Source organism: Flammeovirga sp. MY04 (genome assembly GCF_001682195.2).
GTDB classification, from domain to species: Bacteria; Bacteroidota; Bacteroidia; order Cytophagales; family Flammeovirgaceae; genus Flammeovirga; species Flammeovirga yaeyamensis.
Genome location: NZ_CP003560.2, coordinates 3,799,558 through 3,857,228 on the forward strand (window position 1 = coordinate 3,799,558; position 57,671 = coordinate 3,857,228).

The following is a 57,671-nucleotide window of genomic DNA, read 5'->3' on the forward strand; positions in this document are numbered from 1 at the left end:
AGCATGTGGTCCTATCTTTTTTACCTTGCCCAACATATTCCAAACTTCATCTTTAAGCTTGTTGTACATTGGGGAAGTTGTGATGTCTGTTAGATAATCTTTTAAAGCTCCCTGATTGGGATCGATGGCCATTCTGTTATCATTAAGTATAATCAGAATATTTGCATCTGATGCACCTGCATGGTTCATCGCTTCGAAAGCCATACCTGCAGTCATCGAACCATCGCCAATCACGGCAATATGCATTCTATCGTGCTCGCCTTTTTCTTTTGATGCGATCGCCATACCTAAAGCAGCACTAATTGATGTAGATGAGTGACCTACACCAAAAGTATCGTATTCACTTTCGTCACGTTTAGGAAAACCAGCAAGTCCTCCATACTGACGATTAGTGTGAAAATTATCTCTTCTTCCTGTTAGTATTTTGTGGTTGTATGCTTGGTGACCAACGTCCCAAACGATACGATCATAGGGTGTGTTATATACATAATGTAAAGCCACAGAGAGTTCAGTAACTCCTAAGCTTGCACCGAAGTGTCCACCATATATAGAAACATTGTCAATAATGAACTCACGCAATTCATCGCATACTTGATAAAGCTTCTCTAATGGAAGCTTACGCAAGTCTGAAGGTGCGTTAATTTTCGCAAGAAGTTCACCTGGTTCTATAAGCATAACTTTACCGTTTATTTTCTAATTTTTATCAGTCTGAAATCGTAATTATATAGTATAACGAGTTTTATAAAATTACGCAGTCAACTAAATTTGAGGCCGCTAAGGTGCTAATTGTCACTTTAGCTATTCTTAAACTTAAACAAATTTCTGTAAAGAAAACTCAAATGTATTAATAATTGTTTTACATATTGGTTCGTTTAAGTGTAAGTGACAAAAATAACACAAAGATCACTTTGTTTATCAATTAGGGCCTAAATAGTTCTAAAATCGTCAAAAAATACAACAATTACTTATAGAATATCAGTTCTAACAAGCTGAATTTCATTTTTTATAGTTGGAATTAGAATAAAACGGAAAAAATATATGAGCAGTAACAAACCAAGAACACTCTTCGAAAAAGTGTGGGATAGTCACGTCGTCCAAAGAAAGGAAAATTACCCAGATGTACTTTACATCGACACACATTTTATCCACGAAGTAACAAGTCCTCAAGCTTTTAACGGCCTCCGTGCAAGAGGTATCGAACTCGCTAGAGTAGACCAAACTTGGGGTACTGCAGATCATAACGTTCCTACGAAAGATCAGCATCTTCCTATTAAAGAAGCCCTTTCAAGACATCAAGTAGAGACTTTACACAAGAACTGCGACGAGTTTGGCGTAAAACTTTATGGCTTAGGACACCCTTTCCAAGGGATTGTTCACGTTATCGGACCAGAATTGGGAGTAACACAGCCAGGTAAAACAATTGTATGTGGAGATTCACACACTTCTACGCATGGAGCCTTCGGTTCTATTGCGTTTGGAATCGGAACATCACAGGTGGAACAAGTAATGTCTTCACAGTGTACACTTCAGAATAAACCAAAGGCAATGCGTATCGTTGTTGATGGCGAATTACAAGAAGGTGTAACGGCTAAAGACATCGTTTTATATGTTATTTCTAAACTGTCTGCTTCAGGCGGTACAGGTTATTTTGTAGAATTTGCTGGTTCTGCTATCCAAGGTTTATCTATGGAAGGTAGAATGACAGTTTGCAATATGAGTATCGAGATGGGTGCAAGAGGAGGAATCATTGCTCCTGACCAAACTACATTCGATTACTTAGAAGGTCGTGAGTTTTCTCCAAAAGGTGAAGCTTGGGACAAATCGGTGGCTTACTGGAAATCGTTACCAACAGACGATGGTGCTACTTTCGATGCTGAGCATGTATATGATGCAGCAGACATTGCTCCAATGGTTACTTATGGTACAAACCCTGGTATGGGTGTTGGTGTTGACCAATCGGTACCAACTCCAGAAAGTGCATCTGATAAAAAAGCCCTAGAATATATGGGTCTTAAAGAAGGTGAAGCTTTAATAGGTAAGCCAATCGATTATGTATTTATCGGTAGCTGTACAAACGCACGTATCGAAGATTTAAGAGCTGTAGCTGAATTTGTGAAAGGCAAAAAGAAAGCTGATGGCGTGAATGTTTGGATCGTTCCAGGTTCTAAACAAGTCGAAAAACAAGCGATTGCTGAAGGTTTGGATAAAATCTATGCAGAGGCTGGTTTCGAACTTAGAGAGCCAGGTTGTTCTGCTTGTTTAGGTATGAACGAAGATAAAGTACCTGCAGGTATGTACTGTATCTCTACTTCTAACAGAAACTTCGAAGGTCGTCAAGGTCCTGGAGCTAGAACATTATTAGCTTCTCCATTAACTGCTGCCGCTGCTGCTGTTAACGGACATATTGTTGATGTTAGAGAGCAATTAGCTACTGTTTAATCCGAAAGAAAAAATTACCATGAAATATACAAAATCAACTTGTGTTCCCTTAAAAATAGAGAACGTAGATACTGATCAGATTATCCCTGCTCGTTTCTTAAAAGCAACAACAAAAGAAGGATTTGGTGATAACCTTTTTAGAGATTGGAGATACGACAAGCAAGATCAGCCTATTGCTGATTTCGTTTTGAACCAAGACACTTACAAAGGTGAAATTCTTGTTGCTGGTAAAAACTTTGGTTGTGGTTCTTCTCGTGAGCACGCAGCTTGGGCTATTGGCGATTATGGTTTTAAAATCGTAGTATCAAGCTTCTTCGCTGATATCTTTAGAGGCAACTCTTTGAACAATGGTATTTTACCTTTGATCGTATCAGAAGAGTTCCTTGCAGAACTATTTACTGATATCGAAGCGGATCCATCAACTACTTTAGAAGTAGACTTAGAGTCTCAAACAGCTTGGATCTCTGGAAAAGAAAATAACAAACAATCTTTCGAGATTGATGACTATAAAAAAATGTGCTTAATAAATGGTTATGATGATATCGACTATTTATTAAGTCTGAAAGAGGAAATAGCACAATACGAATCCAATAGGGCTTATACTTTTAATGTATAATTTGAAATAACTTGTACGGACGTTGTAGTACAACGTCCCTACGAACTACTTCAAATAAACAACAAACAATTCAACAGTACTATGAACAAGAAAATCACAGTGATCGCCGGCGACGGTATCGGGTTAGAAGTAACAGGCATCACTCAAAATATATTGGAAATTATTGGTGAGCGTTTCGGACACTCATTCGAATTCACTCCAGCGTTAATTGGTCACGCAGCCATTGAAGCCACAGGCGAACCTTGTCCACAAGAGACAATCGATACTTGTCGTGCTTCTGATGCAGTTCTTTTAGGTGCTGTAGGTATGCCAATGTATGACAACAATCCTAACTTGAAAGTGCGTCCTGAACAAGGTCTATTGAAGATCCGTAAGGAATTAGGTTTGTTCTCTAACATCCGTCCAATTAAACTTTTTGATGAGTTATTGTATACATCATCCATCAAACCAGAAATCTTACAAGGTTCTGACATTATCTTCTTCCGTGAATTAACTGGCGGTATCTACTTCGGTACTCCTCGTGAAAGAAACGAAGACGGTACTGAGGCCATCGATACGCTTCGTTATTCTAAAATGGAAGTTGAGAGAATTGCTCGTCAAGCTTTCGAATCAGCAATGACTCGTCGTAAGAAACTTTGTTCAGTAGATAAAGCGAATGTATTGGAATCTTCTCGTTTATGGAGAGAAACAGTACAAGAACTTTCTTCTGAATACCCTGAAGTTGAAGTAACTCACATGTTCATCGACAACGCAGCAATGCAGTTGATCCGTGACCCAAAACAATTCGACGTAATTGTAACTGGTAATATGTTTGGTGATATCCTAACAGACGAAGCTTCTCAGATTGCGGGTTCTATGGGTATGTTGCCATCTGCTTCAGTAGGTTCTGAAATTGGTTTATACGAGCCAATCCACGGATCTGCTCCAGATATTGCAGGTAAAGGAATTGCTAACCCAATTGCTTCTGTATTATCAGGTGCTTTATTATTAGATATCTCATTTGGTCTAAAAGAAGAAAGCGATGCTATTATTAGTGCAGTTGCTCAATTCTTAAAAGACGGATATAGAACATTAGATATCGCAACAGATACAACTCCTGAAGATAAGCGTATGAATACTGCACAAACAGGAGAAAAGTTAGCTGAACTTTTAGCATCAGTTGCAGTATAAAAAAAATACTATCATAATCCAATTGATTAACTGAAGAGGCTGTCTCATTTTATGAGATGGCCTTTGTGTTTATATGCTTATCAATCAACAATAACTAACTGAACGAAAACCAAAAAATGAAAGGTAAATTAGTTTTGCACTTTTTCGGAACAACTTGATCCAAATTAGGTAAAAGAAACTTTGATCTACCCCGTTTGAATAGGTAAGTAAAAACAAAAATCAAATCTAAAATTCAAACTAAAGGAAAAATGATCAAACAATTATCAAATCTATTTTTACTACTTTCAATCGTAGCTTTCGTTTCTTCATGTAATTCTGCAAATGATGAGGTGGATCCAAATTCTCCAACACAAGGTGCTGTAGAACATTACTATAATATCACCACAGCTGGATTAAACGCTACAAAACAATTTGTTTCGGTATTCAATGTAGAAAATGCTGAAAAAATTGAAGATCTAAAACTTTTTGAAATTGGTAAAAATGAATTTATCAATATCTATTTAAAAGATGGTAGTAGAGTTGATATCACAGACCAACAAGAGGGAGGAAACCTTTTCGAAATAATGGTTCAACAACCTTTTGCACTTTCTGATATCGATTTCAAAAAACATACTTATAGAAACATGGATGATGAAATTCAATTATTGAAAACATCCATCAAAGTAGTTTTTGAGATCATTGAAGAAGAGCCTTCAATCATTGCTTATGAAAACCTAACTACTGTAGGTGTTGGTGCATCAAAACAAAATGTAAATGTTTATGATGCCAATGAATCTACAAACGACAGCGATTTCGATCAATATGTTATTGGCGAAAATAGATTCGTAAATATCTATGTAAAGGAAGGAGAAGATGTAAATAGAGTGGACGTGACTAACGTAGAACCAAATACTACTTTAAAACAACTTTTAGAAGAACAAGGCATTGATTACGATCAATTATCTAATAATCGTCATAATTATAGAGACGAGGAAGGTAGTTTAGTAAGTGTGGCTACTTCAATTAAGGTTGTAAAATAGACTAGATTCTTTAATAACCCCAAACTTAACCCTGCCTATAAGTTTTAGGTAGGGTTTTTATTTTATGTCCATTTCGTAACCTAATTTATCTTTTTCATATTCTGCAATAGATAATGGTTTTAGGCTCTTGATTAATCGAATACTATGGGTGCTTCTAAAGTAACGAACATCGATTAAGGTGTCTTTAAATTGAAAAGTAGAATAGCCCCAATCGTATAAATCATATCTTGAATCTATGGTTTCTCCATAGTGGGTAATGGACTCTACTACTTTAAAATATTTTGATAATGCCTCGTTGTATTTTTTAAACCTCACTTCCTCTACATAATATTCGTGTCCATTTCTAGTCACATGATATTTATCCTGAAGCTGACCATAGGCAATCCAACGATCTTCTTTTAAGTAGATCATTATTCCTATTATCACAATGAGAACGGCAAATAATAACATAGTTTTTTCTTTTAGTATTTCATATCAACACAACAAATTTACTTTTGATGAGACTTTTTATAAAGGTAAAAACCTGCCTTGGATGGTAATTTTACTCCAAGACAGGTTTTTAAAATTAAGATTAGATGATTCAATTTTTAGAAATTGAATTTACCATTGTTATTTTTTGCCTCCGCATCTGGAAGTATTTTTTCGATGGTATCCCAATGCTCTACGATTTTACCATTTTCCACTCTGAAAATATCATAGAATGAAACATGTTCTTTCATAAATATTCCTTCTGAGACTGAAATCACAAAGTTTCCATCAGCAAACACTTTATGATTTTTTTGATATACCATAGGCATACCTGCTTTGTTAAGTGACTCTATAGCTTCACCTAATCCAGCCAATCCATCTTTTACTCCAGGGTTATGTTGGTCGTATTTTTCAGTGGATACATAATCTGTGATTTTCTCTGGATGTTTCCCAAATAAAACATCGTTGATAAACTTTTTCACCATCTTCTCATTGGCTTTAGTTTTATCAAGATCTGTAACTTCTGTTGGACCATCTATCTGAGATCTACCTGACGCATTTTCAGACACTTTCTCTTGAAGATTATCCCAATGTTCTACAATTAATCCGTTTTCAAATCGGAAAATATCAATACCTATTTTAGGACCAAAGAAATTATAATCCGTGTGTGCAATTACAAAATCTCCATCTTCGAAAACTCTTACAGTGTTGACCTTTGCAGAGCCTTTAGGAAGTTGTTGAAGCACTGCGCCAAAACCAGCCAATCCATCACCTACTGATTGATTGTGCTGAATGTACTTTTCTGGGTTGACATATGCCATTGCTGAGGCATCACCTGTCTCGATGCTTTTTAAAAGAGCAACTACTTTTTCTTTGTTAGAAATTTCCATCTGATTAGCGTTTTTTGATTGAGAATGAGCATTTGATAAGATAAATGCGAATAAAGCTAGCGTTAAACTGTAGACCTTTTTCATAGCGAGATTAAAATATCAGTTAAAATTAGTACGTTACAAAGGTGATGGAAATAGAATGGTAAATAAAGGTAGTATTCCTCCGTTTAATGATACTTTTACTCCTTTTTAGAATTGACCTCTAAAATCTAAAGGTGTTGTTCCTGTATGTCTCTTAAAATACTTGACAAAATTCGTAGGTTCATCGTAACCTAAATCGTAAGCAATTTCTTTTACCGGCTGAATCGTATGTGATAATAATCTTTTAGCTTCTAATACAACACGCTTATCGATTACGTTCTTTGGAGTCTTCCCTAAGATCTCTTTGGTAGCTTTATGTAGTTGTTTTTCTGATAAGTTTAACTGACCTGAATACCACTTTACAGACTTCTCTTTTTTATAATACTCCTCTAATAACTCCCTAAAATTATTGACTATCGTTAATGCAGGACTAGGTGCTAATTCTTTTACTCCTTGTTTTCTTAATGCTCTTTCGGATTGTAATAAAAAGAGATGCACCAATTTTTGAAGCATCATTTGATGTGACTCATCTTGTCTAAACTTACTTTCTTCGGTAATCTGATCAAAAATAACTTTAAGTTCCTCTTCAAAATGTATGGGTGCAATCTTAGCTATACCATATAGATCATTAAATAAGATCGACGATTTGATGTATTTAAAATCTAATACCGACTGACAAAAAAAGTTATCCGTAAATATCAAAGATTTTCCTTTGTAGTCTCCTTCCTTATCATATAAATTCACACTTTCTATATCAATAAATATCAAAGAATTTTTCTCTACTTTAATAGGTTTAAAGTCTATATAATGCGTACCATATCCTTCTTCAATCCATAAAACATGATAAAAACCTGCTCTATGTGGAGTAGTTATCATATCGAATTTATTATTCATTAGATACTCTAAATCAATGATCTCAAACTCTCCATTAGGGGTTTCTTTTATTTTGTATTTTTTGATTTCACTTTCCATCTATTCTTCAAAAAAGGCAAAAGTCTTCGGATTTATATTTCAAAAGTTACATTTTGGTTAACATAATTTAATCCATATAAATTCATTATTTAAATTCTTAAATTGATCATGAAATATATGATAGCTCACAATCTTGTTTACCTAACAAGCCACACAACTACAAAAAACGATGAACCATTTATTATTACCTACAGATCAAAAGACTTCTAAAAGTAAAGAGGTATTAAAGTATGCCGTAATCATCGGTGTATCTTCAGTAATTAATTACCTAATTCTAGACAATTGGATAACAATTCAAAAAATGCTCTCCAATTTATTCTAAACTAAAAAAAACGAGATAGATTCATAAAAATCTATCTCGTTTTTTATTTAATAACCGGCCGCTTGACCATCTTTTCGACTTTCGCTTGCCCCTCTGTAAACTTTATTTTCAGCATCCCAAAGAATGGCTTGATATCCACCATAGGCTCCTCGAACGAAACCTACTTTATGTCCTTTATCCATTAGTCCCCGAATAGTCTCGTACGAAATACCCGATTCAATTCTGATCATACCTTTATTTGTCGTCTCCTCTCCCATTGGCGAGGCTCCACCTGTATGATCCCATCGTGGTGCATCTCCTGCTTCTTGTAAATTCATACCGAAGTCAATTAGATTCATAACAATCTGCGTATGACCTTGTGGTTGGAAATCTCCTCCCATCACCCCAAAAGAAACATAAGGTTGCCCATCTTTAGTAATAAAAGCTGGAATAATCGTGTGAAAAGGTCGTTTTTCTGGCTCATATGTATTGGCTTGTCCTTCTTTTAAAGAAAATAGTTCGCCACGGTCCTGTAACATAAAACCCAATTTCGGCGGCACCATTCCCGATCCCATTCCTCTGTAATTACTCTGAATTAAAGAGATCATATTTCCTTCTTTATCAGCTACCGTCATATAAATTGTTTCTCCAGCACTAATTTGTCCTGCGTTATAGGTAGATGCTTTTTCTCCTATCAAATTTCTTCTTTCCTCTGCGTATTTATCAGATAATAATTCTTCGACGGGAACATCATAAAAATCCATATCCGCATAATATTTGGCTCTATCCTCAAAAGCTAGCTTTTTCGCTTCAGTAAATAAATGAAGATGTTCAGCAGATCCGAATTCAATATTCGAGAAATCATATCCTTCTAAAATTTGTAGCATCTGAAGGGCTGCAATTCCTTGTCCATTAGGGGGAAGTTCCCACACATCATAACCTCTATAATTTACCGATACAGGTTTTAACCATTCAGAATGATGATTTGCCAAATCTTTCTCACTTAAAAAGCCTCCTTGTTCTTTGATAAACTTCCCAATGGTCTTTGCGATATCACCTTTATAAAAAGCATCTCGTCCACCTTCAGCAATTTTCTTGTAGGTATTGGCTAAATATGGATTTTTATAAATCTCTCCCTCATTCGGTAACTTCCCATTATTTTGATTGATATATGTATCCTTGATATTCGGGAAACCTTTATCTATATATCTTGGTATTGATTTCTGAATGTACCAAGCAATCAGCTCCGTCAAAGGAAAACCACTTTCTGCATAATTAATAGCAGGTGATAATAGCTCTGACATCTCTTTAGAACCAAACTTTTTATTTAGTTCGAACCAACCGTCTACTGTTCCTGGAACACTTACTGGCAATGGCCCTAAAGCAGGAATTTTATCGTATCCATTCTTTTTGAAATAGTCAAGCGTAAGCTTTTTTGGTGATCGACCACTTCCATTTAAAGCATATAACTTTTGTGTTTTAGCATCCCAAACAATAGCGAAAATATCACCACCAATTCCACATCCTGTCGGTTCCATTAAACCCAATGTAGCATTAGCTGCTATGGCTGCATCGATGGCATTCCCTCCACTTTTTAAAATATCCAATCCGACTTGAGTGGCTAATGGATGAGAAGTAGCCACCATTCCATTTTGAGCTAATACTTCCGATCGTGTAGCGAAAGTTTTTCCAGTAATTCTATCTTGGGCGATGGTTGATATGGAAAAGATCATCAACCCCAAAAAGGAGAGTAATGTTGTTCTGTTCAGTTCTTTCATTATTGAATTGGATTAATATGTTTTTGTTGATTTTTTCAGATAGCATATATCTAATTATATCAGTTGATAAATATACAATTTACAGTCATCAATCTATAAAATCAGTTTTTGTTTATTCGTTAGTTGAAAAATATACGACCTACGTTGAATTAACTAACATGTTATTAAGGTATTGTTTTCATTTGTACTACATCAAAGGCTTTAAAAGAGCGAACGACCAAAAAATTGTCAAATGAAAACTTCCATAATTCTTCTCTTTCTGATTATTTCCTCCTCTATGTGGGCACAGACCATCCCTATAAATGGCACAATATCCTCTAAAGGGAGTCATGAAGCTTTAGTGAATGCACTCATTACCGTAACAGATGCCGATAGTAAATATCAAGTGCTTTCTGATTTAGATGGGAATTTTAAAATGAACATCAAAAAGAAAGGAAAATATACGCTTGAGGCCATGTACTTAGGCTATAATAACCTATCACAAGATCTGATAATTTCTGATGAAAATGGACACCAAATTCATCTTGAATTAACGCCTATGTTTACCGAACTCAATGAGGTCGAAGTGGTGGCTGATGTTCCTATTGTGATTAAAGAAGATACCATTCAAATTTCATCAAGCAATTATAAAACGCATGAGGATGCAACAGCAGGCGATCTCGTCACCAAAATGCCGGGTATTGATAAAGATAATGATGGTAATATTACAGCAGAGGGAGAAACTGTAAGTAAAGTACTTGTTGATGGTAAAGAGTTTTTCGGCAACGATCCAAGTACCGCTATGAGTAATCTTCCTGCGGATATGATCGACTATGTTCAAATCATTGATGAGAAAAGCGATCAGGCTCAGTTTACTGGTTTTGATGATGGAGAAAGAAGCAAAACCATCAACTTTGTGACGAAAAAGGATGCAAAGTATGCTTATTTCGGAAAAGCTGAAGCAGGTTATGGTTCTGATGAACGTTATAGTGCAGGTGGTAATCTCAATATTTTCAAGGGCGAACAACGACTTTCTTTTATCGGTATGTCCAACAATGTGAATCAGCAAGGATTTATGTCGGATAACCTTTCTTCGGGATCATCTAGAATGAGGAGAGGTAGAGGGCGACAAGGTGGAGGAAATGCTGGAATGGATATGTCGACCAACTCCAATGGAGTCAATACAACTCATATGTTGGGAACAAATTATATTGATTCTTGGGGAGAAAAATGGGATGTAAATGCGAGTTATAGCTATAAGGTCATCAATAATGAAACAGATCAGGCCTCAACTACGGAGTATATTGTTTCTGAAAATAGTAATCAGATAGTAGATGAATTGTTGGATATGGATTCTCATAAAGAAAACCATAACTTCAATATTCGACTTGATTATGAAGCGAGTCCTAAAACAACGATTCGTATTCGTCCGGTCATCAAACTCGAAAATGGAAATGCCAATACTTATAGTTTATCCAATACTTCTTTGAAAGACGGAGATGATTTAAACAGTTCGATGCAGTCGAATTTTACATCGACCAATTCGGCTGATATCAATAATAGTTTTCTCTTACGTCATAAATTAAATGATAATGGCAGAACCATCGCTTTGGATTGGAAAGTGTATTATCATAATGACGAGACGTTTGAAAATGCACTTACCAACATCAATTATTATGGGCAAAATGCAGAAAATGATTCTACTGCACAGAAGATCTTAGGTGATACAGAAAAGTTCAGAACATCAGCCAATTTGATATTCACCGAGAAATTAGCCAAAAACCTTCAATTAAAACTGAATTATTTCCAAAGTTGGGAGCAACAGAAATCAGACAGAAAAACTTATGATATGCTAGATCCTTCTGTTGAAGATGGCATTTTCTTAGAGGATCTTTCCAATACATTTACCTCCCATCAAAACATTTATCGTCCGGAAGCGGGGTTGATGTACAAGAAAGGAAAAATTAATATTACGACAGATCTGAAATATCAGTACTCGACCCTATTTAATGAGAGTGAGTACCCACAGCAATCCAATACCGAAACTACTTTTGGATACTTATTACCAAGCGTACATGTCAATTACACCTTTGCGAGAACGAAGCGAATGCGATTGTCTTATCAGAAAAACGTCAGTTTACCATCTGTTACGAATCTTCAAACGGTGGTCGATTTTAGTGATCCTCTGAATGTATCAACTGGTAACCCTTATTTGGAAGGAGAGGAAAATCATGTGTTGAGATTGAACTATAGAAACTTCAATATTTCTAAAAAGCAGATGTTCTTCGTTAATTTATCGGCAACACAAACGGATAATAAAATATCGAATTATACGATTATTGCGGAGAGTGATACTGTCATCAATAATGTACCTTTAAAGAAAGGGTCTTCTTATACTGCTCCAATTAATTTAGATGGTTACTTAACTGCTCGAGGAGTAATGGTTTTTGGAACACCTATCAATCCATTAAAAACCAATGTAGCATTTACGACCACAGGCGGATACACAAGAAACGTGGGTATTACCAATGATATCACTTCTTACACTTTCGATAAAAGCTTAGGACAAGGCGTTAAGTTCGCAAGTAACATCAGTGAGAATGTAGATTTTAATATCTCGACTCAGTTTACTTATCACTGGATCAATAATGATCAGAATGCCACTTTAAACGGTAATTATTTACACAACAATTTAAGAGCAAGTCTTACTGTTGAACCCATCCAAAGATTAGTATTGAATACCTCATTCATTGGCAATATTTATACGGGTGATGACAACCTTATCCAAGACAATATCTATAAATGGAATGCGGCTGTAGCTTACAAACTATTCCAAAAGCGTCAGGGAGAAATACGCTTCACAGTATCTGATATTCTAAACCAAAACAGAGGAATCACCCGTACTGTGACTGAAAACTATATTCAGACAAGCACTTACAACATTGTTCCTAGATACTTTATGTTGTCGTTTATTTACCGTCCTAAAGGGAAAACGAATCCGAAGGAAGAAAGGAGAAGGGGGATGATGGGGCCGCCGCCGGGAAGATTTTGATTAGGTAGCAGGTAGCAGGTAGCAGGTAGCAGGTAGCAGGTAGCAGGTAGCAGGTAGCAAAGTTAACGCTCGTTTTTAATTAGGAATTAGGAGGTAGGAATTAGGAGTTTCTAAACTAACGCTCGTTTTAACTAAGAAACTAAGGAACTAAGAGGGAAAGTTGTTTTTGAAAGTAGAGTATCAAAAGCCCCGTAATTTATTGCGGGGAAAGTTTTTGAGGTAAGAGGTAAGAGGTAAGAGGTAATTTCAATTATTGAGATTGTATTATCAAATGACAGACTTGCCTTTTCGAGGCGGTGTAACCCCTCGAAGTTAACTACACTGAATTAATTAAGATTATTAATACCAAATTTTTTAATAAATATAATTGTGATGATTTTCCACAACGAGGGGTGCAACCCCTCGAACACCAAGGGCGACAGCACATAACCAAGAGATAAAAAGTAATTTAATTTTATGATAAAAATGAACAGATATATAACAACACTTCTGATCTTGATGCTAAGCATCACTGTATATGGGCAAAGAGGTCCTCGATTTTTTATGAAAGGTCCACAAGAACTTCCATCAGAATTAGTAGAAGAATTACAATTTGATGACACCGAAAAGAAGAAAGTCAATAAGGCTTTTATGAAGTTCCAAGAGGATGTAATGACCATGATAATGCTTGCGAGAGAAGAAGGTGAAGTTGATCGTGATGAGATGAAAAAAGAAAGCGATAAGCTGAAGTTAAAACATCTTGAAAAAGTAAAAGACCTTCTTGATGATCAAAAATACGAGCAATATAAAACCTTTGTATTGATGGAAATGAGAGAACAGCAACAATATATTTTAGAGCTTAAATTAAAACTCACTCCAGACCAAAAGGATAAATACGATGCCATTACGACTTCATCAAAAGCGACATTTACTCAACTTAGGGAACAATTTGAAGGTGACCGAGAAGGAATGAGAGAGGCGATGCAAAAGGTACAAAAACAACAAATGATGATGCTTTCGTCTGTATTAACAGAGGAGCAAATGAGTATTTATAAAGAATCGATGCAGCAGAGACGTGGGAGGAGGCAATAGAAAGTTTAACTAATAAGTAATAACTAATAGGTAATGAAAAATCCTTATTCCCTATTAGTTATTACTTATTACATTAAAAAAGCCCCTTCAAACATTTAAGTTCGAGAGGGCTTCTTATATATCTCAGAAAACGCTTAGTTAATCGTCCTAACTGCTTTTCCTGTAAATGTTTTTCCTATGAAAGGTGAATTTAGAGATTTCGATTGAATGTCCTCTTTTGTAAATGTCCATTCTTGAGCTGGAGCAAATACCGTAAGACATGCTTTCTCTCCTTTTTCGATTTTTGGTGAGGCTAACTTTAAGATTTCTCTTGGAGTTGAAGTCATTTTTTCAACGATTAAGTCTACACCTACATCAGTTGGTTTGTTTGAAACTACATTAGCAAAAGCGGTTTCTAAACCAATGATACCGAAATCGGCTAAATCAAATTCTAATCGTTTTGATTCTGTATCATGTGGAGTATGTGATGATACAATCGCATCGATTGTTCCATCTTTGATACCTTCCCAAAGTGCATCAATATCTTTTTGAGAGCGGAAAGGAGGCCATACTTTTTTGTTTGTATCAAAATCGCTTAATGCTTCATCTGTCATTGCCACCTGATGTGCAGCAATATCACAAGTAACATTGAGTCCGTCTGCTTTCGCCTTGCGAATTAAGTCGACAGACTCCGCAGCGGATATATTAGCGAAGTGGATTCGTCCACCTGTATACGTTAATAATGAGATTAATTTCTGAATGCCCAACCACTCAGCGATGTTAGGAATACCTCTTGTCCCCATCAAAGTACTTGGTACGCCTTCGTTCATGTGTCCATCCATATCCAATGTTTTCTCATTGGCCATTTCTACCAACAAGCCATCGAACTTTTGCATGTACATAATCGCCCTTTTCACCACACCTAAGTGCCATGAATGATGAATACCATCTGTAAAAGCTACTGCACCTGCTTCATGCATATCGATCAACTCGTTCATCTCCTCGCCTTTTGTGTTTTTTGTTAAGGCACCCATCGGATGGATATTTACTGGAGCAAAAGTACTCATTTGTTTTACGAAGTGAATACTTTCTTTGGATTGAATGGTCGGATTGGTGTTTGGAAGGGTAGCAACATCGGTAAAACCTCCGAATTCAGCCGCTTTACAAAGGGATGCAATGTCTTCTTTGTGTTCATCACCCGGCTCGTTTAATGTCGCACGCATATCTACCCAACCTGTAGAAACCCAAAGGTTGTCGCCTTCGATGACTTCTGCAGAAGATGCGGTAATTGGTGATTCGGATATATCAGAAATTTGTCCGTCTTTAACGAGGATGTTAACGACTTTTTGATGAAACGGGGAAGCTGAATTTGATACTCTAACTTTGTTGAGCAATATTTCTTTCATGATGTTGTTACTCAAAATACAGAAATTAAAACTGGCTACATTCTATGTAAGCATTTGATAAAAATTAGCTTAGTTTGAGTAGTAACCTCACAAATGTAGTGTGTAAAACGGATTTAGAAAAAATTAAAACACAAAAAAAGAGACACTTTATAAAAAGTATCTCTTCTTTTTAGATTTGTTCAAAGTTGTTTCACCAAACGGCAGACTTGAAAGTTACCATCTTGGACAACATGAACTGCATCCATAATATTTTTTACGAGTCTTAAGCCCATACCGCCTTTGCGGTGCTGCTTAATAACATCAGTAATTTCAGGGGAGTGATATGTTTTAATATCAAAGGCATCGCCACCATCTTTGATTTCAATAATCACTTCATTTTCAGAAGTATTGAATACAGAAACTTGAATTTCTTTTGATGGATCACAGCTATTAGAATGAATCATTCTATTGGCACAAACTTCATCAACAGCAACAACAATCATGTCCCTCTGTGCATGAGGTACGCTATATTCATCCAATGACGAAAGTATAAACTCTCGTATTGTATGAAGATTGGTTGTTTCACAATTGACTTTTTTTGTAAACATTGCCTGTTTTAAAGTGTTTGGATGGCTTCTTCTTTATTAGAGGCCAAGTTTAAGAATTGGTCTACCCCTAAAATTTCAAAAACGCTTTTAATATTCTCTGCAACGTTAAACAATACCATAGAAATGTTTTTCAGTTGAACGTCATCTAGTCTTGATGTAAAAACGCCAATACCCGCAGAGGAAATGTAAGTTAATCCTACACAGTCTATTAGTAGCTTCGTTTCTCCATTATCAATGCATTGCTGTAACCTTGTATCTAACTCAACAGAAGAGCTAGCATCAAGCTCACCTACCACACTAATTAACGTGAAGTCACTTTCTTGTATAACATTAACGTCTACTTTGGTCATTATTTATACGGTTTTATAAAATTAAGGTTACCCTTTAATCTTATTTTTTTACAAATTTTCTAAATAAAAGAAACAAAGAGGACATTTATTACGTACTCTTTGCTTCTTATATTTTCTTGTTATCCTTAAAAAGTGCTCGAAAACCTTCTTTTTTTTAAAAAAAGTAGATTTATATCACTTAAATAAAAGATGTGCTTTTTAGTTGATAAACTTCTAAAATCAATAAAGATTAAAGAATCAACATGGCATCACCATAGCTAAGGAAACGATATTTTTCTTTGATTGCTTCTTCGTAAGCTCTCATTACTAAATCGTAACCGCCAAAAGCAGCAGCCATCATTAGTAAAGTTGATTTTGGTTTGTGGAAACCTGTTACCATAGAAGAAACGATTTTGAAGTCGTATGGAGGGAAGATAAATTTATCTGTCCAGCCCTCATTCGCTTTCAACATATTTGATGCTGATACTGATGTCTCCAATGAACGAAGAGCAGTAGTACCTACAGCACAAACATTTTTCTTTTCAGTTAATGCCTTATTTACCACGTCTACTGTTTCCTGACCAACACTATATTGCTCAGAATCCATTTTGTGTTTTGTAAGGTCTTCTACATCTACATCTCTGAAAGCACCTAAACCAACATGTAAAGTAATCGGAGTAATCTCTACAGATTTGATCTCCATTCTCTTTGCAATTTGAGGAGTAAAGTGTAAACCTGCAGATGGAGCAGCAACGGCACCTTTCTTCTCAGCAAAGATTGTTTGGTAACGCTCTCTGTCCGAAGGCTCCGCTTCACGAAGTAAGTCTTTAGGAATTGGAGTCTCTCCTAGTTCTTCGATAGTTTTGTAGAATTCCTCGTCTTCACCATCTACTAAGAAACGGATCGTACGGCCTCTTGAAGTTGTGTTATCGATAACTTCAGCAACTAAGCTACCATCACCAAAATAAAGTTTGTTACCTACACGGATTTTACGAGCAGGGTCCACCAACACATCCCAAAGATGAGATTCTTTGTTTAGTTCACGTAACAAGAATACTTCGATTTTAGCACCTGTTTTCTCTTTATTTCCATAAAGACGAGCAGGAAAAACTTTAGTATCGTTCATTACCAAACAATCACCTTCGTCGAAATACTCTACGATGTCTTTGAACAATCTATGCTCGATTTCGCCTGTTTTACGATGAAGAACCATCAAACGAGCTTCATCTCTGTTTTCTACTGGATATTGTGCAATCAGATCTGATGGCAGATCAAATTGAAATTGGGATAGCTTCATGGAATGAAATTACGTATTATATTCTATCTAATTTTACGATATATCGCTTAACTTTTCTTGAATACACACAAAATGCGTACCTTGAAAATCAAGACGGTAAATTTAACAAATAAAGATCAGATAATCTCCAATCAATCAATAGATAAAGGATTTATTATCTAAAAAATTTCCATTTTTTCGAAATTATGCTTTTCATAAGACTGTTTTTTGAAAGTTTTCGCTTCGCGGTGAACGCTTTAAAAGAAAATGTACTCAGAACAATACTCTCACTTCTTGGTGTAACGGTTGGTATTTTTGCCATCATCGCCATCTTCACTCTAGTAGATGCTCTTAATAATAGTATTCAATCTTCACTATCAGTTTTTGGAGATAAAGTAATGTATGTAGGAAAGTGGCCCTTTGCTTTCAACGAACCTAATTATCCTTGGTGGAAGTATTATAGAAGACCAAGCCCTACAGTTAAAGAATATCAGTTTATTAAAGAGAATGGCAAGTGGGTAAAACACGTGGCTATTTTTGAGGATAAAAGAGGCAAAACTTTCCAATATAGAAACAACACCTTTGAAGATGGGACCATTTTCGGTACCTCTTATGAATACAATAAAATTAATACCTCTACCATTGAACAAGGACGATATTTTACGGTAAGTGAATCTCAAAATGGTGCACAAAACGCTATTATTGGGCATGCTGTAGCTGAGCAATTATTCCGACATGGGGATGCTATTGGAAAAACAATCAAAACTCAAGGACAAAAGTTTAAAGTAATTGGTGTTTTTGAGAAACAAGGGGAAAGCTTATTAAATACACCTTCTAACGATAATTTAGTTATGATTCCTTACAGTGCATTGGTAAAAATGTATGCATCTAAAGGAAACTATATTTCTCCACAGCTCATCGTGAAAGGCTTCGAAGAAGACGAAAATATGGAGGAAATTCAAGGTGAATTAAGAGGTTTATTACGTCGATTTAGAGGTATTCGACCAAAAGAAGAAGATAACTTTGCATTGAATAAAACGGATGCTATTGTCGAATTTATCGGCTCAGTAACAGGTGCTTTAAAACTGGCAGGTGGAGTTATCGGTATGTTTTCTATCTTGGTAGGCGGTTTTAGTATTGCCAATATCATGTTTGTATCTGTAAAAGAAAGAACCTCACAAATAGGTATTCAAAAAGCGTTAGGGGCTAAAAATTACTTTATCCTCTTGCAGTTCCTTTGCGAAGCCATGTTCCTAAGTTTCTTTGGCGGTATTATGGGATTATTTCTCGTCTCCGGACTCTCCCTATTCTCCACTGAATCCTTCCAAATTTCATTAAACTTTCAAAATTTAATTGTCGGATTATTTATTTCTGCACTTGTTGGTGTAATTTCGGGTATCGCTCCTGCAATTTCAGCTTCAAGAATGGATCCTGTAGAAGCAATGCGAGCTTCATAATAAAGAAATATTATCCCCAATGATCACCCCATCAGAAAGAATTAGTGCACAGTTTCCTTTTGAGCCAACCAACGGACAAAAGAAACTTTTTGAATTGATGGACCCTTTTCTTCTTGAAAAAAACAGAAGGAAAAATACTTTTGTTCTTAAAGGATATGCCGGTACTGGTAAAACATCAGTTATTACGGCTTTATCAAATATTCTGCGTTTTTATAGTTATAAACCCCTTTTGTTAGCACCTACAGGTCGTGCTGCAAAGGTGATGTCTTCTTATGCACAAAGAAAGGCGTTTACTATTCACCGTATCATTTATAAACAATCGGAAGATCCAGATACGGGAATGACCAGCTTCGAACGCATGAAGAATAATGCTGTCAATACCATTTTCATTGTGGATGAAGCGTCGATGATTGACGACCAATCTTATCCTGGAGGAGAAGGCCTGCTTACTTCATTAATCAATTATGTTTTTCAGGATCTCAAAGCCAACAATAAACTGATATTGATTGGAGATATTGCGCAGCTCCCTCCGGTAAAGCAAGAAATCAGCCCTGCCTTGGACGAAATATACCTTCAAAATGTTCATCACTTAAATCTAATTGGACATGAACTCACAGAAGTGGTTCGTCAGGCATCGGAATCGGGGATCTTATATAATGCTACTCAGCTTAGAAATTGCCTTCAAAAAGATCAACAAATAAAATTCAATACTTCAGCTTTTAAAGACATCTTTAAGATGGGAACGGATAGGCTAGAAGATGGATTGTTGTATGGTTATAATAAATATGGGACTGAAAATACGGTGATCATTACTCGATCCAATCGAGCGGCCACTCAATACAATCAGTACATCAGAAGGCAAATACATTATAGGGAAGACGAACTAGATGCCGGCGATTATTTGATGATCGTCCGTAATAATTATTTCTGGTTGGATGACGATTCCCCTGCCGGTTTCCTTGCCAATGGAGAGTTTATAGAGGTTTCTAGAGTAGGCGGAATTGAAGAGCGTTATGGTTTACGATTCTGTGATATCCGTTTCAGATTGCTGGATTATGAAAACCATCCTCAAGTGGAAGCAAAGATTATTTTAGATACCCTTCACTCCTTTACTCCACAGTTGGATCAAGAGGAGAACCGTTCACTTTTTCATCAAGTAGTAGAAGAGTACGAAAGTGTAGAAAACCCAAAAGCACGAAATAAAATGATCCGAGAAGATCCTTACTTAAATGCACTTCAGGTAAAGTTTTCCTATGCCCTCACTTGCCATAAAGCACAAGGTGGACAATGGGATGCTATTTTTGTGGATTGTGGATTTTTAAGAGACGATATGATCAACTCCGACTTTGTTCGTTGGCAATATACAGCGTTAACCAGAGCAAAATCAGAGTTGTTTTTAATGAATTATCCTGATAGGTTCTTTTAATTAATAAGGACTATCTTCTTCAATCATCGCCACCACTCTAGCTGGTGCTGCCGATGCTCCTACAATTTTCAATGGAAAAACAGCCACTTTAAACCCTTCGTATGGAAGAGCCCCTAAGTTCACTAATTGTTCCATATGACAGTATTCCTTCTCCTGTCCTACTAAATGTGCTTCCCAAAACAATTCTGAGTTTCCTGTTTCTTTTGCTTTTTGCAATAGATAAGGCAGAGGTAAATCCCATCCCCAAGAATCGATTCCCATTACTTTTATTCCTTTATCAATAAGATAGTGAGTTGCTTCCGCACTCATTCCTGTTCCTACCTTATGGAAATTTTCAGTACCATTAAATTTATCTCGACCAGTCTTGATTAAAACAATCATACCCTCTTTAATTTCCAATTGATTTTTTAAGAGGAAAGTTTCGATATCAGCAACTGTAATTGGATCAAAATCTTCTTTGTGTTCCATGTCTATTACTAAACCTTCTCCATAGCACCAATCCAAAGGAACTTCATCAATTGTTTTGGCTTTTTGACCCGCTACCGTTGGAGAATAATGCCACGGAGCGTCGATATGCGTAGTGGAATGCACTCCCATTTTTTCGATGGTATCATCTGCCCATCCATCAAATCCTTTAGGAAATAAATTGAAAGGCAATCCTAAAAGACGGATCAACCACTTGGCTTTTTTATGGGGTTTATGTTTGATTTTAACACGCATAAACCATGGATCTTTTTTGTTGAATTTAATTGGTTTAGAGAGATCTACAATTTTCATAACTGAGTTTATTTGTAGCGAGAAATATTAAAATGAGATATGTAAAAGGAAATATCAATTGATAATTCACTGATTATGACCTTTTCAGAAAGAAAATAGCTGCAATAAAAAAGCCAACCCGAATCGAGTTGGCTTTTTCATCATGTAACCAAGTATTTAATCGTCCTATTTCATCAATACGAATATTGATAAAAAGTTTTATGTGTACGCTGATTAGATAATGAAGAAAGGATAAGCTTCTTTCTCAATAACTGTGTCAGCTAATTCACGTCTTAACATGTGTACGTTTTCTAAATCGTACTTAGTGAAACGCTTCAAGCCCATCAACATTACTTTTTGTTCGTCTCCAGTAGCGATACCACCGATTGCTTCTCTACCAGCAGTAGCGATAACTTCAGCAGCTTCTCTAATGAATACTTTTGCGATGTTGATTTGTTGCTTACAAGCTTCCTCACCTTTGTCTTCTACCATCTTCTCTGTACGAAGAATTGTAGATTCTGCAGCGTAGATTTGTATTAACATATCCGCTACATTCATCAAGATCTCTTGTTGATCGTTGATTTTAGCTTCGAACACTTGAACTGCTCTACCTGCTACCATTAATGCTGCTTTTTTCAGACGCTTTAAGATGTCTTTTTCAACATTAAATAAGATAGACGTATCAATTGTTTCGAATGATGGCACTGAAGTCAACTCTTTTGCTACATCCATAGCAGGAGAAACAATGTCCAACTCGCCTTTCATAGCTCGTTTGATCATCATACCTACAAGAAGCATTCTGTTGATCTCGTTTGTACCTTCATAAATTCTAGAAATACGGGCATCTCTATAGGCTCTTTCCACAGGAGCTTCTGCCGAGAATCCCATACCTCCATATACCTGAACACCTTCATCCACTACGAAATCCAGTACCTCAGAACCAAATACTTTGAGGATAGCACACTCTATGGCAAATTGCTCTACTCCTTTTAATTTGGCTTTTGCTTCGTCCATACCGCCCACTAATAAATCTTCGGTATGGTCTTCTATATTTTGACCTGCTCTGTAACACATCGACTCAATCACATAAGTCTTTGTCGTCATCTGAGCTAGTTTTTGCTTGATTGCACCGAAATTGGCAATTGGCTGCTTGAATTGCTTACGCTCTTTGGCATAAGTAGTAGCATAATTAATTACTGCACGACATCCACCTAATACACCCGCACCTAGTTTCGCACGACCAATATTTAGAATGTTTACAGCGATTTTAAAACCATTACCTCTTTCTGATAACATATTTTCCACAGGCACTTTACAGTCTGTGAAGAATACCTGACGAGTAGAAGAACCTTTGATACCTAGCTTTTCTTCTTCTTCGTTCATTGTAATACCACCGAACGACTTTTCTACTATAAATGCAGTATGATTTTTATCGTCTTCAATTTTTGCGAATACGATAAATAGATCTGCAAAACCTGCGTTAGAGATCCACATTTTTTGACCTGTTAAAAGGTAATGTGATCCATCATCTGATAAAACTGCTTTCGTTTTTCCAGAGTTAGCATCTGATCCTGCATCAGGTTCAGTCAATGCATAAGCTGCTGCCCATTCTCCAGAAGCTAGTAGTGGTAAGTATTTGTCTTTTTGAGCATCGTTTCCATAATACATGATTGGTAATGTACCAATACCTGTATGTGCTCCATAAGTTGTAGAGAATGAACCTGCTTCTCCAAAAACATCAGCGATTAACATAGAAGTATTAAAGCTCATGCCTAATCCTCCTTTTTCTTCCGGTACTGAAATACCTAAAAGTCCTAATTCACCTGCTTTCTTAAAAATGTTTTCTACCAATTCCCAATCATGCCCATCAATTTTCTTTGCATTGGGTGTGATTTCAGTATCGATAAAATCTTTAGTGGCTTGCGCCATCATTACCTGTTCTTCAGAAAATTCCTCGGGAGTAAAAATTTCATTCGCTTCAGATTCACGAATCAAAAATTCTCCTCCTTTGATTGCTTTCTTATTGGTTACAGTGTTCATAATTCTAAAATGTAATTTTTATAGTGTTGTTTTTTCTTTGGTGTTTGAACCTTCAGAAGGTCAAAATAGATATTCACTGAGAGTTATTTCCATTTTGACCTTGTCCAAAGTTTCACACGGTTATGTTTGTGTTATTTATTGGTCAAGACATCAAAATGTCGATATTAAACTGCTTTATAGAAGTGATCATTCACTTATTAATGTATGCAAGCATAACATCTATTTTCAAATATATGTAAAAATATTATGCAAGCATAACAAAAGAGAAAAAAATGTTGAAATAACGTTTATTTTTTTTTCAATGGTGCATTAATAACAATTATCACATAAGAATGATTCTATTAATTATTAGAATCATTTAAATCTATTTTATAATTATGACTTATCTCACTATTGCTATGGAACTCGTTATGTATTTTTGTAGGGCTTGAACACATGCGAGTTATACAAAAACAAACAAGCGTTTATCACAAGGAATTATAACATTAGAATCATGAGCGAATTTTTCTATCAAAAACCATTTCCTTTAAAAGGAGATGACACAAAGTATAGATTACTAACAAAGGATTATGTTTCAACAATCGAAGTTGACGGTCGTAAATTTTTAAAAGTTGATCCTAAAGGATTGGAAATGCTTTCTCAAGAAGCAATGGCAGATGTTTCTTTCTATTTAAGAACAGCCCATTTAGAGAAAGTAGCTAAGATCTTGGACGATCCTGAAGCTTCAGACAACGATCGTTTTGTTGCACGTACTTTGTTAGAGAACGCAGCTGTAGCAGCTGAAGGACAATTACCATCTTGCCAAGATACAGGTACAGCTATCGTAATGGGTAAGAAAGGTGAGAGTGTAATAACAGGTGCTAACGATGCGGAGCATTTGTCTCGTGGTATCTACGAAACATACAAAGAAAGAAACTTACGTTACTCTCAGGTAGTGCCTTTAACTATGACTGAGGAGAAAAATACAGGAACTAACCTTCCTGCACAAATAGATATTTATTCTGAGCAAGGTAACTCTTATGAGTTCTTGTTTATGGCAAAAGGTGGTGGATCTGCAAACAAAACTTTCTTGTACCAACAAACTAAGGCTTTATTGAACGACGAAAGCTTAACGGCATTCGTTAAAGAAAAACTAAAGTCGATTGGTACTGCAGCTTGTCCTCCTTATCACTTAGCATTTGTAGTTGGTGGTACTTCTGCTGAAGCAAACATGGCGACAGTGAAAAAAGCATCAGCAGGATATTACGACAACCTACCTACTGAAGGTAACATGGGTGGTCAGGCTTTCCGTGATGTGGAGTGGGAAGAAAAAATCCAAAAGATCTGTCAAGAAAGCTTGATCGGTGCGCAATTCGGTGGTAAATACTTTACACACGATGTAAAAGTAATCCGTTTGCCTCGTCACGCTGCATCTTGTCCAGTGGGTATTGGCGTTTCTTGTTCTGCGGATAGAAACATCAAAGCAAAAATCAACGAAGACGGTATCTGGTTAGAAGAACTAGAAAGAAATCCTCGTCGTTTGATCCCTACTGAGTCTGCTGCAATGGCTGATCCTATCGAAATCGATTTGGACAGACCTATGGAAGAGGTATTGGCTGAATTGACAAAATATCCAATCAAGACGCGTTTGAACTTGAAAGGTACATTGATCGTGGCTCGTGACATCGCTCACGCTCGTATCAAGCAAATGTTGGACAACGGTGAGGAAATGCCTGAGTACTTCAAAAACCACCCAGTGTATTATGCTGGTCCAGCAAAAACTCCAGAAGGAATGCCTTCAGGATCATTCGGACCAACAACTGCGGGTAGAATGGACCCTTATGTTGGACCATTCCAAGCAAAACGTGGTTCTATGATTATGCTAGCAAAAGGTAACCGTTCGCAACAAGTAACAGATGCTTGTAACGAACACGGTGGATTCTACCTAGGATCGATCGGTGGTCCTGCTGCAATTTTAGCAAAAGAGAACATTAAGTCGGTAGAGGTAGTTGACTTCGAAGAGTTAGGAATGGAAGCGGTTCGTAAGATCGAAATCGAAAACTTCCCTGCCTTCATTATTGTTGACGACAAAGGAAACGACTTCTTTGCTGAACTTTAAGCAGTAAATGTTTAACTGCTTAATATCTGTATTAATCCGCACTAGCGATTACATAGATTTCAAAAAATTAATCCCTCATGACTTCGGTGATGAGGGATTTTTTTATTGAAATTACTACCATTCAAATAGTTGATGGGTCTATTTGATAGAAACTAAAATTCACTTCAACAATTTAATCATGACATTAAGACTTACTCTACTCTTTACACTTATCGCACACATATTGTTCGGTCAGAAAGACATCAAAAACTATGTTCTCGAAAATACTAGTCCCATCACATCATTTGATTTTGATCAGGAGGATTATTCCGACCTAGAAGCAATCAAGAACTCCATTGGTGACGCTAAAGTGGTTATGTTGGGAGAACAAGACCATGGAGATGCGAATACCTTTAAAATGAAAAGTCGTTTGGTGAAATACCTTCACGAAGAACTTGGGTTCAATATCATTGCCTTCGAAAGTAACTTCTATGGTATGCAGAAAAACTTCGAAGAAGATCCACAAAATTTCGAAGCAGCCAAGGATAAAATATTCCAAATTTGGACCAAATGCGAAGAGTGTCAGTCGACCTTCGATTATATAAAAGACACGTATTCCTCAAACCAACCATTATACATGACCGGCGTTGACGTTCGTCGATATGATGCCCATCCAAAAGATATTTATTCAGAAGATTTTGATCGTTTTTTATCAGACAATAACATTGAAATTGAAGACAAGAAACGATTTATTGATATTCTAGATGAGTTGTATAAGAATGAATACGACTCAAAAGCGACGGAAAAAGATCGATCATTCTTTTTTGCTACTCTAAAATCAATTGATCAAGAGTATAGCAAAGATGATTTCATGAAGCAGGAATTACAGAACCTAAACGGATATGCGGAGAATTCTTGGTTGATCAACATGAAAAAAATCTATTCTAAAAACAGTACTTTTCAATACCGAGATGTACAGATGGCTAATAATTTAATTTGGCTCTCTCAAAAACGCTTTCCGAATGAGAAAATAATAGTTTGGGCTGCTAATATGCATACAGCGAAGAGTCATTTAAAATTCCATAGTTCACTTGGTCTTATGACCTACAAAACTCTAGGAAATGAGATGTACACACTAGGTTTTACAAGTTATAAAGGACAAGCAGGTAGAATTAATACCGAACCTTATAACATCAGAAAACCTGCAAAAAACTCTTTTGAACAGTGGCTTTCCGACTCAAAATATACATTATCATTTACCGATTTTACAGAATTTAAAGGTAAAGCTGTGCATTTTTCTATGAAGGGATTAATTGATTTTCCGTATCGAATGAAATGGACTGAAGTCTACGATGGAGTCATTTACATAGAGGAACAACTCTCTTGTACTTCCCTAGTTAAATGATACTAGAACAAGGGTAAATGCATGATTCTGCATTGAGATACACCCTGTTTTACATTTACCACCTCTTTTAAATCATTTCTTTAACTCTATCTCTATCTGATATTCAATAGCTTGCATCAAGCTCTTAGTGGTAATACTTTTAAAAGTCAATTACCCTCGAATATTAAAATAGTATGTGATGAAAGAAATGATTTTTAAGTTCCTATTGATCTTCCTCTCTACTTCGGTTTGGGGACAAGTTCAATTGGAGAGTGCAATGGAAAAGGCCAATTCGGTTCCCATTAGCAACGAAGTACCCTTAACTCCAAATAATTTTAAGTTTGATGATGTTGTTACCAACAATCAAATCAAATACAAACCTTCTTTTAAATTTAAAAGAACCATCTATGTAGACGCTAAAGACGGCAATGATAAGAACAATGGCTTAAGCAAAAAGAAAGCAATTAAAAGTTTAGGGCAGCTAGTTAAACTAAAGGTTAATTTTGGAGATCAGATTCTTTTAAAAGGAAATCAAGAACACTTTGGTAGTATTGATTTGATTAATCTGAATACCTCATCAAAGAATAACAAACGTATTCATATTGGCAGTTATGGTGATGGTAAAGCGACCATCAACTTTAAAGGCTATCCTGCAGGTATTTGGGTTCAGAATACTTCCAATGTATTGATATCAGATTTAAAAATGACGGGGAATGGAGGTCCTGAAAACGGCACTTTCATGTACAATAAAAACGAGAAACGTTTAAATCAGCGTTATGCCATCAGAATACTATCTGATAATTCACATACGCATAGTTTAATGGAGAACTTCTTAGTATATAATGTGGATATCGAAGATGTATACCTATTAAATAAAGCAGAAACTTCTCGTGCTTGTAGACAATGGAATATGAATGATGACGCTGGTTGGGGATGGGGAGTTTTTGGTCAGGTGCATCAAAAAGGAAAAGGGATTCGTAATGTAGCGGTACAGCATGTCACAGTCAAAAATGTGAGTCAAATGGGCATTCGCTTTAAAGGAAACGGTAAAATTGATGGTTCGTTAAAGCATAATGTAGATGATGTACGCATTGAACATTGTACGGTGTATCAGGCTGGTGGTCCTGGAATGCAGTTCAACAGATGCAATAATAGTCATTTAAAATATAGCCGAATTACAGAGTCGGGAAATAGAAATGACACACGTAAATGGGGTCGCGGTAGCGGTATGTGGACATGGGGATTACAGAACTTCTTGTTCGAACACAATGTCTTCGAAGGAGCTCAAGGAATTGCCGACTCTTGTGGTGCACATATCGATTTTAACTGTAAAAACGTGGTGCTTCAACATTGCTTGAGTCGTTATAATGCGGGTGGTTTTATCGAGATACTTGGACTCAACTACAATTGTTCGTACCGATTTAATGTCAGCATAAATGATGGTTGGAGAAATATTAAGGATCCTCATCAAAAGTTCTGGGGGAAAGTGGGGACGCCGGGAGCGATTGTGACGGTGAATGGTCATAATCATCATAAAAAGTATTTGGGACCTTATCAGACGTACATTTATAATAACACCATCATCAATACGATTGCTGGAAATAAACCTTATACCAACCCAAATGTATTCAATATTTCCACTTCTAATGAAGGACTTGTAATGATGAACAACTTATTCTGGTTAGAAGAAAAAACAAACAGCGGTTGGTCAATGCACCGTTGGAAAGATGGGGAAGCATATGATGCTGCTTTTGATTTTATGATTTCAAAAGAGGCAAAAGAAGGGGCAAAAGCAGGCAAAGGATTTGATGGTTCTGTTATGGCCAACATCCGTCCAATGAATCAAAAAGAATTGGACAAAATGGAATTGATCATGAGAAACAATATCTACCGACTGTACAATGTCGATGGTAAAGATAAATTCTCGGCTGTTGAAAATGCATTGGCTAAAGGATATTGGGATGAAAAAGCCTTAGGCGGTCTACCTAAATTCGAAAACGAAAATGGTTCTGAGGCCAAAGACTATGTGCCAAAGAATAATAACTTGATATATAAAGGAGAAGCGATTCCAAAATTAAAATCCGACAAAACGGAAAAAGGAATCTATTATGGAGGATTGGAAGTGAAAACTGACTTCTTCGGCAATCCAATTAAAGGGAATATTATCGGGGCAATTGTTCCCAATGCACCTTTGAGAGATTGGTCTCAATTGATTCAAGAAAATGATAAAGTAGATGATCAGAAAGTGGTACAATAAGCTGATCGACTTTTGATGATATTTTGATGTGGACTACTTATAAAAAAATCCATCTGATTGCTCGGATGGATTTTTTGTATCATCAAATTTGTAATCGATTAACTCTTACTCTTCACTGGACGATAAGGATGAATCCAACTTGTAAATGGACCTACCTTTCTCGTTTGAATCCATACTTTACCCTTTCCTGAGAAACGGCAAACAAAGCCTTCGCCTGAGAAGAAAAGTGATTTATAACCTCCCACTTTTGAGATATTATAGTCTAAACCTTCTGTGAAAGCCACAATATGTCCTGTGTCGACCACATAGCCGTCTTCTACATCAATTTCTATGATTCCACCATAAGAGTTGAACCAAAGATCTCCTGTTCCCGAACATTTTATCAAGAACAAGCTTTCGCCTGAGAAGAATCCTTTTGTTAACCCTTGGAATTTTGTTTCTACTTCAACGCTCATTGCTGAAGCCACAAAAGCAGAATTCTGAAGGTAAATCGATTCATTCTCTAAATACACATGTTCCACGTCGCCTGGCGCTCCTGGAGCAATTTGAATATCTCCTGCACCGTTCTTTGCTTCAAACTCGTTAATGAAAAGCGATTCTCCAGAGAAAATTCTACCGAATCCACCCTTCATTTTCGTATGCATTTCGATGTTTGTATCCATCGTTGCCATGGCCGAAGCTTCTACTTTTATTTTTTCTCCCGATGGGATGTTGACTGTAATAAAACCAAAATCAGGTTTACAGTCAAATCTAAAATCTAATCCTTTTTTATCTTCTGTAAGCATGATCTATCTTGGTCTTAATGTTGGTCCTAAAATTTGTCCGAATGAACTTGGGTTATGCGATTGCACCCAAACGGTTCCTTTTCCTTTAAACTTACACACCAAGCCTTCTCCACCAAGGAATGAACTCACCCAGCTTTGTCCAGCTTTAGTTACTTCAAAGTCAAGTGTCTCTTCGAAAGCGACGATATGACCTGTGTCTACGATATAGTCACCATCGATTTCTATCGGATAAATCGCACCGTAAGAGTTGAAGATGACAGTACCCTGACCATTTAAATTCAACCAAAAAGCACTTTCTCCCGAGAAGAAACTTTTAAAGCCCTGCCAGTTAAAATCTACTTCGATATCTGGTGATGATGCCACGTATGAACCTGCTTGAACGACTAATCCTTCTCCGCTCAACTCATGCGTCATCATATCACCTGCTAGGGTCGCACTTAACCAAACAGTTCCCCCTTCGTTTCCTGCCGAATAGTGATTTAAGAAAAAGCTTTCGCCCGACAGCATTCTTTTCAGACCTTTCATAATACCACCTCCACTTTTCTTATGTGTAGTGGTCGTCATTGTGATGGATGGACTCATGGCAATCATTGCTCCTGCCTCGGCAGTAAAATGTTGTCCAGGCTCCAAATCTATTTTAACAGCTGATGCCCCTGGCCCCAACTGAATCTCTGTCTTTAATGATGTATTCAATAGTTCTGCCATGATTATAAGTTTCTATTTACCCATGATGTCATCCCAGACAAACTTCTTGTCTGAATAAAAATCTTACCTGAACCTTCCACTCTTGTGACTAATCCCTCACCTCCAAATAGAGAAGAGAAAATACCACCAGACAATTGAGGCTTCAGTTTCATACCTGGCTCATAACCGACCAAGTGACTTGTATCGACAATAAATTCGCCACTTACTTCTCTTTCGATTAAACCACCGAAAGCACCAAAAATGACTTTCCCATGTCCAGATACCATCAATTTAAATAGACCTTCGCCACCTATCCAAGAGCCAATACCGGCATATTTCACACCCAATTTCACATCTGGAGTAGATGCGATATAAGCGCCTTGCTGTAAACAGAAACTTTCTCCATTTAGCTCCTTCACCTCCATATCTCCAGGTGTCGGTTGTGTAATAGTTAAAGTAAGCGGCTCAGAAGTGTTGTTGGTAAAACGGTTGACAAAAAGTGTTTCGCCACCAAAGATTTTTTTAAGTACGGCATTAAAAAATCCTCCATTTAATTCGGCAGTCATATCAAGTTGAGCAGACATACTTGACATCGCATCCGATTCTGCGACAAACGACTCCCCGGGTTCAATCGTTACATGAACATGGGCAAAAGCAGGTTTGCCTTTAACATCTAAATTCATAAAAATCTAATTAGTTGTTAGTAATACACCCTCTTTAAAATCGTCGTAATTCGATTGGAAAGAGATATAGTTATTTTCTTTTTTATCTTCAATCTGTTCTTTCAGATCATTAATTCTATCTGGAGTAGAAGGATGTGTAGACACAAACTGAAGCAAACTATCAATTTGAGTCATTTCGTGTTTCTCATCCAACATTTCAAAAAATTGAATCATACCTTCTGGATTGATTCTGCTTTGCTGCAAATAGTTGATGCCTTGACTATCGGCTTCCTGTTCCAAAGTTCTTGAGTAAGCCGTAGTCTGTAATTCGAACATAGTGTTGGCTAAGGTGGCCATTACAGCAGAACCATCACCCAAGAACAAGTAAACGACACTAAAAAAGCCGATTTTATCAATTGCTCCTCGAACATGATGCCTTAAGGAAACATGAGAGATTTCGTGTGCCATCACTCCTGCCACTTCATCCCAAGAAGAGGCATTCTTTATCAAGCCTGAATTGATCATCACCTTTCCACCAGGTAATGCAAAAGCATTTATAGAAGCATCTTCCACTAAGTACAATTCGATATGAAATCCTTCTGCTTCTACTTGATTTATTAGAGGTTGAAGTTCATTCCCCAACACCCCTATCAAGGAATCGTTTTCGATAAATGTATATTCCTTTTTGATGGATTCGAAAAGCTCATCTCCCATTTGTTCTTCCCAGGAGATGGGGACATTTCGAGCAGCCATTTTAACGATACTATCTTTAAACAGATAAAAACTTGTGATGATGATCAGACAAACACTAAGGAACAAGGCTGCTCCCCTATAAAGATTAGTCAGTGCAAACTTCGTCTTCTTGATATGTTCCCGAAAACGTGGATCACTTATCAAGAAATCGTCTTTAAGAATAGATTTGTCCTTTGTATAGAAGGAAATATCTTTCTCTTTTCTCGATTTGAAAAAGATAAACTGACCTGAGGCTCCACCTGCTTCAATTTCTAACTCAGCAAAAGGAATAGCATAATAGAAATCACCTGCTTGGATATCCACTTTCTGAGATCCAAAACGTACGTCTCCTTGTTGTCTTCCTGTTGGTAATTGAGGATGAATCAAGATGGCTTTGTAAGAGGTAGAATTAGTCTTGTTAGTTATTGTTGGCATTAAATAAGTAATATTTATTGAGGCTTGAGTTTTTTTACGCACCTTATTTCTGTGTGCCCATGATTGAAATCATGGTTTTTTGAAGAGTTACATTGAATAGGTTAAAACCTATCCAATAATGTGCCCCAATTATTTTATAATTGAACGAGGTCGCATTTTATAAACTTAAGCTTAGTCAAGTTATGCGATAAAGTTGATATTTCCCAACGATACTACTAGAAACTATTGGGCATAAAGAAGCCCTACGCTTGGGAGGCGTAGGGCAAATATTTTCGATTTGGAGATTACGTAAACCTAGTTTACGGGGTAAATACGAGGGCATTTACCTTCGACTTAAGATTTGTGCTGGAATTACTCAGCAGACTCTTCTTCAGTAGCTTCGCCTTCAGCAGCAGCTTCTTCACCTGATTCCTCAGTTGAAGCTTCAGCAGCCTCAGCAGCTTCTTTTTCAGCTTGAGCAGCAGCGGCAGCAGCAAGAGCTTCAGCCTCAGCTTTTTTCTCAGCTTCTTCAGCAGCTTTACGAGCAGCAACACCTGCTTCTAATTCTGCTTTAACAGCAGCTTCAGCAGCAGCTTTCTTTGCTTCTAACTCAGCAGCGTAAGCAGAAGATCTCTCTGACATCCATGCATCAAAAAGTTTATCAGCTTCCTCTTGAGTTTTAGCGCCTTTGTTCACACCTACTTGAAGGTGTTTCTTGTACATTGCACCTGCTTTTGAAAGAACAGTACGAGCAGTGTCAGTAGGCTGAGCACCTTTCAATAACCATTCTGCTGCAGCTACAGCGTCAATGTTGATAGTTGCAGGTTCAGTGTTAGGGTTGAAAGTACCTAACTTCTCAATAAAACGACCATCACGAGGAGATCTTGAGTCTGCTACTACTACATTGTAAATAGGCTTTCTCTTACGGCCACGACGAGCCAAACGAATTTTTACTGCCATTTTAATTTAGCATTTGTGTGTTGGAAAGGAACGCAGTCCTTTGTGACACAGTTAAACATATGGGAAACACGTTCCCGATTCGATCGGCAAAGATAGTATAACTTATTGAATTCTACTACCTAAACCGATTATAAAAACGGTGAACTGCTGTTTTTTGATACATTTTGAGGGGTGATGGGGTGGTAATATTTTTTAATAGATAGGAAGAGAGGTAGGAATTAGGAGGTAGGAGTTAGGAGTTAAGTACCTGTTCGTTGTGTTAAACCGTAGGCGTCACTACGAACTCTAGCTTCGTATAAGTTTGTAACTTATAACAATACTGCATCAAATATGTGAATTAGAGGTATTAGAAACTCAATCTAAAAAGTAGATTCTTTAAGGTGGTTATTTATTATATTCTCATATTCTTCAATATTTAAATATTTTTCTTTCTTTGCTTCTTCAATAATATCCACCCATATCAACTGTTTATCCCTAATTGTGCCATGTTTTGTGGTTGAATCATATAAAGTTTCAAATTTTTTCGTTTTAGCATGATATTTTTCAAAATAATTTGATTCATTAAAAACAGTAATCTCAATATTGTTCTCAAAGACTAAATATTTTATTTCATTTTCAATAATTCTTGCTCTTAAACCTCCGTTATCAAAATGTAACTGTTCATGCAACAATAATAGTTCACTATTACCATCTAAGAAAGATGATTCTTTGAGGAATATACATTTGGTTTTCAAATAAAATCTATCAAAATCATATGTTATCATATAATATGTTTTAGCATCAAACTCTGAATTTTCAGGTTTCACTCCTCTAAAATCCTCAAATTTTAGTTTAATATTTTCATTCCATTCGATTGTATCATCAACATTAAACAGTGCAAAAAAAATGATCAAACTTAACATCATATCATTAAATAATTTATTAAAACATAATTTGATACCTTACCTCTATCATTTGTTCGTTGTGTTAAGCCGCAGTTGTCACTACGAACTCTAAGAGTTTATTAGTTTTCAAGTTAAAACATAAGTCGGTTATTCAATATAAATATTCACTCCCAAAAACCATCTACCTTTATAAAAACTTAAACTTCATCCGATATTATCAATTGATTATTATCTTGCAGCATATTCAAATAGAACATTCAACAAACATCATACATGTCAATCACTTTAATATTAATTGTCCTGAATGTAGGTATTAGTTACTACGCTTTTCAGAATGATAGTGTCCGCTACAAACTTTTGATGGATCCTTATTTGGTAGCATCGAAAAATCAGTGGTACCGTTTTATCTCTTCAGCATTTGTTCATTCGAGCTGGATGCACTTATTGTTCAATATGCTTACCCTCTATTTCTTTGGCGAAAGTGTTGAACGTATATGTATGATTCTTACTGGAAATGTTCTGTACGGTGAATTGGCCTTTTTGGCACTTTACTTTGGAGGTGCTATCATTGCCGATATTCCATCTTATATAAAGCATAAAGGAGATATCAATTATAGATCATTAGGTGCTTCCGGAGCTGTTTCTTCTGTGGTTTTCTTTATGATCATCTTTGCTCCAGTTCAAGATATTTGCTTGTACTTTGTTTTGTGCCTTCCATCATTCATCTTAGGAGCAGCCTTTTTGATCTACTCTTATTATCAATCGAACAACCCCAATACATATATCAATCACTCTGCTCATTTATTTGGAGCAATTTGGGGTATCGCATTTTCAATTTTGCTTGAACCAAATTCAATTATCAGATTCTTCCAACAAATCCAAACATGGATCACTTTCTAAAAAGAATTAGGCTTTCTATAAAGCACCACATCACTCATCGCATACTTATTCCATTACGTACGTTACTCCGACAAGGAATGACGCCTCATTTATTGGCTTGGAGTGTGACGGTGGGACTTTTAATTGGTTCTTCTCCTCTATTGGGGATTTGTACTTGGCTCTGCATTTTGGCGGCATCCATTTTCCGCTTAAATCAGTTCGCCATTCAGATTGCCAATTATGCGGTATCGCCTATTCAGGTGTTTATGATTATTCCTTATATCAAGGCAGGAACATCACTTTTTGGCAATAGTGCAAAAGGCGTTACGTTGGAGAAAATTCAAGAGGCTTTGGATATTGGAATTATCCACGGTATTAAAGAAATGGGCATTTTGATGTTGCAGGGAGCAGCCGTTTGGATTGTAGTTTCTGCTATTATTGCCCTTCCGATGCAACGACTATTAAGAATTGCTTTCCGAAAAATGTTGAAAAACATGAACAGTTCGGAGGAGAAAAGAGTTACAGAATAGAATCAGAATTCCACCTTAAATTAAACCTATAAAATGGATTTTGCCTCCAGCTTAATCAATTGGTACGAAAGCAATAAAAGAGATTTACCTTGGCGTCATACCCAAGATCCCTATAAAATTTGGTTGTCGGAGATCATCCTTCAACAGACAAGAGTACAACAAGGCTTACCTTATTACGAAAAATTTGTAGCAAATTTTCCTACGGTAAAAGACTTCGCTGAAGCGGATATCGATAAGATTCTTCATTTATGGCAAGGACTCGGCTATTATTCCCGTGGGAGAAATATGCACGTGGCTGCCAACCAAGTGATGGATGAATGGAACGGTAAGTTTCCAGATAATTATAAAGATTTACTAAAACTGAAAGGTGTCGGCAATTATACTGCTGCAGCGATAGCTTCATTTGCCTTTAGAGAAAAGGTAGCCACTGTCGATGGAAATGTTTACCGAGTGTTATCCCGAGTTTTTGATATTGATGAGGATATTGCTTCAGGTAAAGGTCAGAAAGTCTTTACAGAAGTAGCGAATCAATTGATTTCAGAGGATCAACCCGATATTTTCAATCAGGCATTGATGGAGTTTGGAGCGATGCATTGCACTCCAAAGAAGCCGAACTGCGAAACATGTCCTTTTGTACAATCCTGCGAAAGTCGTTTACATCAAAATATTGATCAAAGACCAGTGAAATTGAAAAAAACGAAGGTCACTAATCAGTATATCAAATACTTTCTGATTGAGCAGAATGGAAAGTATTTGATGAAGAAACGACAAGAAGGTGACATTTGGGCAGGTCTTTTTGACTTCCCACAGGTCATATCATCAGAAAAAGATCAAAAATTATCGAACGGCATTATTATTGAAAATACAGGTTTAGATTTAAATACTAACGATATTTTTTTCTCGAGTGAACCGATTAAGCATTTGTTATCACATAGAAGATTATTTATTAAATTTTTTCATGTAAAATTGCATGCTCTTTTGGAGACTCAAACTGAACAGCACCACTATAGTTGGATGGATATCGATGAAATTCAATCAGTCGGAAAGCCAATCATTTTAGAGAATTATTTGAGAAAAAATATTTATTAAGTAATTTAGAATCAGAGAAGAAAATCTTTTCGATCATTTTAGATACTTAATGATTCATATCTAATTAATTAACAACCAAAACAAAACAATGGCTGGAGTTAATAAAGTCATCTTAGTAGGTAACTTGGGCGCAGACCCAGAAGTAAGAAACCTGGAAGGCGGTAACAAAGTTGCTACCCTATCTATTGCTACATCTGAAAACTACACAGATCGCGACGGTAACCGTCAGACGCAAACGGAATGGCATAGAGTAAATCTATGGAATGGTTTAGCAGGTGTTGCTGAACAATATCTTAAAAAAGGAAGTAAAGTGTACATCGAGGGTAGACTAACTACACGTAGCTACGAAAAAGATGGTGTCACAAGATATTCTACTGACATTACCGCTAGAGACATGGTAATGTTAGATAGCAGACAGGATGGTCAAGGCGCTCCTTACGAGGCAGCTCCTCCACAAAGTGCAACAGTTTCGGAAACACCTCAAGCTGTAGGTGCATCTGAAGTGAGTAATGACGACCCTCCGTTCTAAAATTTTAATTTAAAGAATTTACATGGAAGGTGATCTATCACACCCGGTAATGCCACTACTATCGTTAATCCTTCAGGACATTCCTTGGGGAGCCGCTTTGGTAGTGGTGCTTTTACTTATTTTATCAGGCTTGATTTCCGGATCGGAAGTCGCCTTTTTCTCCCTCACCCCTGAGCAAATTAAGGAATGTAGAGAGGGTGAAGACCCTGTGGGACAAAAAGTATTTAAACTGTTACAAGTCCCTCAGATTTTATTAGCCACTATACTAATATGCAATAACTTCGTGAATGTCGCTATTGTCATGATCTCGACATTTATTGCCTGGACCGTTGCGGATGCAATAGAAATAGCACGCGATGGTGCCGAAGTTTTTATATCCCTCACTTTTATCGTTACCGCTTTAGTTGTATTTATAGGTGAAATTGTCCCTAAAATTTATGCGACCAAAAACTCAATGAGCTTTGCAAAAAGCATGGTTTCTTTCTGGCAGATTTCTATCAAAATATTTAATCCTTTTGCTCTTTTACTGACAAGCATGGGAAATACAATGGAAAGAGCTTTAGCTAAAAGAAACTACAACCTAGAGGTATCGGTGAACGAATTCGATCAAGCAGTTTCTTTAGCTACGGATCAAGTAGCTGATAAAGCCAGCGAAATGCTCAAAGGAATTGTTCGTTTTGGATCAAAGACAGTAAAACAAATCATGATTTCCAGAACAGACATGAATGCCATCGATATTGATATCGACTTTCATGAATTGATGGATCATATCAACAAAAATTCCTTTTCACGTCTTCCTGTGTATAGCGATACTATCGACTCTTTGGTGGGTATTTTATACATCAAGGATTTACTTCCTTACTTAGATAAAAACGAACATTTTGAATGGAAACGTATTGTCCGTAAAGACATTTATTACGTTCCGGAATCTAAAAAAATTGATGAACTACTCAGAGATTTCCAAGAGCGAAGAGTACACATGGCCATTATTGTTGATGAATATGGCGGTACTACCGGCTTGGTGACTCTAGAAGATATTATTGAAGAAATCGTTGGTGATATTAACGATGAATTCGATGGCGATTTGGTTCAGGACTACATCAGTACCGATGCGAGTTTTAATCTTGATGGTAAAACATCACTTATTGATTTTGAACGTTTGGCCATGCTTCCTCCAGATTATTTTGATAAAGTAAAAGGAGAAAGTGATTCTATTGGTGGCTTAATTCTTGAATTACTTCAGGAAATGCCTTCAACAGGTAAGAAAATTAATTATAAAGACATCACCTTTACGATTAGAGCTGTGGATAAAAAACGTATCAAAACTGTACATGTCAAGTTTAACGACGAAGAACATGTAAGACGTTTGCAAGCCGAGTTCGAAGATGAAAACACTACTTCATGAGACGATTAACATACATACTTCCAATACTTTTCATTTCCCTCTTTTTTAGTTGCGGATCTTCCGATTCAACCGCATATCTTCCGAAACCAAGAGGATACCACCGTTTAGAAATGCCTGATCATAGTTATCAGAAAGATGCATTTAAGGATAAGGCTTTTAAAGGATATCCCTATACTTTCGAGGTGGCAAAAAATGCAGAAATTGTTCCAGATGAATCCTTCATGTCGGAACCTTATTGGATAGAAGTTCAATATCCAGAATTCAAGGCTATTGTGGATATTTCGTATAAAAAGTTAGCCAATTACGATTCTTTGGTGGGTTATACCAATACATCGAATGTACTTACGTTTAAACACAATGTAAGAGCTACAGCAATCGATGAATATACCACAAGAACCAATAAAGGGTATACCGCTGTATTGTACGAGATAGAAGGTGATGTACCAAGTCAGTTTCAGTTTTTTGTCACAGATTCTACAGAACACTTTTTTAGAGCTGCATTGTATTTTCCATCATCCACTCAAAACGATTCTTTAGCACCTGTGATCGATTATGTGAAAGAAGACATGATGCACATGCTAAATACACTTGAGTGGCAATAAACTTAGAATCTAAATTCTTTTTCTAATAGAAAGCACGCCACTTCTAAGGTTCTTTTGAGATAATGAAGGCAATGATCTCCCTTTACGATATAATTAAAGATACCCAACGCTTGCAATTGGGCTACCTCCTCTATGTGTTCTTGGGAGGATAACACAATCATGAGGGTCGATTTTTTTAGCTTTCTCACCTTTTTAAGTACCTCCTGACCACTCATTGCCGGCATGATTAAATCAGATACCACAATATCCGCAGGTTGTTCTCTGAAGCGATTAAGCAAAGCCTGCCCTTCTGAAAAATACTCCACACTGAGGTGATTCATTTGTTGCAATGCAATTTTCAGTAACATACTTTCTGTAGGATTATCCTCTACAATATAAATGATGTGTTTTTTCATGGGTTAAGTCGAAATAGAAAAATTAGGCATGATTTACATGATATCTTTGGTATATATCAAAGTGTATAGTAGCTTTTGACTTAGGTTTAAAAATGAGTGAAAAATATCAATTTTAAAGACCAATACATCAAGTGATAACGGTCTGAATATATAAATTAAAAAAATCAGAGTACATAATAATTATAACACGAACATATATTTATGTATTCTTTATTTGTTTCTTTTTATTCAAAAGTAAATACAACTTTTTTTGTAAAGCCTAATTAGCTTGGGTGAAAATCACATCAACCATAGAAACATAATTATCATGAAAAAATATAGCATTATAGTCGCAGGTGGCAAAGGATTAAGAATGGGAAGTGAGTTACCAAAACAGTTTATCGAGTTAAAGGGCTTACCTATTTTAATGCATACCATCAATAAGTTTCATGAAGCAGATTCGTCGATACAGATTATTGTTTCCCTTCCTAAAGATCAACTTAACTTTTGGAGTGAGTTAATCGAAAAACATCAATTCACTACTCCTCATCAGGTAGTAACTGGAGGCGATAGTAGATATCAATCTGTAGACAATGCTTTACAATATATTTCTACATCAGATTGCCTAATTGCTATTCATGATGGCGTTAGACCTTTAGTAAGCACAGAGGTAATTTTAAAGAGCTATACATGTGCGGAGGAATATGGTGCTGCAATTCCTACAGTTGATTTAAAAGAATCTATTCGTGAGGTGAATCAAGAAGGAAACTTCGCTAAAGATAGAAGCAGTTTTAAATTAGTGCAGACTCCTCAAACTTTTAGAGGTGATGTGATTTTATCGTCTTTCGAAAATGGATATCAAGAAGTCTTTACTGATGATGCAAGTGTCGCAGAATTTAGTCAGCATAAGATGCATCTATTTGATGGTAACTATGAGAACATCAAAGTAACTACTCCAGAAGATTTGAAATTGGGAGAAGTGTTATGCTAATCACAGAAGCTCCTAAATAAATTAAACAGAAAAAGGAGACTGTCTCATATTTGAATGAGGCAGTCTCCTTTTTTACATCCGATAATGGGATAATGTATTAATATTCGTCTTCGTTAAAGAAGAAATCATCCTTTGTAGGATAATCAGGCCAAATTTCCTCGATGCTTTCGTATGGCTCACCATCATCCTCCAACTCTTGAAGGTTCTCAATTACTTCAACAGGTGCACCCGTACGGTCAGAAAAATCAATTAATTCGTCTTTTGTTGCAGGCCATGGTGCATCTTCTAAGTATGATGCTAATTCTAGTGTCCAGTACATATTTTTATATTTATAATTTTGTTATACTTAAGAAATCAATCGATGAATGAATCGACTTTTTATTTTTTGCGAAAATACTGTTTTTTTTAATTTTCGCAATAAAGAATCACTTTTGGATGAATTAAAAACTGAAATTAATTCAATTACTTTCTCATTTAATTTCATTTTTTAACTTAAGCAACTTTAAAAGTATTATTCTTGATACTCAAAAAGTAGTCAAAAGGTTTCTAAAAATTAGATTTTTATTGATTAGCGTAAACGATTCTTGATTTATATACACCGTTTAAATCACAACCTTTAATTTCTAAAGGAATATATCCTGAACCTACTTTTCTGTAGTGCTTTTTCCTCCAAGAACCATCTTGTTTCTGAAGGTACATAGTGACTTCTACTTTTTCACCTGCAGGTGTAAATACTTCTCCTTGTTTAAAATAGGTTCCTACCTGTTCTCCTTCACATTGTTTGTAAGGATATTTTTCGGTGACTCTAAACTTAGGGTTTTTACCTTTGGCATTATGCTTTTCGTTTACTTGTGTAATACTAGGCATTCTTTTACCTGCATTTTTAGCATAATCTGCTACCGCATAGAAGTTACCCGTAAAATTGCAGCTCATAGCGTCTAATTTTACTACACCACCTCCTTTACGTTTATACACCTGTTTGGTCCATGAACCATCATAGTTCTGTAAATAGATATAGATATCAACATATTCGTTAGGATCTGCAGATCTCACGATACCTTCAATAAGATGTAAACCTCCTAATGGACAAGATTTAGGGATTTCTTGTTTAATAACGGTAAATGTTGGTCTTGTAGATTGACTCGTAGTAGCATCATCATTAAAAATACCAACGAAAAAAAATAAGAATAGAGAAAGAGTATATATAGCAGTTTGCATAATGATATATATAGATTGTATGTGAAGGTTTTATTTCACAAAAAATCGAATAAAAGTTCAGATTTTTGAATTAGTATCAAAATCCAATTAAACAGTAAAATAACAAATAAAAAATTAAAAGTGGACAGTAACTAAATAAAATAATTAAATCAGTTTTACTTTTTCTAGAAGTTATCCAAATAGTTCATTTTAATTAATTCGCCTAACATTCTGCACGTATCGTTTACATTTATTTAAATTTATAAAACTCAATATCAATGAATTAGTGAATAATTGTAAATAAATATTTAAATATTAAGACTTTAATTTTGGTAATTTTATTAAATGAATGTAAATTTGAGATATCAAAAAGAGAAAATAACTGTTGGTTTTAGCTACTTTCTACTATAAAAAAATATTATGTAGACGTAAGTCTATGTTGTTGTTTGTTCACCCTATTGGAGCTATTTTCTCATTGCCACTTTCTACTTTAAAAATATCAGAGCTACTATTTACACCCTTACATACAAGACGCCTCTAAAGGCGTCTTTTTTTTATCTTAATATCGAAAATACAACTCTACGGTTTTCTTGTCTACCTGCATTTGTTCTATTTGACATCACAGGTCTTTCTTCTCCAAAACCATAAGCATCTAATCGAGATTCATGTACTCCTTTCTCTATAAGATAGGTTTTTACAGCATTGGCTCTGTTTTTAGACAACTCAATATTATGTTCCTTAGTATCCACATTATCAGTATGTCCTTCTATAACTAAAAGCCATAATTCGTTTCTTAGCATAAGTGCCGCTAAACGATCGAGATCAAAAAATGATTCTTTTCGAATTTTATAGGAGTTGGTATCAAAATTTAAGGTAGTCATAACAAAAGATGCATCTGTAGATTTATCATTTAAATTGACTGTCTTCATCTCTTGAAGTTTTAGATTCAAATCAGGATCTTTCCTTACATCAATCTCTATACTACTACCAATCATATTTTCATCATCCACAAAAACAGAATAGTTCGCATCTGGAGGCAAGGCCAATTGGAACTCACCATTATCTCCTGTTTTTTTGGTAACCACTATATCACCATCATCATCCTTAATTTTAATGGTTACTCTATCTAAACCTTCTCCATTGTTATCTACTACTTTACCGTGTGCGAATAACAATGGCTTAGGTCGCATATTCTTTGGTAACTCTAATTCGTAAATATCATCCCTGCCATAATTCACATCTCCTTTACGGGAAACTACTAAAGCTTTATCACCAACAGATGTGAGGTAAAAAGCATCATCATCTACCCCATTGATAGAAATCCCTAGGTTTACAGGTTCACTCCATTCGGTCCAAGAATCTGGATTCAATCTTTTTGACATAAAAATATCATACCCTCCATAGCCGGGGTGTCCATCAGAACAAAAGTAAAGTGTTTCTTTATCTGGATGCAAATAAGGATTCTTTTCCGCAAAAGGTGTGTTGATTACTTCTCCTAAATTGATGGGTTCGTCCCAACTTCCATCCTCTTTTTTTACACTTACATAAAGATCTGTATTAAACTCTCCTGCACCATGATAATACAATCCTTCTTCTGGATAATTAGGATTATATCCACCAACGGCTCCAGGACGATCGGATGCAAAAAAAGCAACGTCGCCATCCAAACTTAAACTTAAGCCCGATTCATAATATGGAGTGTTTATAGGATATTCAAAAACCTGAACTGCTCCCCAAGTACCATCTTTCAGTTTCTTAGAATAATAAAAATCTCCTTTTCCCAATCTACTTTCCGTTCCCCTTACATAAGAGTATTTTCTGAGCTTAGAATAATTACCATAAAGAAGTAGGGTTTGTCCATCTCCACTTATACCCATAGGTACCTCATGAGATTCGGTATTTACTTCTGCAATTTCTTGTGCCTGCGTCCAGTTTCCATAAAAATCTTTTTTAGACATGTAAACATCTTCCCCGGACTTGGCTGTTTTTCTTGCAAAGAATAAGTACTCCTCATCTAGGGTAATAACAGGTTGATACTCTCTTACCACTGTATTAATATGGTTGCCTAAATTCTTAAGAATTCTTGGGTTACTGGTATCTTCTAAAGATTTAAGTATTTGAGTAAAGAAATGTTGATTATCGGGAAAAAAAGGCTGATACTTTTTATATATACTCCTTACTGCTTCAAAATCGTGTGCTTTAAACGGTCTCTCAGTCATTTTCTTTACCGCAATTAAAGCAATATCCATTGGAGCCATACTTTGTATAAATCGATCATAAAGTTCTTCCGACTCCGGTGTACATCCTTTATCATGAATATTAAGATAACAAAGTACTTCTATGATACTTACTCCTTCGGACTCAGCAAATTTTTTCAGCTTTTTATAATTATCCGACTTATACATAGAAGATTTATTAAAGCCATACTCTTTTCCATAATAAGTAGGTACGACAAACTTTAACTCTTCACTCGTATATAGGCTGATAATTTCTTTACAATAATGCTCGTACATCGCTCCACTTCTATTACCATATTGTCTAAGCGATACATTACTGAGGTATTCTTTTAATACTCCTTTTCTTATGTCTCTAACTTTTGATAGATATTTAGAATTAGGATAATCATCTAAATATTCCCCGCATTGTCTGATTAAAATTTCTCGTAATGCAATTAAAGTATCTCCTTCCATAATACGGTTATACACTTCTGTTCTGTATAACTGATTGGTAGGTCTTCGATAAGGTGCCTGTTGTAAATAGGTATAAGCAGTTTGTTGTATTCTTGAAGATAAAAAACCATTTACTTCATCTCCAGCTACAGAAAGTGATTGTCTAATAATAAGTTTATCTTGTTCTGATAGCTTTTGATAACTCTCAGCAGCCAATAAAGACCATTTGTATGCTTCTCTTAAATCAGAGAAATACCCATCCATATTTTTGAAACGAATAATATGCATCTCTTTCAATTTTTGATCAGACACTTTTTCGAAGAGCTGATTCGCTAAAGCAAATTGAGAAAGACAAGAATTTGGGTTTTCGATAAGAGATTTTCTGAAAGTAATGATTGAAGCATCAATATCCCCAGCAAAAATTTCTGCAATACCTTTTTGTTCTAAAGGTGTCTGTCCGAATAAGGTTACAGACGAAATTAAGAACAAAAAAATCGCCTTTATTAAATTTTTTATTATCATAAATATGAGTTAATAATAAAACTAAATTACGATTATCTATGTTAATTTAGTGTTGTTGATACGCTTTATTGTTAACTTTTAAAGAAATTTTATCCAATAATTGTACTTTACTAAGAAAATAATGTTCTATAATTATCTTTTTTAGTATATTTAAATATTGATGAAGTTAATTTATAAAACATTCGTTAATCGTTTTAGTTAAATCATTAATATTTTTATTAACAACAAATTGTAGTTTATTTTCTACACTACTATCACATAAAGACATTGAATAGAGTATGAGAACACTAACAGTACTAGCAGTAGCCGGCATTCTCATTCCGTCACTGCTAACTATCTTCCAAAAGAGATCAAATTTATCTCAGTTGGATGTAACTATCAACGCTTTAGCAAAATTTGTAAAATTGTCGATTGTAATAGGTTTTGGTTTTGGTGCATTGGCACTTGTTTCATCTGCTTCTTATTACATTAGCCCGATTGTAGGTTTAGCTCAAAACCCAGATACGATCGAAATTTCAATTTGGGCATTACAATATTATGCTATTATAGGCATTGTTTTACCAATTTTAGGCATCCTGATAGGTTCCTTTTTGTCCAAAAGACAAGAAGCTAACTAAAAAGAATTTATTATTCGCAAAAAGTCGCTGTAATTAATATTACAGTGACTTTTTTTTATTGTAATTTAGGCTAACTTTTTAGACTTAAATTATGGCTTTAAATTATATCTGGATATTTTTTATTCTATGTGCATTCGTTGTCGCTATCTTTAATTGGATAGTATTTAAGGATGCCTCCTCCTTCCAATTAATTATTGATAGTACCTTCGATATGTCAAAAGTTGCTTTTGATATATCTATTGGACTTACTGGCACATTGGCCTTATGGATGGGTTTAATGAATGTAGGCGAAAAAGGTGGAGCGGTAAATGTGATGGCTAAATTAGTGGGACCATTTTTCTCTAGAATATTCCCCGAAGTTCCCAAAAATCATCCAGCCATTTCTTCTATGATGATGAACTTCTCCGCCAACATGTTGGGATTAGACAATGCTGCCACCCCATTAGGTCTAAAAGCCATGAAAGAGCTTCAGGAATTAAATACCGAAAAAGATACGGCATCTAACCCTATGATTATGTTCTTGGTCCTAAACACCTCGGGTTTAACCTTAATTCCAATTACAGTAATGATGTACCGATCGCAATTTGGTGCAGATAATCCAACCGATGTTTTTATTCCTATACTTTTGGCTACAAGTATCTCTTCAATAATTGGATTATTAGTAGTTGCCCTCTATCAAAGAATTAACCTATTTGACCGTGTAATTATAGCCTACTTAGGCGGTCTAATTCTTTTAGTGGCCGGAACAATACTTTTATTTTACAACCTAGATCCTGAGCAAACAAAATCTGTTTCTTCAGTAGCAGGTAATTTTATTTTACTCTTTATTATCACCTCATTTGTTGGTTTAGCTGCATATAAGAAGATCAATGCTTATGATGCTTTTATTGAGGGAGCAAAAGAAGGTTTCAAAACAGCGGTGACTATCATACCATATTTAGTTGCCATTTTAGTAGCTATCGGAATGTTTAGAGCGTCAGGTGCCATGGATATGGTCATCAATTCCATTAAATATTTCATTCAGACCATTTTAGGATTAAATGCCGCTTTTGTTGATGCCCTTCCTGTAGCATTCATGAAACCTTTAAGTGGTAGTGGTGCAAGAGGTGCAATGTTAGAAATAATTAAAGATAAAGGAGTAGATTCGTTTGCAGGTATTCTATCATCAATGATGCAAGGAGCAACAGATACCACTTTCTATATTATCGCAGTCTACTTTGGTTCGGTGAATATCAAAAAGACTCGTTATGCTGTGACTTGTGGATTAATTGCAGATATCGCTGGTATCATTTCAGCCATCGCTTTAGCCTATTTATTCTTTCACGATAAACTATAATAAGTAGCTTAAGTTACGTCTAACTTAAATAATCTTCTATTCTAGTTTAAATAAGTAATAGACATTCTTACAAGCTCCTCAATAAGGTTTCTTTAAATGTTTTCACTAAAGGACACATTTAAAGAAACCTCTTTTGATTTTATAGCATAATTTACATTTGAATCTATTATTTTTGTTGCGATGACCTCTTTCAAAGGGTTATCAATCACTTACTTTCTACACTGATTTTATCAAACTTTCCATTGAAACTCTACTTCACTATACTCTTACTTTTACCTCCTTTTATTCTATTTAGCCAACAATCAAAAGAAGAGAAAAGACATTATACTACGGCTCCTCGAGGCGATAAAAACATTACAATTGATGGTGTTTTTGACGATGACGCATGGGATGAAGTCGAATGGGCTGCCGACTTTACACAGCGTCAACCAATAGATGGTGCTCCACCTTCTCAAAAAACCGCTTTTAAAGTTATATACGACGATAAATACCTCTATTTTGCCATCAGAGCATTTGATACTGCACCTGACAGTATTGTGAAAAGGATGTCAAGAAGAGATGGTTTTGAAGGCGACTTTGTGGAAGTTAACATTGATTCCTACCACGATCTTACTAACGCCTTCTCGTTTACGGTAAGTGTATCAGGCGTTATCGGAGATGAAGCAATTAGTCTTGATGGTAACAATTGGGACCAAAGTTGGGACCCTATATGGTGGGCAAAAACAACTATTGATAAAGAAGGATGGAATGCCGAAATGCAAATCCCTCTCTCTCAACTAAGATTCACAAACAACGACCACCTTACTTGGGGTTTACAGGTAACTAGAAGACTTTTTAGAAATAACGAACGCTCCTATTGGCAATACATTCCTCGTGATGCTCCTGGATGGGTTCATAATTTTGGAGAGTTAACAGGTCTTGTGGGTATCAAGCCTCAAAAACAATTAGAGATTGCTCCTTATGTATTGGCAAGAAATGATAGAGGTCCGAAAGAAGAGGGCAACCCTTATAAGACAGGATCAGAATATGGCATCAGTGCTGGTGTGGATGGTAAAATAGGAATCACATCAGATATTACTTTTGATTTTACAGTCAACCCCGATTTTGGTCAGGTGGAAGCAGATCCTTCCCAACTCAACTTATCCACATTTGAAATATTCCTTCAGGAACGTCGACCTTTCTTTATTGAAGGTAGAAATACTTTGTCTTTTGCTGCTACAAGGTCTAGGGCTGGCGGCAGCTTCTCAAGAGATAATTTGATATACACGAGAAGAATTGGTAAGTCACCAAGTTATTACCCAGATACGGAAGAAGGGCAATATCTAGATCAGCCTAAATCAGTGCCTATTCTTGGTGCTTATAAGCTGACAGGAAAAAATAAAAAAGGATTTGCTTTTGGAGTGATGCAGAATTTTACTGCTCAAACTTCTGCTGAAATAGATACTAACGGGGAAAAATCAAAGAAAACGGTGGAACCTTTTACCAGCTATTTGGTCGGTAGAGCCACTCAAGATATTAATCAAGGAAACTCTGTAGTAGGAGTTGCTTTCACTTCAACTAATAGAAGTATTCAAGATGATCACCTAGATTATTTACACACCAATGCCTATTCTGGAGGGATTGATTTCCTACATCAATGGAAAGATAGAACCTACTATGTCCAAGGTAATTTGATGATGAGTCATGTCGAAGGTTCTACTGAAGCAATTACCAATACGCAACGATCTGCTCGTCACTTTTTCCAACGTCCTGACGCCGATTGGGTCAATGTCGATTCTACAGCCACTTCTTTAACAGGAACAGGGGGTTACCTAAAATTTGGTCGTGGAGGTGGTTCTCCTGTTCGATATGAAATAGGCGGTACTTGGCGTTCTCCAAAATTTGAGATCAATGATGTTGGGTTTATGAATCATGCCGATTTGATGGATCAATGGTCTAGAGTGAGTTATCAGACACTACAACCCGTAGGTGTTTTTAGAAATATTGAAGCAAGCTTAAGACAATATCTATATTTTGATTACGGTGGGAACATCACTTATTTAGGTTTCCATGGAGGTATTGAGCTTCAATTTCAAAACTTCTGGAGAATTGAAACTGGTGGATCTATTCAAAGGCAACGTTTAGATAACTTCAAGTTAAGAGGTGGGCCTGGATTCTTAAATCCGAATAGGGAAGTATTATGGTGGAATATAGGTAGTGATAATCGTAAAAAATTATCTTTCTACTTTGGTAATGAATATGGTTTTACCCAATTCGATGCCGGTCAAAACTTTGATGCTTGGTTTGGTATGAACTACCGACCAATAAATGCTATTGAATTGTCCATAAACCCTTGGTTCTCCTATAACTCAGATCATTTACAGTATGTGACTACCGAAGAAAATGGAAGTGGAAATAATTATATACTCTCAAGAATTGAACAACATACTACAGGGGTGACTATTCGAGCGAACCTTATCTTACGACCTAATTTATCTATACAATATTATGCACAGCCTTTTGCTTCAAAAGGCGATTACTACGACTTTAAACGTGTAGAACAGCCAAAAGCAAAAAATTATGACGACCGTTTTCATCAGTTTACTCAAGATGAAATATCGTATAATGAAAATGCAGAAGAATACACAGTTATTGATCAAGAAGGCGGGAATTATACTTTTGGAAAACCAGATTTTGATGTGGTTGAATTTAACTCCAACTTAGTTTTAAGATGGGAATACATTCCTGGCTGTACTTTCTTTGCGGTTTGGTCTCAGGGAAGAAATGGTTTGCAAGAACCGTTTAGGGAATTTTCTTTAAATGAAATCGTAGACAATGTTTTCAGTGCACCATCAAATGATGTGTTTATGTTGAAGGCGACATATCGATTTAGGAAGTAGGCAATTTTTTGGAATTAATTATTCAACTTCAACTTCTCTTCTTTCATCAACTCACACAAATCTTCATCAATTAATAAGTGACCTTTTGATAGTTGATGAAAACGCACATTATCTATTTGGCTGGCAAAGTCTTTGGCCCCATCGAGAATGATTACTTCATCCCTTTCACCGAAGTACATATCCACTGGAATTTTTCTATCGTTAATCATTTTTGATACGATGGATAAATCAGGTTTCATAAACCGGGAGGAAGTAGCGACTCCAAAAAAGCGTCTTCTTTGTGCTTTTGTTTCGAAATGATTCATGAAGAAGTCATACAAGAACTTTGATAACAAGCCTCGTCTGTAGCTAAAACCCACCAAAAGAAACATCAACTTAGGGAAACGCATCAATAACTTGATGGATTCTACAAACCATCTTGGAAGTTTCGATACATCGTATAATATATGGGTTTTTAGACCATCCGAAGCACATAAAATCAAACGATCTATCTTATCTGCAAAATACTTTTGTGTACAATAGAGGCTGATTTTCCCTCCCATACTGTATCCCAACAATGTAAAACGTTCTTGTTGATATTTATCTAAAATAGACGTGATAATCTTATGGATGTTCCTTGATGAAAATCGAGAAGGTATCCATTCAGTTCCACCATGAAAAGGTAAAGAAAAAGATACTACGGTATGTGTTTCCACCCAAGCAGGTGCAATATGTCGGAACAAAGCTGCACTATCACTAAACCCATGAATACAAATGAGTAGCTGATCACCCTGCCCAAATTCTAGACACTCTACCTTTCCTTCTTCTAATTCGATATAAAACTGATGTCCTTCCACGAAGCGATGAGATAATAATTGAATGAATCTTCATTTTAATAAAAAAATCCATATTTATAAAATCTATTCGTCAAAAATAATTTGATAATTCACTGTAGGTCAATTCTTTTTTGACATAAAAAAAGAGGTAATCCCTAAGGAATACCTCTTTCTTATTATAACGTTGACAAAGACTATTCTGAGTCTGCTGCAGCGTCCATTGCTGAACGAAGCGCTCTTGGAATAGCGATTGAACCAACTGTAACTGAGTCGTTGTAAAGGATTTCGTAATCCTTAGCTTCGATTGCACCAACACGTACAGATTTACCTAATTCTAAACCTTCGATTGATACTTCTACGTTCTCAGGCATGTTAGCAGGAAGTGCTTTAACTTTGATTTTTCTAAGTTTAGCAACTAACTTACCACCCATTTGCATACCTGGAGAAGAACCTACGAATTTCACTGGAACTTCCATTTTGATTTCTTTAGAATCGTTCAATTCTAAGAAGTCAACGTGAAGAAGTACTTCAGAAATTGGGTGCAATTGGTAATCTTGTAAGATTGCTTTTTTCTCTACACCTTCGATGTTGATGTTTACGAAACATACTTCTGGAGTGTAGATGATGTCTTTGAACAAGTACATTGGTACTGCAAAGTGGATTGGCTCTTCGCCACCGTAAATTACACATGGAGCTAAACCTTCAGCTCTCAAATCTTTAGCGGCTTTCTTACCCAAGTCCTCACGCTTGTAACCAATGATGTCTACAGTTTTCATCGTCTTTTTTTAATTATAAAGTAAAACATGTTATAAACGCTTTGGTACTTGATCCTCCTTTACCCGAAAGTTAGATCCCATCCCAAAACATGTTACTTAGATTGACCTTTACAGGAAAATCAGCGTGCAAAGGTACAATTATATTCTCATTAATAAAAAGAAAACAAGAAACTTATTAACAACAAAAAGCTATTTACCAACAAGTTATGTCGATAAATAGCTTTTAAAATTGATGTAAAAAGAGAATTACCCCTTTTTTATCTTAGAAAATGATATAAAAAAAGTTCTAAATTTTATCGCTTAGATAAATAAAGAACTAATTGATTCGTGATCTTGGATTTTTCTAATTGCCTTAGCAAATAGCTCTGCAACTGAAAGGATGTTGATTTTCTCTCTGTTTTCTACAGGAAGAGTATCCGTTACTACCAATTCTTCAAGACAAGATGCTGCTACTCTATCATAAGCAGGACCTGAAAGCACACCGTGTGTACAAATTGCTCTTACAGATTTAGCACCTCTTTCCATGATAATTTCAGCGGCGTTACATAAAGTACCTGCTGTATCAACAAGGTCGTCAATTAGAATTACATCTTTACCTTCTACGTCACCAATTACTTGCATAGAAGCTACCTCGTTAGCTCTCTCTCTGTGTTTATCACACATTACGATATCAGCTTTGAAGTGTTTAGCATAAGATCTTGCTCTTTTAGCACCTCCTACGTCTGGAGAAGCGAAAGTAAGATTTTCTAAACCTAGGCTTTCAATGTAAGGAACAAAAATAGGTGATGATTGTAGGTGAACGACTGGAATGTCGAAGAATCCTTGAATTTGGTCTGCGTGAAGTTCACATGTCACCACACGAGTTGCACCTGAAGCAGTTAAAAGATTAGCAATCAATTTTGCTCCAATACCCACTCTTGGCTTATCCTTTCTATCTTGACGAGCGTAACCAAAGTAAGGTAACAATACCGTTACTGTAGAAGCCGAAGCTCTTTTAGCTGCATCAATTAGTAGTAATAATTCAAGTAGGTTGTCTGCAGGAGGACAAGTAGATTGAATGATGAAAACATCACAACCTCTTACAGATTCGTTAAAGTGAGTTGAGATTTCGCCATCGCTAAATCGTTGAAGAACAACGTCACCCAATGATTTACCATAGGAGTGAGCGATTTTACTGGCTAGATATTCTGTTCCGGATGCGGAGAAGATTTTAACTGAAGACATCAGTATATTTTTTGTGGTACACTATCTTATATTAAGACACTTAGCAGGTCATAAAAATGACACTAAGTATTCTAACGTCACAAATTTAAAATAAACATCTATAAATCTTTCATTCATTTAGAGATTTTAAAATAAAAAAGGTAATCTATGTCAGATTACCTTTAATATTAAAGAGTTATGATAGTATAATAGTACATTTTTAATCTCTTAGCACATAATAATATGTTCCTTCTGAAGACATTATTAAATCTGCTTTTTTAGAAATTTGATCGAGATCAACATTATGAACGTCTCCATTATGGTAATGTACAAGTCTGAAATCTTCAGCACTATATACATATACTTCCGAAACTTTGGTGACCTCATCTTTAAGGGCTTCGTTTTCCATTTGAGCACCTAAACCCCAATCTAATTCACTTATAGTTGCTTCTAAATTTACAGTGTATTCAGGGCCTAACATTTCAAGAATGGAATACTCTTCTGGCGAATACTCTTCACTGTTTAATTTTTTTATCTCATCAGTCTGTGCAAATAATACACTACCTATCAATAACAGAAATGCAGTGAAGAAAGCTTTAGGTTTCATGGTAGTATTGTTTTTGGTTGAGAATATATTTATATACGTAATTTGGGTTGTTACAGATTGGATTTATTTTTCTGCAACGTGTAAGTTTTATTTAATTTTCAATATCTTTAAAATATGTTAAATTTATCAAAAAAGCAAGTTTTTAGGGTTATAAATCAAGATTTAACACTCGTCCGATGACATTTTTTTTAGCGATTAATCTGTAATCCACCAGAATGAAGACACAGTATTCGATCACCTTTAGAAAAATATCCTTTACTTATAAGATCCATCACACCATAAAGCATTTTACCAGTATAAATTCGCTCTAACTCTACGTGATGTTTTTGATGAAATTCCTCTATAAATTGAATTAGTTCTGGCTTTTTCTTGGCATAGCCTCCAAAATGATAATCAGTTATTAACTCCCAATCCACATTTTCCTTCAAACCCGACTCTTTGATAAAGCCACGAATATCATCATATAAAAATTCACCTCCTTTTAGTGCGGGGAATCCTAAAACTCTCATATTTTCATCAAGAGAGGAAATTAACCCTGCCAATGTACCTCCTGTTCCACCAGCCGCACATACAACATCAAATTGTTGATTAGAATTATTGATTTCTTCACCCAATTCTGCGACACCTTTTAACGCTAAAGCATTTGATCCTCCCATAGGTGCCACATAAAAATCACCCAACTCTTCCTTCAACCTTGGTATATGATCTCTGTAATTTCTAAATGAAGTGCGATCCATATACACTAACTTCATCCCCTGACTTTCAGCAAAACTTAATGTTGGATTTAAAGGCAAATGCTCCTCTCCTCTTATCACCCCAATAGTCTTCAATCCATATAATTTCCCTGCCGCCGCAAAGGCATGAATATGATTCGAATAGGCTCCACCAAAAGTAAGTATTGTAGAATACCCCTCCTCTTTAGCCTGAAGCAAATTATACTTTAACTTCCTCCACTTATTACCCGATACATCTGGATGAGTTAAATCGTCTCTCTTTATAAAAAGGCGAACCCCATTCTGGTCTAGAATGGGGTTCTGAATTTCTTGTATCGGAGTGTTTTCTTTTATCACTTTTTTAAATGAAAAATTAAAAATGAAAAGTGAAAAACGTAGTTACTAATTCTAACGCAGGTGTTTCATGTAGTGTGTGGTAAAAACATCCTTGAAGAAACAAACTCAAAATTTGCACGGAATCCCCTTAATTATGAATTTACCTCTTACCTCTTACCTCTTACCTCTTACTTAAATAACTATCCACAGGAATAAACTCCTGAGCTATTGATACACTATCCACATAGCACACCTCTGCCCCTTAGTTATTAGTTATTACCTATTAGTTAAAAACGAGCGTCAACTCAGCCAACTCCTCTCTCCTAACTATTCCTTCACCGACTCAATCACAAAATTGTGGTTCGTATAAATACAGATATCTGCAGCAATACTCAACCCTTCTCTTACCATTTCTTCAGCAGATAAATCTGGAGCATGTTTCTTAAGTGCTAGAGCAGCTGACTGTGCATACATACTACCAGAACCAATAGCAGCGATGTCATGGTCAGGCTCGATGACATCACCTGTACCCGAGATAATCAATACATCGTTGATGTCTGCTACGATCATCATTGCTTCTAATTTTCTAAGGTAACGGTCCGTTCTCCAATCTTTTGCTAATTCGATGGCTGCACGTTTCATATTCGTTTCTCCATATGAACTTAATTTCTCTTGGAAACGCTCCATTAAAGTAAAAGCGTCTGCTGTTGAACCCGCAAAACCACAAAGGATTTTACCGCCCATTAGTGTTCTTACTTTCTTAACGTTACTTTTAGCTACTGTATTTCCGAAAGTTGCTTGTCCATCTGCACCCAATGCCACTTTACCATCTTTTTTGATCGCAAGGACGGTGGTTGATCTAAATTTTTCCATGTTTATATTTTTATGTTATTAATTTCTTTCAAATGATTTAAATGATAGAAAGAACGATGTGTCTTTTCATCATTCCTGTTTTTGAGTTGAAGTATCTATTTATCTTATTGAATTTAATGCTTCCTTTCTCAAACTACAAACCAGATTTTGATTTTTGTATTATCAATAAATGACCCACCAAGGTAGACATCGACAAATTGTCAGTTTATTTGATATTGCCCCTCATTTATCACTTTATCCTTAATAGTAATGACCCGATTTGTCAGATAATTCCATTTTCAACAATAAAAACCGTGTATTTTTCATTATACTTTTATAAAAAACAAGGATAATCAATGTTCACTTTAAATAGTCTCAATAATTTAGAGTATTTTCAGAATTGATTACGAAAAAAAATACCTAGAATTAATTCTATTACATAATTCGATGATAATAAATATAAAAAGGGCCATCCTAATGCTATTTAGTTCAGCTGCCCTCATGCAATCGTGTAAAACTACACAAAGTGTTGCTCAACAAGACCAAACTGAAGTAAACCCTAATTTAGTGGACACTCCTACTGAAGCTATAGAGGAAGTGGAAGAAACACCAACAGAACCAGTTTGGGTAGCTAAAAAAGGACCTTATAATGCTGCATACAATCAAGATTTTAGGTTATTACACACTCAATTAAAAGTGAGTTTCGATTGGGAGAAACAAAGACTAAACGGTGATGCAGTACTCACTTTACAACCTTATTTTTATTCTCAAAAAGATGTTATACTTGATGCTAAAAACTTCGACCTGCATAAGGTGGAGTTGGTAGATCAAAAATCTAAAAGTTTAGGTGATTTAGACTATTCATATGATAGCCTTCAAATTCATATCGCTTTGGATAAAGAATATACTAAAGACGATATCTTCTATATCCATATCAAATATACTGCAAAGCCTAACGAAAGAGAGACTTCTGGTTCGGAGGCCATAACAGAAGACAAAGGTCTATACTTCATCAACCCCTATGGAGATGAAATTGGTAAGCCTCAACAAATTTGGACGCAAGGGGAAACTTCTGCGAACTCTTGTTGGTTCCCAATGTTCGATCATCCAAATGTAAAGATGAAACAGGATATTTACATGACTGTTCAAGACAAGTATGTATCGCTTTCGAATGGTAAACTGGTTAGTCAGCAAAAAAATGCAGACGGAACTAGAACAGATCATTGGAGACAAGAATTACCTCACTCTGTTTATTTAACGATGATGGCCGTGGGTGATTTTGCCATTGTTAAAGACGAATGGAGAGGTAAAGAAGTGAGCTATTATGTTGAACCGGAATATGAAAAATATGCGCGTACCATCTTTGGTAACACTCCTGAGATGATGGAATATTTTTCTAAACGTTTCGATTATCCTTTCCCATGGGATAAATACTCTCAAATTATTATCCGCGATTTCGTAAGTGGTGCAATGGAAAATACATCTGCTTCTACTTTTATGGAATCGGTTCAGGTAACTGATAGAGAAAAACTAGATCAGGATTGGGACTTTATTATTGCTCACGAACTTTTCCACCATTGGTTTGGTGATCTTGTCACTACAGAATCATGGGCTAACCTGCCACTAAACGAATCATGGGCCAATTACAGTGAGTACCTTTGGAGAGAGTACAAACAAGGAAAAGACGAGGCTGACTACAACATCCAATCTGAATTAGAAAGCTATTTATATGAATCAGAATCTAAACAAGAACCGTTAATTAGATACTACTATCAGAACAAAGAAGACATGTTCGATAGTCACTCTTACGCCAAAGGTGGTTACATTCTTAATTTACTAAGACATACTATTGGTGATGATGCATTCTTTGAAGGTGCTTCATTATATCTTAAAAATAACGCTTTTAAACCTGCTGAATTCGCACACCTTAGATTAGCATTCGAAGAAGTAACTGGTCAAGATTTGAATTGGTTCTTCAACCAATGGTTTATGAATGCCGGTCATCCAACATTCTTTATCAAAGACTCTTTTGCTAACGGAACTGTAAAACTGATTGTAAGACAGGAACAAGATCCAAAATATACTCCAATCTATACGATTCCAACGAAAGTCAGCTTCATTTGGGAAGATGGTAAAAAGGAAATCAGAAACATCACTGTTAGTAAAGATGTAGAGACTTTCCAATTCTCTTTCGATACTGCCCCTGCCGTTGTTATTTTCGATCCTGACCATATTATTCCAGGTGTGTTCAATCATTCAAAAACAGCCAATGCTTATAAAGTTCAAGCCAAATATGCTGAACAAGTGATGCACAGAGTGGAAGCAATTGATAAATTAGGTGAGTCGATCACTGCTGATCCTTCGATCATTGCAGATATCAAACCTTATTTATCTGATGACTTCTGGGGAATAAGAGAACACGCCGTTGATGTATTTAATGACTACCAAGGTACTGGCGATCTTACAGAAGTTGTAAAAGAAATTAGAACGATGGCGATTAAAGACAAAAAATCGTCAGTTAGAGCCAATGCTATTAATACATTGAGTACGGTGGATAATGAGTTTATCAAAACTGCAAAAATTGCCCTTAACGATAGTTCTTATGAAGTAATTGCGACATCAATTTATCACTCGGCAAGCATTGAAGGCCCTAGTATTTTGGCTAAAGCTAAAGAGTATGAAGATGCTAAGAACCCTAACCTAGTTTTCGTTCTTTCTATCATTTATACTGATTTGGAAGTACCTGAAAAGCTCGATTGGTTTGATAAAAAACTAGCTGAAATGAACGATCAATACAGACAGTATATGTTCCGTTCTAT

The 57,671-nt window shown here is 35.9% G+C and carries 50 protein-coding genes (2 of these 50 only partly in view); 23 read left to right on the forward strand and 27 right to left on the reverse strand.

Translation table 11 applies throughout. The annotated features are described in order from the left end of the window. Positions 1-675 carry the beginning of a 1-deoxy-D-xylulose-5-phosphate synthase gene (dxs, locus tag MY04_RS15180; RefSeq protein WP_066210910.1) on the reverse strand. It extends 1,266 nt beyond the left edge of the window, so the window shows 675 of its 1,941 coding nt (coding positions 1-675); the start codon lies at positions 673-675; its stop codon lies off the left edge, out of view. 363 nt (positions 676-1,038) lie between these two features. Between dxs and leuC the strand changes: the two genes are divergently transcribed. The 4 genes from leuC to MY04_RS15200 all read left to right on the forward strand — a co-directional run bounded on the left by leuC (position 1,039) and on the right by MY04_RS15200 (position 5,244). Further along, a complete protein-coding gene (leuC, locus tag MY04_RS15185) occupies positions 1,039-2,439 on the forward strand; it encodes a 3-isopropylmalate dehydratase large subunit (RefSeq protein ID WP_066210912.1) in 1,401 nt (466 codons plus the stop codon). A gap of 19 nt (positions 2,440-2,458) precedes the next feature. After that, positions 2,459-3,055 (forward strand): 3-isopropylmalate dehydratase small subunit, encoded by a 597-nt coding sequence (gene leuD, locus MY04_RS15190; RefSeq protein ID WP_066210915.1) that lies wholly within the window; start codon positions 2,459-2,461, stop codon positions 3,053-3,055. Between the two features lie 81 nt (positions 3,056-3,136). Further along, the gene (gene leuB / locus MY04_RS15195) at positions 3,137-4,225 is read left to right on the forward strand and encodes a 3-isopropylmalate dehydrogenase (protein ID WP_066210917.1); all 1,089 of its coding nucleotides are present in this window, start codon (positions 3,137-3,139) and stop codon (positions 4,223-4,225) included. Positions 4,226-4,473: 248 nt separating this feature from the next. Next, positions 4,474-5,244: a hypothetical protein gene (locus tag MY04_RS15200; protein ID WP_066210919.1), complete on the forward strand. Its 771-nt coding sequence runs from the start codon at positions 4,474-4,476 to the stop codon at positions 5,242-5,244. 57 nt (positions 5,245-5,301) lie between these two features. Here MY04_RS15200 and MY04_RS15205 read toward each other — a convergent pair whose 3' ends face one another. The 3 genes from MY04_RS15205 to MY04_RS15215 all read right to left on the reverse strand — a co-directional run bounded on the left by MY04_RS15205 (position 5,302) and on the right by MY04_RS15215 (position 7,655). After that, positions 5,302-5,655 carry a hypothetical protein gene (locus tag MY04_RS15205; RefSeq protein ID WP_169055537.1) on the reverse strand — a complete coding sequence of 118 codons (354 nt, stop codon included), beginning with the start codon at positions 5,653-5,655 and terminating at the stop codon, positions 5,302-5,304. Positions 5,656-5,831: 176 nt separating this feature from the next. Continuing rightward, positions 5,832-6,686: a nuclear transport factor 2 family protein gene (locus MY04_RS15210; RefSeq protein ID WP_066210923.1), complete on the reverse strand. Its 855-nt coding sequence runs from the start codon at positions 6,684-6,686 to the stop codon at positions 5,832-5,834. 105 nt (positions 6,687-6,791) lie between these two features. Beyond that, a complete protein-coding gene (locus tag MY04_RS15215; RefSeq protein ID WP_066210925.1) occupies positions 6,792-7,655 on the reverse strand; it encodes a helix-turn-helix domain-containing protein in 864 nt (287 codons plus the stop codon). Positions 7,656-7,824: 169 nt separating this feature from the next. Here MY04_RS15215 and MY04_RS15220 point away from each other — a divergent pair, with 169 nt between their 5' ends. Further along, positions 7,825-7,977 carry a hypothetical protein gene (locus MY04_RS15220; RefSeq protein ID WP_158297722.1) on the forward strand — a complete coding sequence of 51 codons (153 nt, stop codon included), beginning with the start codon at positions 7,825-7,827 and terminating at the stop codon, positions 7,975-7,977. Positions 7,978-8,024: 47 nt separating this feature from the next. Here MY04_RS15220 and ggt read toward each other — a convergent pair whose 3' ends face one another. Next, a complete protein-coding gene (gene ggt, locus MY04_RS15225; RefSeq protein ID WP_442899781.1) occupies positions 8,025-9,734 on the reverse strand; it encodes a gamma-glutamyltransferase in 1,710 nt (569 codons plus the stop codon). Between the two features lie 232 nt (positions 9,735-9,966). Here ggt and MY04_RS15230 point away from each other — a divergent pair, with 232 nt between their 5' ends. Together MY04_RS15230 and MY04_RS15235 are read left to right on the forward strand one after the other, a co-directional pair. Beyond that, entirely contained in the window at positions 9,967-12,765 is a 2,799-nt protein-coding gene (locus MY04_RS15230) for an outer membrane beta-barrel protein (protein ID WP_084005910.1), read from the forward strand. A gap of 465 nt (positions 12,766-13,230) precedes the next feature. Beyond that, positions 13,231-13,836, forward strand: a complete 606-nt coding sequence (locus MY04_RS15235; protein WP_158297723.1) for a hypothetical protein — start codon at positions 13,231-13,233, stop codon at positions 13,834-13,836. Positions 13,837-13,970: 134 nt separating this feature from the next. On the opposite strand, the gene MY04_RS15240 is transcribed toward MY04_RS15235, so the two are convergent. From MY04_RS15240 to queA, 4 genes are all read right to left on the reverse strand, one after another. Beyond that, the gene (locus MY04_RS15240) at positions 13,971-15,221 is read right to left on the reverse strand and encodes a dihydroorotase (RefSeq protein ID WP_066210931.1); all 1,251 of its coding nucleotides are present in this window, start codon (positions 15,219-15,221) and stop codon (positions 13,971-13,973) included. A 179-nt stretch (positions 15,222-15,400) separates the two neighbouring features. Continuing rightward, positions 15,401-15,808 carry an ATP-binding protein gene (locus tag MY04_RS15245; protein WP_066210933.1) on the reverse strand — a complete coding sequence of 136 codons (408 nt, stop codon included), beginning with the start codon at positions 15,806-15,808 and terminating at the stop codon, positions 15,401-15,403. 8 nt (positions 15,809-15,816) lie between these two features. Then, positions 15,817-16,158 (reverse strand): STAS domain-containing protein, encoded by a 342-nt coding sequence (locus MY04_RS15250; RefSeq protein ID WP_066210935.1) that lies wholly within the window; start codon positions 16,156-16,158, stop codon positions 15,817-15,819. A 229-nt stretch (positions 16,159-16,387) separates the two neighbouring features. Beyond that, on the reverse strand, positions 16,388-17,434 hold the full coding sequence (gene queA, locus MY04_RS15255) for a tRNA preQ1(34) S-adenosylmethionine ribosyltransferase-isomerase QueA (protein WP_066210937.1): 1,047 nt from the start codon (positions 17,432-17,434) through the stop codon (positions 16,388-16,390). Positions 17,435-17,619: 185 nt separating this feature from the next. Here queA and MY04_RS15260 point away from each other — a divergent pair, with 185 nt between their 5' ends. Both MY04_RS15260 and MY04_RS15265 read left to right on the forward strand, forming a co-directional pair. After that, the gene (locus tag MY04_RS15260) at positions 17,620-18,870 is read left to right on the forward strand and encodes an ABC transporter permease (protein WP_205960478.1); all 1,251 of its coding nucleotides are present in this window, start codon (positions 17,620-17,622) and stop codon (positions 18,868-18,870) included. 19 nt (positions 18,871-18,889) lie between these two features. Continuing rightward, complete coding sequence (locus MY04_RS15265) at positions 18,890-20,296, forward strand: ATP-dependent DNA helicase (RefSeq protein WP_084005911.1); 1,407 nt, start codon at positions 18,890-18,892, stop codon at positions 20,294-20,296. Here MY04_RS15265 and MY04_RS15270 read toward each other — a convergent pair whose 3' ends face one another. Further along, a complete protein-coding gene (locus tag MY04_RS15270) occupies positions 20,297-21,073 on the reverse strand; it encodes a cyclase family protein (protein WP_066210943.1) in 777 nt (258 codons plus the stop codon). It lies immediately after the preceding gene. 213 nt (positions 21,074-21,286) lie between these two features. Further along, the gene (locus MY04_RS15275) at positions 21,287-23,092 is read right to left on the reverse strand and encodes an acyl-CoA dehydrogenase family protein (RefSeq protein ID WP_066210947.1); all 1,806 of its coding nucleotides are present in this window, start codon (positions 23,090-23,092) and stop codon (positions 21,287-21,289) included. Positions 23,093-23,585: 493 nt separating this feature from the next. Between MY04_RS15275 and MY04_RS15280 the strand changes: the two genes are divergently transcribed. The 3 genes from MY04_RS15280 to MY04_RS15290 all read left to right on the forward strand — a co-directional run bounded on the left by MY04_RS15280 (position 23,586) and on the right by MY04_RS15290 (position 28,810). Next, positions 23,586-25,190 (forward strand): fumarate hydratase, encoded by a 1,605-nt coding sequence (locus MY04_RS15280; protein WP_066210949.1) that lies wholly within the window; start codon positions 23,586-23,588, stop codon positions 25,188-25,190. Between the two features lie 178 nt (positions 25,191-25,368). Continuing rightward, positions 25,369-26,574 carry an erythromycin esterase family protein gene (locus MY04_RS15285; protein ID WP_066210953.1) on the forward strand — a complete coding sequence of 402 codons (1,206 nt, stop codon included), beginning with the start codon at positions 25,369-25,371 and terminating at the stop codon, positions 26,572-26,574. Between the two features lie 178 nt (positions 26,575-26,752). Then, positions 26,753-28,810: a right-handed parallel beta-helix repeat-containing protein gene (locus MY04_RS15290; protein WP_066210955.1), complete on the forward strand. Its 2,058-nt coding sequence runs from the start codon at positions 26,753-26,755 to the stop codon at positions 28,808-28,810. Positions 28,811-28,908: 98 nt separating this feature from the next. Here MY04_RS15290 and MY04_RS15295 read toward each other — a convergent pair whose 3' ends face one another. The 6 genes from MY04_RS15295 to MY04_RS15320 all read right to left on the reverse strand — a co-directional run bounded on the left by MY04_RS15295 (position 28,909) and on the right by MY04_RS15320 (position 33,952). Next, positions 28,909-29,595 (reverse strand): TIGR00266 family protein, encoded by a 687-nt coding sequence (locus MY04_RS15295; RefSeq protein WP_066210958.1) that lies wholly within the window; start codon positions 29,593-29,595, stop codon positions 28,909-28,911. Between the two features lie 3 nt (positions 29,596-29,598). Continuing rightward, complete coding sequence (locus tag MY04_RS15300) at positions 29,599-30,300, reverse strand: TIGR00266 family protein (RefSeq protein ID WP_066210960.1); 702 nt, start codon at positions 30,298-30,300, stop codon at positions 29,599-29,601. 2 nt (positions 30,301-30,302) lie between these two features. Further along, positions 30,303-30,962 (reverse strand): TIGR00266 family protein, encoded by a 660-nt coding sequence (locus MY04_RS15305; protein ID WP_066210962.1) that lies wholly within the window; start codon positions 30,960-30,962, stop codon positions 30,303-30,305. Between the two features lie 6 nt (positions 30,963-30,968). Continuing rightward, complete coding sequence (locus tag MY04_RS15310; RefSeq protein ID WP_066210965.1) at positions 30,969-32,108, reverse strand: M48 family metallopeptidase; 1,140 nt, start codon at positions 32,106-32,108, stop codon at positions 30,969-30,971. Between the two features lie 351 nt (positions 32,109-32,459). After that, a complete protein-coding gene (locus MY04_RS15315; protein ID WP_066210967.1) occupies positions 32,460-33,047 on the reverse strand; it encodes a 30S ribosomal protein S16 in 588 nt (195 codons plus the stop codon). Between the two features lie 359 nt (positions 33,048-33,406). Next, positions 33,407-33,952, reverse strand: a complete 546-nt coding sequence (locus MY04_RS15320; RefSeq protein ID WP_158297724.1) for a hypothetical protein — start codon at positions 33,950-33,952, stop codon at positions 33,407-33,409. 252 nt (positions 33,953-34,204) lie between these two features. Between MY04_RS15320 and MY04_RS15325 the strand changes: the two genes are divergently transcribed. The 6 genes from MY04_RS15325 (at position 34,205) to gldD (ending at position 38,965) form a co-directional block, all read left to right on the forward strand. After that, positions 34,205-34,831 (forward strand): rhomboid family intramembrane serine protease, encoded by a 627-nt coding sequence (locus MY04_RS15325; protein WP_066210971.1) that lies wholly within the window; start codon positions 34,205-34,207, stop codon positions 34,829-34,831. Continuing rightward, positions 34,816-35,340 carry a DUF2062 domain-containing protein gene (locus tag MY04_RS15330; RefSeq protein ID WP_066210975.1) on the forward strand — a complete coding sequence of 175 codons (525 nt, stop codon included), beginning with the start codon at positions 34,816-34,818 and terminating at the stop codon, positions 35,338-35,340. Before MY04_RS15325 ends, MY04_RS15330 begins: the two co-directional genes overlap by 16 nt. 33 nt (positions 35,341-35,373) lie before the next feature. Next, the gene (gene mutY, locus MY04_RS15335; RefSeq protein ID WP_066210977.1) at positions 35,374-36,429 is read left to right on the forward strand and encodes an A/G-specific adenine glycosylase; all 1,056 of its coding nucleotides are present in this window, start codon (positions 35,374-35,376) and stop codon (positions 36,427-36,429) included. 88 nt (positions 36,430-36,517) lie between these two features. Next, on the forward strand, positions 36,518-36,958 hold the full coding sequence (locus tag MY04_RS15340) for a single-stranded DNA-binding protein (RefSeq protein ID WP_066210984.1): 441 nt from the start codon (positions 36,518-36,520) through the stop codon (positions 36,956-36,958). Positions 36,959-36,980: 22 nt separating this feature from the next. After that, on the forward strand, positions 36,981-38,363 hold the full coding sequence (gene gldE, locus MY04_RS15345; protein ID WP_066210986.1) for a gliding motility-associated protein GldE: 1,383 nt from the start codon (positions 36,981-36,983) through the stop codon (positions 38,361-38,363). After that, positions 38,360-38,965 carry a gliding motility lipoprotein GldD gene (gldD, locus tag MY04_RS15350; RefSeq protein WP_066210988.1) on the forward strand — a complete coding sequence of 202 codons (606 nt, stop codon included), beginning with the start codon at positions 38,360-38,362 and terminating at the stop codon, positions 38,963-38,965. The genes gldE and gldD overlap by 4 nt, the downstream gene beginning before the upstream one ends. 2 nt (positions 38,966-38,967) lie before the next feature. Here gldD and MY04_RS15355 read toward each other — a convergent pair whose 3' ends face one another. After that, positions 38,968-39,360, reverse strand: a complete 393-nt coding sequence (locus tag MY04_RS15355) for a response regulator (protein WP_066210989.1) — start codon at positions 39,358-39,360, stop codon at positions 38,968-38,970. A gap of 307 nt (positions 39,361-39,667) precedes the next feature. Between MY04_RS15355 and MY04_RS15360 the strand changes: the two genes are divergently transcribed. Continuing rightward, positions 39,668-40,330, forward strand: a complete 663-nt coding sequence (locus tag MY04_RS15360; RefSeq protein ID WP_066210991.1) for a 2-C-methyl-D-erythritol 4-phosphate cytidylyltransferase — start codon at positions 39,668-39,670, stop codon at positions 40,328-40,330. A 97-nt stretch (positions 40,331-40,427) separates the two neighbouring features. Here the strand turns inward: MY04_RS15360 and MY04_RS15365 are convergent, their stop codons facing one another. From MY04_RS15365 to MY04_RS15375, 3 genes are all read right to left on the reverse strand, one after another. After that, on the reverse strand, positions 40,428-40,649 hold the full coding sequence (locus tag MY04_RS15365) for a DUF2795 domain-containing protein (RefSeq protein ID WP_044225643.1): 222 nt from the start codon (positions 40,647-40,649) through the stop codon (positions 40,428-40,430). A gap of 242 nt (positions 40,650-40,891) precedes the next feature. Then, positions 40,892-41,548, reverse strand: coding sequence for a hypothetical protein (locus MY04_RS15370; RefSeq protein ID WP_066210993.1), 657 nt, complete (start codon positions 41,546-41,548; stop codon positions 40,892-40,894). Between the two features lie 533 nt (positions 41,549-42,081). Continuing rightward, entirely contained in the window at positions 42,082-44,718 is a 2,637-nt protein-coding gene (locus MY04_RS15375; RefSeq protein ID WP_066210995.1) for an OmpA family protein, read from the reverse strand. 278 nt (positions 44,719-44,996) lie between these two features. Here MY04_RS15375 and MY04_RS15380 point away from each other — a divergent pair, with 278 nt between their 5' ends. From MY04_RS15380 to MY04_RS15390, 3 genes are all read left to right on the forward strand, one after another. After that, positions 44,997-45,335 carry a hypothetical protein gene (locus MY04_RS15380; protein ID WP_158297725.1) on the forward strand — a complete coding sequence of 113 codons (339 nt, stop codon included), beginning with the start codon at positions 44,997-44,999 and terminating at the stop codon, positions 45,333-45,335. Positions 45,336-45,426: 91 nt separating this feature from the next. Beyond that, entirely contained in the window at positions 45,427-46,671 is a 1,245-nt protein-coding gene (locus MY04_RS15385; protein WP_066210999.1) for a nucleoside recognition domain-containing protein, read from the forward strand. A gap of 242 nt (positions 46,672-46,913) precedes the next feature. After that, positions 46,914-49,550 carry a DUF5916 domain-containing protein gene (locus tag MY04_RS15390; RefSeq protein WP_066211001.1) on the forward strand — a complete coding sequence of 879 codons (2,637 nt, stop codon included), beginning with the start codon at positions 46,914-46,916 and terminating at the stop codon, positions 49,548-49,550. A 14-nt stretch (positions 49,551-49,564) separates the two neighbouring features. Here MY04_RS15390 and MY04_RS15395 read toward each other — a convergent pair whose 3' ends face one another. The 6 genes from MY04_RS15395 to hslV all read right to left on the reverse strand — a co-directional run bounded on the left by MY04_RS15395 (position 49,565) and on the right by hslV (position 54,873). After that, complete coding sequence (locus MY04_RS15395) at positions 49,565-50,386, reverse strand: alpha/beta fold hydrolase (RefSeq protein ID WP_066211003.1); 822 nt, start codon at positions 50,384-50,386, stop codon at positions 49,565-49,567. 173 nt (positions 50,387-50,559) lie between these two features. Further along, positions 50,560-51,141, reverse strand: coding sequence for a 50S ribosomal protein L25/general stress protein Ctc (locus tag MY04_RS15400; protein ID WP_066211005.1), 582 nt, complete (start codon positions 51,139-51,141; stop codon positions 50,560-50,562). Positions 51,142-51,441: 300 nt separating this feature from the next. Further along, positions 51,442-52,365 (reverse strand): ribose-phosphate pyrophosphokinase, encoded by a 924-nt coding sequence (locus MY04_RS15405; protein ID WP_066211006.1) that lies wholly within the window; start codon positions 52,363-52,365, stop codon positions 51,442-51,444. 199 nt (positions 52,366-52,564) lie between these two features. Continuing rightward, complete coding sequence (locus tag MY04_RS15410) at positions 52,565-52,951, reverse strand: hypothetical protein (RefSeq protein ID WP_066211008.1); 387 nt, start codon at positions 52,949-52,951, stop codon at positions 52,565-52,567. Between the two features lie 188 nt (positions 52,952-53,139). Further along, positions 53,140-54,021, reverse strand: coding sequence for a 1-aminocyclopropane-1-carboxylate deaminase/D-cysteine desulfhydrase (locus MY04_RS15415; protein ID WP_236941077.1), 882 nt, complete (start codon positions 54,019-54,021; stop codon positions 53,140-53,142). 306 nt (positions 54,022-54,327) lie between these two features. Continuing rightward, entirely contained in the window at positions 54,328-54,873 is a 546-nt protein-coding gene (hslV, locus tag MY04_RS15420; protein WP_066211010.1) for an ATP-dependent protease subunit HslV, read from the reverse strand. Positions 54,874-55,353: 480 nt separating this feature from the next. Between hslV and MY04_RS15425 the strand changes: the two genes are divergently transcribed. After that, positions 55,354-57,671, forward strand: the 5' portion of a protein-coding gene (locus tag MY04_RS15425; RefSeq protein WP_158297726.1) for a M1 family metallopeptidase. 229 nt of this gene lie beyond the right edge of the window; the window shows 2,318 of its 2,547 coding nt (coding positions 1-2,318); the start codon lies at positions 55,354-55,356; its stop codon lies beyond the right edge, outside the window.

Excerpts from the sequence above, each read along its gene's own strand:
- leuC (WP_066210912.1), top strand. The coding sequence starts at position 1,039 with ATGAGCAGTAACAAACCAAGAACACTCTTCGAAAAAGTGTGGGATAGT.
- leuD (WP_066210915.1), top strand. The coding sequence starts at position 2,459 with ATGAAATATACAAAATCAACTTGTGTTCCCTTAAAAATAGAGAACGTA.
- leuB (WP_066210917.1), top strand. The coding sequence starts at position 3,137 with ATGAACAAGAAAATCACAGTGATCGCCGGCGACGGTATCGGGTTAGAA.
- MY04_RS15200 (WP_066210919.1), top strand. The coding sequence starts at position 4,474 with ATGATCAAACAATTATCAAATCTATTTTTACTACTTTCAATCGTAGCT.
- MY04_RS15205 (WP_169055537.1), bottom strand. The coding sequence starts at position 5,655 with ATGATCTACTTAAAAGAAGATCGTTGGATTGCCTATGGTCAGCTTCAG.
- MY04_RS15210 (WP_066210923.1), bottom strand. The coding sequence starts at position 6,686 with ATGAAAAAGGTCTACAGTTTAACGCTAGCTTTATTCGCATTTATCTTA.
- MY04_RS15215 (WP_066210925.1), bottom strand. The coding sequence starts at position 7,655 with ATGGAAAGTGAAATCAAAAAATACAAAATAAAAGAAACCCCTAATGGA.
- MY04_RS15220 (WP_158297722.1), top strand. The coding sequence starts at position 7,825 with ATGAACCATTTATTATTACCTACAGATCAAAAGACTTCTAAAAGTAAA.
- ggt (WP_442899781.1), bottom strand. The coding sequence starts at position 9,734 with ATGAAAGAACTGAACAGAACAACATTACTCTCCTTTTTGGGGTTGATG.
- MY04_RS15230 (WP_084005910.1), top strand. The coding sequence starts at position 9,967 with ATGAAAACTTCCATAATTCTTCTCTTTCTGATTATTTCCTCCTCTATG.
- MY04_RS15235 (WP_158297723.1), top strand. The coding sequence starts at position 13,231 with ATGAACAGATATATAACAACACTTCTGATCTTGATGCTAAGCATCACT.
- MY04_RS15240 (WP_066210931.1), bottom strand. The coding sequence starts at position 15,221 with ATGAAAGAAATATTGCTCAACAAAGTTAGAGTATCAAATTCAGCTTCC.
- MY04_RS15245 (WP_066210933.1), bottom strand. The coding sequence starts at position 15,808 with ATGTTTACAAAAAAAGTCAATTGTGAAACAACCAATCTTCATACAATA.
- MY04_RS15250 (WP_066210935.1), bottom strand. The coding sequence starts at position 16,158 with ATGACCAAAGTAGACGTTAATGTTATACAAGAAAGTGACTTCACGTTA.
- queA (WP_066210937.1), bottom strand. The coding sequence starts at position 17,434 with ATGAAGCTATCCCAATTTCAATTTGATCTGCCATCAGATCTGATTGCA.
- MY04_RS15260 (WP_205960478.1), top strand. The coding sequence starts at position 17,620 with ATGCTTTTCATAAGACTGTTTTTTGAAAGTTTTCGCTTCGCGGTGAAC.
- MY04_RS15265 (WP_084005911.1), top strand. The coding sequence starts at position 18,890 with ATGATCACCCCATCAGAAAGAATTAGTGCACAGTTTCCTTTTGAGCCA.
- MY04_RS15270 (WP_066210943.1), bottom strand. The coding sequence starts at position 21,073 with ATGAAAATTGTAGATCTCTCTAAACCAATTAAATTCAACAAAAAAGAT.
- MY04_RS15275 (WP_066210947.1), bottom strand. The coding sequence starts at position 23,092 with ATGAACACTGTAACCAATAAGAAAGCAATCAAAGGAGGAGAATTTTTG.
- MY04_RS15280 (WP_066210949.1), top strand. The coding sequence starts at position 23,586 with ATGAGCGAATTTTTCTATCAAAAACCATTTCCTTTAAAAGGAGATGAC.
- MY04_RS15285 (WP_066210953.1), top strand. The coding sequence starts at position 25,369 with ATGACATTAAGACTTACTCTACTCTTTACACTTATCGCACACATATTG.
- MY04_RS15290 (WP_066210955.1), top strand. The coding sequence starts at position 26,753 with ATGAAAGAAATGATTTTTAAGTTCCTATTGATCTTCCTCTCTACTTCG.
- MY04_RS15295 (WP_066210958.1), bottom strand. The coding sequence starts at position 29,595 with ATGCTTACAGAAGATAAAAAAGGATTAGATTTTAGATTTGACTGTAAA.
- MY04_RS15300 (WP_066210960.1), bottom strand. The coding sequence starts at position 30,300 with ATGGCAGAACTATTGAATACATCATTAAAGACAGAGATTCAGTTGGGG.
- MY04_RS15305 (WP_066210962.1), bottom strand. The coding sequence starts at position 30,962 with ATGAATTTAGATGTTAAAGGCAAACCTGCTTTTGCCCATGTTCATGTA.
- MY04_RS15310 (WP_066210965.1), bottom strand. The coding sequence starts at position 32,108 with ATGCCAACAATAACTAACAAGACTAATTCTACCTCTTACAAAGCCATC.
- MY04_RS15315 (WP_066210967.1), bottom strand. The coding sequence starts at position 33,047 with ATGGCAGTAAAAATTCGTTTGGCTCGTCGTGGCCGTAAGAGAAAGCCT.
- MY04_RS15320 (WP_158297724.1), bottom strand. The coding sequence starts at position 33,952 with ATGATGTTAAGTTTGATCATTTTTTTTGCACTGTTTAATGTTGATGAT.
- MY04_RS15325 (WP_066210971.1), top strand. The coding sequence starts at position 34,205 with ATGTCAATCACTTTAATATTAATTGTCCTGAATGTAGGTATTAGTTAC.
- MY04_RS15330 (WP_066210975.1), top strand. The coding sequence starts at position 34,816 with ATGGATCACTTTCTAAAAAGAATTAGGCTTTCTATAAAGCACCACATC.
- mutY (WP_066210977.1), top strand. The coding sequence starts at position 35,374 with ATGGATTTTGCCTCCAGCTTAATCAATTGGTACGAAAGCAATAAAAGA.
- MY04_RS15340 (WP_066210984.1), top strand. The coding sequence starts at position 36,518 with ATGGCTGGAGTTAATAAAGTCATCTTAGTAGGTAACTTGGGCGCAGAC.
- gldE (WP_066210986.1), top strand. The coding sequence starts at position 36,981 with ATGGAAGGTGATCTATCACACCCGGTAATGCCACTACTATCGTTAATC.
- gldD (WP_066210988.1), top strand. The coding sequence starts at position 38,360 with ATGAGACGATTAACATACATACTTCCAATACTTTTCATTTCCCTCTTT.
- MY04_RS15355 (WP_066210989.1), bottom strand. The coding sequence starts at position 39,360 with ATGAAAAAACACATCATTTATATTGTAGAGGATAATCCTACAGAAAGT.
- MY04_RS15360 (WP_066210991.1), top strand. The coding sequence starts at position 39,668 with ATGAAAAAATATAGCATTATAGTCGCAGGTGGCAAAGGATTAAGAATG.
- MY04_RS15365 (WP_044225643.1), bottom strand. The coding sequence starts at position 40,649 with ATGTACTGGACACTAGAATTAGCATCATACTTAGAAGATGCACCATGG.
- MY04_RS15370 (WP_066210993.1), bottom strand. The coding sequence starts at position 41,548 with ATGCAAACTGCTATATATACTCTTTCTCTATTCTTATTTTTTTTCGTT.
- MY04_RS15375 (WP_066210995.1), bottom strand. The coding sequence starts at position 44,718 with ATGATAATAAAAAATTTAATAAAGGCGATTTTTTTGTTCTTAATTTCG.
- MY04_RS15380 (WP_158297725.1), top strand. The coding sequence starts at position 44,997 with ATGAGAACACTAACAGTACTAGCAGTAGCCGGCATTCTCATTCCGTCA.
- MY04_RS15385 (WP_066210999.1), top strand. The coding sequence starts at position 45,427 with ATGGCTTTAAATTATATCTGGATATTTTTTATTCTATGTGCATTCGTT.
- MY04_RS15400 (WP_066211005.1), bottom strand. The coding sequence starts at position 51,141 with ATGAAAACTGTAGACATCATTGGTTACAAGCGTGAGGACTTGGGTAAG.
- MY04_RS15405 (WP_066211006.1), bottom strand. The coding sequence starts at position 52,365 with ATGTCTTCAGTTAAAATCTTCTCCGCATCCGGAACAGAATATCTAGCC.
- MY04_RS15410 (WP_066211008.1), bottom strand. The coding sequence starts at position 52,951 with ATGAAACCTAAAGCTTTCTTCACTGCATTTCTGTTATTGATAGGTAGT.
- hslV (WP_066211010.1), bottom strand. The coding sequence starts at position 54,873 with ATGGAAAAATTTAGATCAACCACCGTCCTTGCGATCAAAAAAGATGGT.